At 72.2% G+C, this 57671-nt stretch carries 42 protein-coding genes, 2 tRNA genes and 1 CRISPR repeat array (2 of these 45 running past the window's edge); of the genes, 27 read left to right on the plus strand and 17 right to left on the minus strand.

The features are described from left to right. From ACFZBX_RS01490 to ACFZBX_RS01500, 3 genes are all read right to left on the minus strand, one after another. On the minus strand, nt 1–9488 hold the 5' portion of the coding sequence (locus ACFZBX_RS01490) for an amino acid adenylation domain-containing protein (RefSeq protein WP_391530730.1). Its footprint begins 4 nt before the window's first position; only the first 9488 of its 9492 coding nucleotides appear in the window; its start codon is at nt 9486–9488; the stop codon falls past the left edge of the window. Nucleotides 9489–9717: 229 nt separating this feature from the next. Continuing rightward, nucleotides 9718–10683, minus strand: coding sequence for a sterol desaturase family protein (locus ACFZBX_RS01495; protein ID WP_391530732.1), 966 nt, complete (start codon nt 10681–10683; stop codon nt 9718–9720). A gap of 108 nt (nt 10684–10791) precedes the next feature. Continuing rightward, on the minus strand, nt 10792–11796 hold the full coding sequence (locus ACFZBX_RS01500; protein ID WP_391530733.1) for an Lrp/AsnC family transcriptional regulator: 1005 nt from the start codon (nt 11794–11796) through the stop codon (nt 10792–10794). Nucleotides 11797–11930: 134 nt separating this feature from the next. Here ACFZBX_RS01500 and ACFZBX_RS01505 point away from each other — a divergent pair, with 134 nt between their 5' ends. Both ACFZBX_RS01505 and ACFZBX_RS01510 read left to right on the plus strand, forming a co-directional pair. Next, nucleotides 11931–13433: an MFS transporter gene (locus ACFZBX_RS01505; protein ID WP_391530735.1), complete on the plus strand. Its 1503-nt coding sequence runs from the start codon at nt 11931–11933 to the stop codon at nt 13431–13433. A gap of 46 nt (nt 13434–13479) precedes the next feature. Continuing rightward, the gene (locus tag ACFZBX_RS01510; protein WP_391530736.1) at nt 13480–14721 is read left to right on the plus strand and encodes a hypothetical protein; all 1242 of its coding nucleotides are present in this window, start codon (nt 13480–13482) and stop codon (nt 14719–14721) included. Here ACFZBX_RS01510 and ACFZBX_RS01515 read toward each other — a convergent pair. Both ACFZBX_RS01515 and ACFZBX_RS01520 read right to left on the minus strand, forming a co-directional pair. Continuing rightward, nucleotides 14718–15221: a nuclear transport factor 2 family protein gene (locus ACFZBX_RS01515; RefSeq protein WP_391530738.1), complete on the minus strand. Its 504-nt coding sequence runs from the start codon at nt 15219–15221 to the stop codon at nt 14718–14720. The genes ACFZBX_RS01510 and ACFZBX_RS01515 overlap by 4 nt on opposite strands. Nucleotides 15222–15321: 100 nt before the next feature. Beyond that, nucleotides 15322–15401 (minus strand) — tRNA-Thr (locus tag ACFZBX_RS01520). 316 nt (nt 15402–15717) lie between these two features. Here ACFZBX_RS01520 and ACFZBX_RS01525 point away from each other — a divergent pair. Then, nucleotides 15718–16092: a hypothetical protein gene (locus ACFZBX_RS01525; RefSeq protein WP_391530739.1), complete on the plus strand. Its 375-nt coding sequence runs from the start codon at nt 15718–15720 to the stop codon at nt 16090–16092. Between the two features lie 655 nt (nt 16093–16747). Here ACFZBX_RS01525 and ACFZBX_RS01530 read toward each other — a convergent pair. The 3 genes from ACFZBX_RS01530 to ACFZBX_RS01540 form a co-directional block, all read right to left on the minus strand. Next, the gene (locus ACFZBX_RS01530) at nt 16748–18907 is read right to left on the minus strand and encodes a tetratricopeptide repeat protein (RefSeq protein WP_391530740.1); all 2160 of its coding nucleotides are present in this window, start codon (nt 18905–18907) and stop codon (nt 16748–16750) included. Between the two features lie 579 nt (nt 18908–19486). Next, nucleotides 19487–20728, minus strand: coding sequence for a DUF4238 domain-containing protein (locus tag ACFZBX_RS01535; protein ID WP_391530741.1), 1242 nt, complete (start codon nt 20726–20728; stop codon nt 19487–19489). Nucleotides 20729–21134: 406 nt separating this feature from the next. Further along, nucleotides 21135–23858 (minus strand): DEAD/DEAH box helicase, encoded by a 2724-nt coding sequence (locus tag ACFZBX_RS01540; protein WP_391530743.1) that lies wholly within the window; start codon nt 23856–23858, stop codon nt 21135–21137. Nucleotides 23859–24268: 410 nt separating this feature from the next. On the opposite strand from ACFZBX_RS01540, the gene ACFZBX_RS01545 reads away from it, so the two are divergent. Beyond that, the gene (locus tag ACFZBX_RS01545) at nt 24269–25657 is read left to right on the plus strand and encodes a tyrosine-type recombinase/integrase (protein WP_391530744.1); all 1389 of its coding nucleotides are present in this window, start codon (nt 24269–24271) and stop codon (nt 25655–25657) included. A 73-nt stretch (nt 25658–25730) separates the two neighbouring features. Here ACFZBX_RS01545 and ACFZBX_RS01550 read toward each other — a convergent pair whose 3' ends face one another. Together ACFZBX_RS01550 and ACFZBX_RS01555 are read right to left on the minus strand one after the other, a co-directional pair. Further along, entirely contained in the window at nt 25731–26282 is a 552-nt protein-coding gene (locus ACFZBX_RS01550) for an ImmA/IrrE family metallo-endopeptidase (RefSeq protein WP_391530745.1), read from the minus strand. Then, a complete protein-coding gene (locus ACFZBX_RS01555; RefSeq protein WP_391530747.1) occupies nt 26279–26812 on the minus strand; it encodes a helix-turn-helix domain-containing protein in 534 nt (177 codons plus the stop codon). The genes ACFZBX_RS01550 and ACFZBX_RS01555 overlap by 4 nt, the downstream gene beginning before the upstream one ends. A 149-nt stretch (nt 26813–26961) precedes the next feature. Between ACFZBX_RS01555 and ACFZBX_RS01560 the strand changes: the two genes are divergently transcribed. The 5 genes from ACFZBX_RS01560 (at nt 26962) to ACFZBX_RS01580 (ending at nt 32141) form a co-directional block, all read left to right on the plus strand. Next, a complete protein-coding gene (locus ACFZBX_RS01560; RefSeq protein ID WP_391530748.1) occupies nt 26962–27231 on the plus strand; it encodes a hypothetical protein in 270 nt (89 codons plus the stop codon). 16 nt (nt 27232–27247) lie between these two features. Beyond that, nucleotides 27248–27691: a hypothetical protein gene (locus tag ACFZBX_RS01565; RefSeq protein WP_391530750.1), complete on the plus strand. Its 444-nt coding sequence runs from the start codon at nt 27248–27250 to the stop codon at nt 27689–27691. Continuing rightward, nucleotides 27688–28188, plus strand: coding sequence for a hypothetical protein (locus tag ACFZBX_RS01570; protein WP_391530751.1), 501 nt, complete (start codon nt 27688–27690; stop codon nt 28186–28188). The genes ACFZBX_RS01565 and ACFZBX_RS01570 overlap by 4 nt, the downstream gene beginning before the upstream one ends. Beyond that, nucleotides 28178–29767 (plus strand): hypothetical protein, encoded by a 1590-nt coding sequence (locus ACFZBX_RS01575; RefSeq protein ID WP_391530752.1) that lies wholly within the window; start codon nt 28178–28180, stop codon nt 29765–29767. The genes ACFZBX_RS01570 and ACFZBX_RS01575 overlap by 11 nt, the downstream gene beginning before the upstream one ends. Nucleotides 29768–30216: 449 nt before the next feature. Then, nucleotides 30217–30854: a CRISPR direct-repeat array (repeat unit 28 nt; unit sequence GGACCATCCCCGCGCGTGCGGGGCCGAC). A gap of 483 nt (nt 30855–31337) precedes the next feature. After that, on the plus strand, nt 31338–32141 hold the full coding sequence (locus ACFZBX_RS01580) for a GntR family transcriptional regulator (protein WP_391531038.1): 804 nt from the start codon (nt 31338–31340) through the stop codon (nt 32139–32141). On the opposite strand, the gene ACFZBX_RS01585 is transcribed toward ACFZBX_RS01580, so the two are convergent. Further along, the gene (locus ACFZBX_RS01585; protein ID WP_391531039.1) at nt 32125–33246 is read right to left on the minus strand and encodes a helix-turn-helix transcriptional regulator; all 1122 of its coding nucleotides are present in this window, start codon (nt 33244–33246) and stop codon (nt 32125–32127) included. The genes ACFZBX_RS01580 and ACFZBX_RS01585 overlap by 17 nt on opposite strands. A 340-nt stretch (nt 33247–33586) precedes the next feature. Here ACFZBX_RS01585 and ACFZBX_RS01590 point away from each other — a divergent pair, with 340 nt between their 5' ends. The 18 genes from ACFZBX_RS01590 (at nt 33587) to xerC (ending at nt 49455) form a co-directional block, all read left to right on the plus strand. Further along, nucleotides 33587–34291, plus strand: coding sequence for a hypothetical protein (locus ACFZBX_RS01590; protein WP_391530754.1), 705 nt, complete (start codon nt 33587–33589; stop codon nt 34289–34291). A gap of 113 nt (nt 34292–34404) precedes the next feature. Continuing rightward, on the plus strand, nt 34405–34692 hold the full coding sequence (locus tag ACFZBX_RS01595; RefSeq protein ID WP_391530755.1) for a hypothetical protein: 288 nt from the start codon (nt 34405–34407) through the stop codon (nt 34690–34692). Between the two features lie 91 nt (nt 34693–34783). After that, on the plus strand, nt 34784–35812 hold the full coding sequence (locus tag ACFZBX_RS01600) for a DUF2637 domain-containing protein (RefSeq protein WP_391530757.1): 1029 nt from the start codon (nt 34784–34786) through the stop codon (nt 35810–35812). Further along, nucleotides 35809–36159, plus strand: a complete 351-nt coding sequence (locus tag ACFZBX_RS01605) for a hypothetical protein (RefSeq protein WP_391530758.1) — start codon at nt 35809–35811, stop codon at nt 36157–36159. The genes ACFZBX_RS01600 and ACFZBX_RS01605 overlap by 4 nt, the downstream gene beginning before the upstream one ends. A 4-nt stretch (nt 36160–36163) precedes the next feature. Beyond that, nucleotides 36164–36541 (plus strand): RRQRL motif-containing zinc-binding protein, encoded by a 378-nt coding sequence (locus ACFZBX_RS01610; protein WP_391530760.1) that lies wholly within the window; start codon nt 36164–36166, stop codon nt 36539–36541. 49 nt (nt 36542–36590) lie between these two features. Beyond that, nucleotides 36591–37013, plus strand: coding sequence for an ATPase (locus ACFZBX_RS01615; protein WP_391530761.1), 423 nt, complete (start codon nt 36591–36593; stop codon nt 37011–37013). Nucleotides 37014–37027: 14 nt separating this feature from the next. Then, the gene (locus ACFZBX_RS01620; RefSeq protein WP_391530762.1) at nt 37028–38902 is read left to right on the plus strand and encodes a hypothetical protein; all 1875 of its coding nucleotides are present in this window, start codon (nt 37028–37030) and stop codon (nt 38900–38902) included. 96 nt (nt 38903–38998) lie between these two features. Beyond that, on the plus strand, nt 38999–41263 hold the full coding sequence (locus ACFZBX_RS01625) for a hypothetical protein (RefSeq protein ID WP_391530764.1): 2265 nt from the start codon (nt 38999–39001) through the stop codon (nt 41261–41263). 247 nt (nt 41264–41510) lie between these two features. Further along, nucleotides 41511–41699 carry a hypothetical protein gene (locus tag ACFZBX_RS01630; RefSeq protein WP_391530765.1) on the plus strand — a complete coding sequence of 63 codons (189 nt, stop codon included), beginning with the start codon at nt 41511–41513 and terminating at the stop codon, nt 41697–41699. Nucleotides 41700–41735: 36 nt separating this feature from the next. Beyond that, nucleotides 41736–42182, plus strand: coding sequence for a hypothetical protein (locus ACFZBX_RS01635; RefSeq protein WP_391530767.1), 447 nt, complete (start codon nt 41736–41738; stop codon nt 42180–42182). A 14-nt stretch (nt 42183–42196) separates the two neighbouring features. Next, a complete protein-coding gene (locus ACFZBX_RS01640; protein ID WP_391530769.1) occupies nt 42197–43429 on the plus strand; it encodes a hypothetical protein in 1233 nt (410 codons plus the stop codon). A 47-nt stretch (nt 43430–43476) separates the two neighbouring features. Beyond that, nucleotides 43477–43752: a hypothetical protein gene (locus ACFZBX_RS01645; protein WP_391530770.1), complete on the plus strand. Its 276-nt coding sequence runs from the start codon at nt 43477–43479 to the stop codon at nt 43750–43752. 117 nt (nt 43753–43869) lie between these two features. After that, the gene (locus ACFZBX_RS01650; protein WP_391530772.1) at nt 43870–44295 is read left to right on the plus strand and encodes a hypothetical protein; all 426 of its coding nucleotides are present in this window, start codon (nt 43870–43872) and stop codon (nt 44293–44295) included. Between the two features lie 97 nt (nt 44296–44392). Next, on the plus strand, nt 44393–44983 hold the full coding sequence (locus ACFZBX_RS01655; protein ID WP_391530773.1) for a hypothetical protein: 591 nt from the start codon (nt 44393–44395) through the stop codon (nt 44981–44983). Next, nucleotides 44980–45831 (plus strand): bifunctional DNA primase/polymerase, encoded by an 852-nt coding sequence (locus tag ACFZBX_RS01660; protein WP_391530775.1) that lies wholly within the window; start codon nt 44980–44982, stop codon nt 45829–45831. Before ACFZBX_RS01655 ends, ACFZBX_RS01660 begins: the two co-directional genes overlap by 4 nt. 3 nt (nt 45832–45834) lie before the next feature. Continuing rightward, nucleotides 45835–47316: an ATP-binding protein gene (locus ACFZBX_RS01665; protein ID WP_391530776.1), complete on the plus strand. Its 1482-nt coding sequence runs from the start codon at nt 45835–45837 to the stop codon at nt 47314–47316. A 482-nt stretch (nt 47317–47798) separates the two neighbouring features. Continuing rightward, the gene (locus ACFZBX_RS01670) at nt 47799–47996 is read left to right on the plus strand and encodes a helix-turn-helix domain-containing protein (protein WP_391530778.1); all 198 of its coding nucleotides are present in this window, start codon (nt 47799–47801) and stop codon (nt 47994–47996) included. 100 nt (nt 47997–48096) lie between these two features. Continuing rightward, nucleotides 48097–49455: a tyrosine recombinase XerC gene (gene xerC / locus ACFZBX_RS01675; RefSeq protein WP_391531041.1), complete on the plus strand. Its 1359-nt coding sequence runs from the start codon at nt 48097–48099 to the stop codon at nt 49453–49455. Nucleotides 49456–49501: 46 nt separating this feature from the next. On the opposite strand, the gene ACFZBX_RS01680 is transcribed toward xerC, so the two are convergent. The 6 genes from ACFZBX_RS01680 to tmk form a co-directional block, all read right to left on the minus strand. After that, nucleotides 49502–49575, minus strand: a tRNA-Thr gene (locus ACFZBX_RS01680). 78 nt (nt 49576–49653) lie between these two features. Next, nucleotides 49654–50313, minus strand: coding sequence for a leucine efflux protein LeuE (gene leuE, locus ACFZBX_RS01685; protein WP_391530780.1), 660 nt, complete (start codon nt 50311–50313; stop codon nt 49654–49656). A 63-nt stretch (nt 50314–50376) separates the two neighbouring features. Beyond that, nucleotides 50377–52056, minus strand: a complete 1680-nt coding sequence (locus tag ACFZBX_RS01690; RefSeq protein WP_391530781.1) for an alpha/beta hydrolase — start codon at nt 52054–52056, stop codon at nt 50377–50379. A gap of 58 nt (nt 52057–52114) precedes the next feature. Continuing rightward, nucleotides 52115–53269, minus strand: a complete 1155-nt coding sequence (locus ACFZBX_RS01695) for a hypothetical protein (protein WP_391530783.1) — start codon at nt 53267–53269, stop codon at nt 52115–52117. 244 nt (nt 53270–53513) lie between these two features. Then, a complete protein-coding gene (locus ACFZBX_RS01700; RefSeq protein ID WP_391531043.1) occupies nt 53514–54725 on the minus strand; it encodes a DNA polymerase III subunit delta' in 1212 nt (403 codons plus the stop codon). Nucleotides 54726–54827: 102 nt separating this feature from the next. Continuing rightward, nucleotides 54828–57671: the 3' portion of a dTMP kinase gene (gene tmk, locus ACFZBX_RS01705; protein ID WP_391530785.1), read on the minus strand. It continues 456 nt past the right edge of the window; the window shows 2844 of its 3300 coding nt (coding positions 457–3300); its start codon lies beyond the right edge, outside the window; the stop codon is at nt 54828–54830.

Raw genomic sequence — 57671 nt, forward strand, 5'->3', positions numbered from 1 at the left:
GACGCATGGGGGGCGGCTCCGGTGAGGATCGACCGGGCGAGCCCGGCGTTGTGGGCGATGAACTCGCGGTCGAGCATCTCGGCGTGCGGGCCGAAGCCCCGGAAGACCGCCGTCCGGGTGGCCGAACTGCCGTGCCAGGCGCCGTGCTGCCCGGCCTCGTACAGCGCCACCTTCTCGTCGTCGGAGATCACGCTGAGCGCGGCCGTGACCACCCCGAGGTTGGGCGTGCGGCTGCAGAACCGCAGGTAGTCCCGGGCCTGTTCACGGGTCTCCTGGGCGACCGCGGCCGAGCCGGTGTGCCGCTGGAGGTGCTCGGCCAGTTCCCGTTCGAAGGCCTGGAGGTGCTCGTCGCCGAGGTCGAAGGACTCCGGGATGCGGTGCGAGTCCATGATCACCACATTGGGCACCGCCCGGCCGCGCCGCTCCAGCTCCTTGGCCACCTCGAAGGCGAGGTTGCCGCCGAGCGAGTAGCCGAGCAGGGCGCACGGGCCCTCCGGCTGGAGCGCCTCGACGAGGTCGGCGTACCGGTCGACCTTGTCGTCGCCGCTCACGTAGTTGAAGGCGACCATCCGGTACTCCGGGAGGTGCGCCGCGAACTGCCGGTACACCAGCCCGTGGCCGCCGGCCGGCGGGAAGCAGAACAGCGTCTGCTGCTGCTCCTGGTTGAACCAGAGGTACGGCTGGGCGCCCTCGATCCGGCCGGTGATGATGTGCTCGACGGTCTTCGCCATCCCGTGCAGGGTGGTGACCTTGAAGAGCCGGCTGACCGGGATGCTGATGTTGAACTCGGCCTGCAACCCGTGGATCAGCTCGATCAGCTTGATCGAGGAGCCGCCCGACTCGAAGAAGTCGTGCTGGAGGCCGGGTTCCTCGATGCCGAGCAGCGCGCGCCAGTGCTCGGCCATCCGGACCTCGTAGAGGGTGACCGGCGGCTCGGCGGCCTCCACACCGTCCGTGCGGGGAGCGGGCAGCGCGGCCGTGTCCACCTTGCCGTTGGCGGTGAGCGGCAGCGCGGACAGCTCGACGAAGTGGGTCGGGATCATGAAGGTCGGCAGGTACCCGGCCAGGTGGCGGCGCAGTTCGCGGTGGTCGAAGACCTGCCCGGCGGCCGGCACGCAGTAGGCGCAGAGCACCTGCTCGCCGTCGCGGTCCGGCCAGACGGTGACCACCGCCCGCTCCAGTGCGGGCCAGTCGGCGAGCTGGGTCTCGATCTCGCCCAGCTCGATCCGGTGGCCGCGGACCTTGATCTGCGAGTCGGCCCGGCCGAGCAGGTGTACCCCGCCGTCGGCGTCCCAGCGGGCGAGGTCGCCGGTGCGGTAGAGCCGGACGGGTTGCGTGCCGCCGTCGCCGTCGTCGCCGCCGAGCGGCAGGGTGGCGAACCGGCGGGCGGTCTGCTCCTCGTCGCCGAGGTAGCCGAGCGCGACGCCGGAGCCGCCGATCCACAGCTCACCGGTGACGCCGGGCGGCACGGGGCGGCCCTGGCCGTCGAGCAGGTAGAAGGCGCTGTTGGGGAACGGCCGCCCGATCGGGACCATCCGGCCGGGCTCCAGGCCGTCCGCCGAACCCTCGAAGTACGCGCTGTCGATGGTGGTCTCGGTCAGGCCGTAGGAGTTGACCAGCCGGGTGCGGGGCCCACAGAGGGCGCCCAGCCGCTGGTACTCCTCGACCTTCCAGACGTCCGAGCCGACCACCAGCAGCCGCATGAACGCCAGGTCCCGGCCGGTGCGTTCGCAGTGGTCCAGGACGGTGCGGACCACCGCGGGGACGAACTCGGCGGCGTCCACCCGCTCGGTGCGCATCACCTCGTACAGCCGGGCGGTGTTGAACAGCAGCTCCCGGCCGATCAGCACCAGGGCGCCGCCCGAGCAGAGCGCGCGGACCACGTCACCGGTGAAGACGTCGAAGGACGGACTGGCCATCTGGAGGTGCACCCGGACGTCGGTGTCCAGCCGGTACTCGGCGTGCCAGGCCCGGTACGCCGAGGCGAGGTTGCCGTGGGAGACCCGCACCGCCTTGGGCCGGCCGGTCGAGCCCGAGGTGTAGATGACGTACGCCGGGTCGTCGTGGCCCACCACCGCGTCGGCGTCGGTGAACCCGCCTTCGCGCCGGCCGGGTTCGGCGGGTGCGTCGAGTTCGGCGGTGGTGACCAGCCGGGTGGGCAGCCCGCCGAGGCGCTCGGTGTCGTCGCCGACCAGCAGGGCGGCGCCCGCGTGCCCCACCATGTACGCCAGCCGGTCCACCGGGTGGGCCGGGTCCAGCGGGAGGTAGGCGGCGCCGGTGCGGAGCACCGCGAGCAGGGCCGTGATCAGCTCCGGCGACTTCGGCAGGCAGAGCGCCACCACGGTGCCCGGTCCGGCGCCCAGCGCGCGCAGCCGGGCAGCGGCCCGCCGGGAGCGCTCGGCCAGCTCGCCGTAGCTCAGCCGGGCGGTCGGGCCGGACTCGGCGGGCGCCGCCACCGCGGGTGCCGCCGGGTCGGCCGCCGCCGCGCGCAGCACCAGTTCGTGCACCGGCTCGGGGAAGGGCACCCGGCGATCGGCGCCGCTCCACTGCCGGAGCACCACGGCGCGCTCCTCGCGGCCGAGCAGTTCCAGGCCGGTGGCGGCCCGCTCCGGGGCGGCCGTGGTCAGCGCCTCGACCAGGTTGACGTAGTGGCCGGCCATCCGGGCCATCGTCGCGGGCAGGAAGAGGTCGGTGTTGTACTTGAAGACGCAGTGGAAGCGGTGCTCGGCCTCGTCCTCGTAGGCGGACAGAGTGAGGTCGAACTGGCCTTCCTCCTCGGGGAGTTCGATGTACTCCAGGTGGTAGCCGTACTTCTCGGTGGCCACCTTGTGGTGGAGCAGGATGAACATCGCCTGGAAGACCGCCGAGCGGCTCGGGTCGTGCTGCAGCCCGAGCTTCTCCACCAGCAGCACGAACGGGTACTCCTGGTGGTCGAGCCCGCCGAGCACCGTGGTCCGCACCCGGTCCAGCAGCTCCGCGACGGTCGGCGCGCCGGCCAGCGAGACGTGCAGCGGCAGCGGGTTGACGAAGTAGCCGTAGACGCCGGCGAACTCCTCGTCGGTGCGGCCGGTCACCGGGCTGCCGACGATGATGTCGTCCTGGCCGGCGTAGGCGTGCAGCAGCAGGTAGTAGGCGCTGAGCAGCACCATGAAGACGGTGACGTTGTGCTCGCGGGCCAGCGCGTGCACCCGGGCGCTGAGCTCCTCGTCCAGGACGAAGAACTCGGAGGCGCCGTTGTGGGTCTGCACCGCCGGACGCGGCTTGTCGGTGGGCAGGCTGAGCACCGGCACCTCGGCGGGGAGGTGGGAGCGCCAGTACTCCAGCATCCTCGGCGCCTCGCGGCCGGCCAGGAAGGCGTTCTGCCGGTTGAGGAAGTCCAGGTAGCGGGCGGCCACCGGGGGCAGTTCGGGCGCCCGGCCGCGGCGCAGGCCCTCGTAGACGGCGAGCAGTTCCTCGATGAAGGTGAAGGTGGAGATCGCGTCCGAGATGATGTGGTGGACGGCCTTCATGATCACCCAACGGGCCGGTCCGCGCCGGAACAGCCGGAACCGCACCAGCGGGTCGCGCTCCAGGTCGTACGGCTTGCGGTACTCGCGGACGATCATCGCGTGGATGTCGTCCCAGGCCAGGCCCTCGACGTCGAAGACGCCGAAGTCCGGCTCCACGGCGGTGGAGATCCGCTGCACGGCCCGGCCGCCGTCCAGCACGAAGTTGGCCCGCAGGCTGGGGTGGCGCTCGACCATGGTCCGGAAGGCCAGGGCCATCAGCTCGGGCTCCAGCTCCACCCGGACCTCGACGGCGCCGCCGATGTTGTAGGCGAAGCCGTCCGGGTTGAGCTGCTTGAGGAACCAGAGCGCCTTCTGGTTCTGGGTCAGCGGGTGGGCCGACTCGTCCTCGTAGCGCTCGACCTCGGTCGCGCCGGCGCCGTCCGGGTCCTCGTCCAGCAGCTCGGCCAGCGACTCGTGCAGCCGGGCGGCCAGCTCGGCCACCGGGGTGTTGCCGAGCAGCGCCACCACCGGGAGGGTGACGCCGAGTTCGGCGCTCAGCCGGGCCCGCAGCTCCATCGCGAGCAGCGAGTCCAGGCCGAGGACGCCGAGGCCGGCCGCGGGGTCGATCTGCTCGACCGGCACCCGCAGCACGGTTCCGGCCAGCGCGGTGAACCGCCCGGTGAGCAGCCCCCGCCGCTCCTCCTCGCCGGCCGCCCGCAGCGCGTCCAGCAGGCCGGTCTGCCCGGCGGCCGGAGCGGACTCCCGGGCAGCCACGGCGAGTTCGGTGACCAGCGGCGGCGGCGCCGGGTACCAGGAGAGGAACACCGGCCAGTCGACGACGGTGGCGACCAGCAGTTGGGCGCGGTCCTGGCCGAGCACCCGCTCCAGCACGGCCATCCCGCTCTCCGGGGCGAGCGAGCTCATGCCCCGGCTGTGCCGATAGTGATCGATGAGGCCGAGTTCCTCGATCATGCCGGTGGCCCAGGGCCCCCAGTCGAGGCTGAGCGCGGGCAGGCCGAGGGCGCGGCGGTGGTGGGCCAGGGCGTCCAGGAAGGCGTTGCCGGCGGCGTAGTTGGTCTGTCCGGCGGTGGTCAGCAGCGAGGCGATCGAGGCGAACAGCACGAAGTGGTCGAGCGGTTCGCCGGCCAACTGCCGGTGCAGGGCGAAGGCGCCGAGCACCTTGGGGCCGTGGACGGTCTCGAAGGTCGACCGGTCCAGCTCGCCCACCAGGGTGTCCCTGACCTGTCCGGCGAGGTGGAAGACGCCCCTGATCGGCGGCCGGTCCAGCCGCCGGTACTCGGCCAGCCAGGCGGCCAGCGCGGCCTCGTCGGTGACGTCCAGCGGCGCCGGGACCGGCTCGGCGCCGAGCGCCTCCAGCTCGCGCAGGAACGCCGTCCGCTGCCCGGCCGGGCTCGCCGGGTCGAGGTCGCGCCACTGCTCGCGCGGCGGCAGCGGGCTGCGGCCGACCAGGATCAGCCGGCGCGCCCCGCGCTTCACCAGGGTGCGGCAGAGCAGCCGCCCGAGCGCTCCGAACGCCCCGGTCACCAGGTACGCCGCGTCCGCGCGCAGCCGTGGCGCGAGCGGGCGGCTCAGCCCCTCGGCCGTCCGCAGCCGGCAGGTCAGCCGGCGCCCGGAACGCAGGGCGATCTCGTCCTCGTCCGCGAGCGCGAACTCCCGCAGCAGGGCCTCGGCCTCTGCGGCCGTGGTCGCCGCGGCACTGGTCGCCGCGGCCCCGGTCTCCGCTTCCTCGCCGAGGTCGATCAGCTTGCCCTGGTGGGAGGGGAGTTCCTGGTGGCGCAGCACGCGGGTGATGCCCCAGGCGGGGGCGGCGAGCGGTTCGACGAGCTCACCCGGGGCGGTGGGCTGCGCGGAGCGGGTCACCACGTGCAGCCGGCAGTCGGGGAGTTCGGCGGCCAGCAGGGCGGCCAGCGCGACCAGGCTGTAGGCGCCCGTGTCGGTGTGACCGGCGACTGTGGCGTGGTCGGCCCCGGCCAGCCGGGGCCGGTCGAGGTTCCACAGGTGGACCACGGCGGCCGGGTCGGGGAGGCCCGCGGCCCTGCGGTCGGCGAGCAGCCGGGCGAGGTCGTCCCCCGAGCCGGGGTCGACGGTGGCCGGGCGGTCGCCGTCGGCGGACCGGTAGCCGGGGCCGGGGCGGACCAGCAGGCAGTCACCGCCGCGCTCGGCGATCCGCGCGGCCAGCGCCTCGGCGACGCCGCCCCGGTCGGCCAACAGCAGCCACCGGTCGGGGTGTTCGGCCAGCAGGTCGGGGGTGTCGGCGGCGGCCGGCAGCTCCGTCCAGGCGGGTTCGGCGAGCCAGCCGTCGATGGTGCCGAGGCCGACGGCGGTGGCCGCCTGCTCGACGTCGGCGGCCCGGAAGCCGGTGATCCCGCCGAGCGGCGCACCGTGCTCGTCGTGCACCGCGAGGTCGCCGACGAGTTCGCTGCCGGCGTCCCGGGTGACGGTGGCGTGCACCCAGAGCGGGCGCTCGCCGACCGCCTCCAGCCGGACCTCCGCGATCGCCACCGGCAGCCGGATGCCCGCGACCTCGGGGCGGCCGTCCAGTAGCTGGGGCGTCAGCAGGGTCTGGAAGAAGGCGTCCATCACCACCGGGTGCACCTGGTGGTGCGCGCCCTGCCCGGCGACCGCCGCCGTCGGACGGATCCTGGCCAGCGCCTCGCCGGGCCCGATCCAGACCTCCTCGATGCCCTGGAAGGCGGGGCCGTAGTGGTAGCCCAGCGCGGCGAGTTCGGCGTAGCACTCCGGTCCGGCGAGCCGGCGCCGGGCCCGCCCGCGCACCGCCTCGACGTCCAGTGGCCGGCCGGGCCGGCGGCGCTGGGCGGGGCGGACGGTGCCGACCGTGTGCACGGTGCGCTCGGCGCCCTCGCCGGTGGCCACGGTGAACGAGCCGTGCTCGGCGGCGAGGGTCAGCCGGACGGCGCGGCTCTCCTCGTCCGGCAGGAACAGCGCCTTGCGCAGCTCGATGTCGGCCAGCGCGGCGTCCGTCCCTCCGGTCAGCGCGCGGACCGCCTGGACGGCCATCTCCAGGTAGCCGGCGGCCGGGAACAGCACGTCGCCCTGGATCCGGTGGTCCTCCAGGTAGGGCAGGGCCTCGGCGTCCAGCCGGGCCTCCCAGGCCGGTTCGGCCCCGGGCAGCCGGCGGCCGAGCAGCGGGTGGTCGAGCCGCCCGCGCCGGACCTGCTCCACCGACGGCGGCTCCACCCAGTGCCGGTCGCGCCGGAACGGGTAGCGCGGCAGCGGGACGATCCGCCCGGCGGGCTGGAGCACCGACCAGTCGACCGCGACGCCGAGGTTGTGCAGCGCGGCCAGCGAGGCGGTGAAGACGGCCCGCTCGTCCTCCTCGCGGCGGATCGAGGGCAGGGTCCGTACCTCGGGCCGGTCCGCCGTGCCCGGGTGGGCCTCGACGGTCTCCTGGATCGAGCGGCCGAGCACCGGGTGCGGGCCGATCTCCAGGAACAGCCCGTAGCCGTCGTCGGCCAGCCGCTCCACGGCCTGCCGGAAGCGCACGCTGTCGCGGACGTTCTGCCACCAGTACCCGGCGTCGAGTTCGGTGCCGTGTGCGGTGCCCTCGCGCCCGGTGAGGTAGAGCGGGACCTGCGCCGGGCGGGCCTTGAGGTCGGCCAGCGACTCCAGCAGCTCGTCCTTGATCAGCTCCATCCGGGCGCTGTGGTACGGGACTTCGACGGTCAGCGGCCGGGCGAAGACCTGCTCGGCGGTGAGCGCGGCGGCGAGTTCGGCCAGCGCCACCTCATCCCCCGCGAGGGTGAGCGAGCCCGGGCTGTTGACGGCGGCGACGGAGACGGCGTCCCCGTACGGGCGGAGCCGGCGCAGCGCCTCGGCCTCGGTGAGCGCGACCGCGAGCATGCCGCCGGTACCGGCGAGCCGCTGCTGGAGGCGGCTGCGGTGGACCACCACCTTGACCGCGTCGGCCAGGTCGTAGACGCCGGCCTCGTGGAAGGCGGCCACCTCGCCGGTGGAGTGGCCGACGATCGCGTCCGGCCGTACGCCCCGGCTGCGCCAGAGGGCGGCGAGGCCGATCTGGACGGCGAAGTTGGCGGGCTGGGCGAGCCAGGTCTCAGCCATCCTGGACGCCGCCTCGTCGGCGGCGAGTTCATCGGTCAGCGACCAGCCGGTGAGGTCGGCGAGGTGCTCGGCGCACTGCTCGACGGCCTCCCGGTAGACGGGCTCGGTGGCGAACAGCTGACGGCCCATCGCCCACCACTGCGGGCCCATGCCGGTGAAGACCCAGGCCAGCCGGCGGTGCCGGGCCTCCCGGCGGTGGCCGGTGAGGACCCGGGGGTGCGGCTCGCCGCGCAGATGGGCGGTGAGCGCCTCGTCCAGGGAGGCGCGGGCGGCGTGCTCGCGGGCGTCGTAGACGATCGAGAGCCGGGCGTCGTGGTGCTGGCGGCGGTGCGCCAGGGTGTGGCCGAGATCGGCCGGACGGGCCGGACGGCCGCCGCGGACACCGGCCAGTTCGGCCTGGACGCCGGCGGCCAGTTCGGGCAGTGCGGCGGCCTCCCTGGCGGTGAGCGGCAGCACCGTCCAGGCGGGCAGGTCGGCGGCCGGCTCGGGGTCGTGGCCGGTGTCGAGGGCCCGGTCGGCACCGGGCCCGGGCTCCGGCGCGGCCTCCAGCAGGACGTGCGCGTTGGTGCCGCCGAAGCCGAAGGAGTTGACCCCGGCGCGGGCCGGTCCCTCGTGGGCCGGCCAGGGCGTCGGCTCGGTGGGGATCTCGTACGGCAGGGTGGCCGGGTCGATCGCCGGGTTGAGCGTCTCCAGGTTGATGTGCGGCGGGATGGTCCGGTGCTTGAGGGCGAGCGCGGACTTGATCAGGCCGGCCAGGCCGGAGGCGGACTCGGTGTGCCCGATGTTGGTCTTGACCGAACCGACGTAGCAGGCGTCGCCGGGACGGCGGCCCACCGCGAGCGCCCGGGCCAGCGCGTTCGCCTCGATCGGGTCGCCGACCGGGGTGGAGGTGCCGTGCGCCTCGACGTACTGGAGGCTGCCCGGGGTGGTCCCGGCCTCGGCGCAGACCCGTTCGATCAGCGCGACCTGGGCGTCCGGGTTGGGCACGGTGATGCCGTTGGTGCGGCCGTCCTGGTTGACGCCGCTGCCGATGACGACGGCGTGCACCGGGTCGCCGTCGCGCAGGGCGTCGGAGAGCCGCTTGAGCGCGACCACGGCGACGCCCTCGGCCCGGACGTAGCCGTCGGCGGCGGCGTCGAAGGTGCGCGAGCGGCCCTGCGGGGAGAGGAAGCCGCCCTTGGTCTCGGCGATCGTGTACTGCGGGGCGATGTGCAGCAGGGTGCCGCCGGCCAGTGCCAGATCGGTCTCGCCGCGTTGCAGGCTCTGTGCGGCGAGGTGGACGGCGACCAGGGAGGAGGAGCAGGCGGTGTCGATGGAGACGCTGGGGCCGCGGAAGTCGAAGCAGTGCGAGATGCGGTTCGACACCATCGTCATCATGGTGCCGGTGGCGGTGTGCGCGGCGAGCGTCTCGAAGGACAGGTCGGAGAACTGGACGATCTTGTAGTCCAGGGTGAACGCGCCGACGTAGACCCCGACCTCGCGGCCGGCCAGCTCGGCCGGCTTCTGTCCGCCGTCCTCCAGCGCCTCCCAGGCGACCTCCAGCAGTTTCCGCTGCTGCGGGTCCATGTGATCGGCCTCGCGTCCGCTGATGCCGAAGAACGCCGGGTCGAACTCGTCGAAGCCGTCGATGTAGCCGCCGCGTCCGCCGACCAGCCGACCGGGCTTGGCCTTGTCGCGGCTGCCGAGGGTGGCGACGTCGTAGCGGTTGCGCGGGGTGGGGGTGATGCAGTCCTTGCCGTCGACCAGGTTCTGCCAGAACGACCGGTGGTCGCAGGCCCCGCCAGGCAGGCGGAGGCCGATCCCGATGATCGCGATCTTCTCCCGCCCGGCGGCGGACGGACCGGCCGGTGCGGGGCGTTCGGAGGGTTCCGGGGAGTTGACGAAGCGGGAATCCGTCATGCGAGTCGAGTCCTTGGGTCGCTGCGTTCGCGCGCGCGGGCGGGTTGTCGGGAGCGTCCGCGCGCGCCGGGGACACGGGCCGGGCGCCGGTTCCGGGCAGGCCGGACACCGGGTCGGCCGAAGGGACGAGCCGGTCGGTGGGAGGGGCGGTCAACGGGGTGCGGTCGGCGGGGTGCGGTCGGCGGGACGGTCAACGGGGGTGCGGAGGGGCGAAGGTGAGGTGGGTGCGTCAGGTCGAGCCGGTCGGGGAGCCCTCGGCCCGGGCGGGGCGGCGCCAGGCCTGGACGTGGCTGGCGAGCACCCGGCCGGTGGCGGGGAAGGCCCCCGGATCGGTCAGCCCCACCGCGGCTGGACGGCGCCCCGGCCGCCAGGTGAAGCTGCCGAAGGCGTGGTCCCACACCGAGAGGTCGGAGCCGTAGTGGCCGGCCTCCGCCAGGTCGGTGCTGTGGTGCAGCCGGTGCTGCTCGGGCCCGGCGAGCACATGGTTGAGCGGGCCGAGCCGGACGTCGATGTTGGCGTGCACGAAGTAGCCCTGGGCGACGACGAACAGGCCCACCACGAACACCGCCGGTTCCGAGAATCCGGCGAGCGCCAGGGAGAACTGGACACAGCCCTGGGTGAGCACGACGTCCAGCAGGTGGTTGACCCCGTTGTTGCCAACGTTCACCTTGTCGGGGACGTGGTGCACCCCGTGCAGCCGCCAGAGCCTCGGATTGGTGTGGCACCAGCGGTGGACCAGGTAGTTGGCCAGTGAGCCGAGCAGCAGCGCGGCCGGGATCTCCGCCCAGAGCGGCAGCACCCCGCGGTCCGGCGCCGCCCAGCCGACGAGGGCGGAAACGGGCACCTGGGACAGGGCCCCGCCGATCGTCGTCAGGACGAAATAGATCCCGTACCAGCCCCACTCGCGCACATTCGGCACCCACTCCGGTTCGTACGGAATCAACTGTTCGAGCAGTGCCATGTACCCGATCGTCCCGAGCAGGAAGAGCTGGCTCGCACGGCCGAGGTCCCAGCGCAGACGCAGGGAAGCGGCCGAGATCGCAACCAGGATGACCAGCAGGAACGGGTACGCGGCATGACGCACAGCGGTTCGAGGCCACTCCCCCACGACGACCCCCTTTGCGGTCCACAGTCGAACGATCACCGAAAGTGTTCGTTCAGATACTAAGGCCGCCCGGAACGCCTGGCGAGGCATTTTCGAGGGGAATCATGGAATTCTCGATTTGTCTGATGATCGCCAGGCGGATAATCCGCCAGGAGTCATTGAGTTCCAGCCATCGACGGGTTTTTACAGCTCATTAGATTAATGAATCATCATTCCGGCGCGCTTGACGCTCCGGACCACCGGCGCCGTCTCCAGCGTGCCGACCCCCTCCAGTGCGCCCAGCCGCTCCGTCAGGTAGGTGTAGAACGCCTCGGCGTCCCGGCAGACCAGCCCGGCCACCAGGTTCGTCGGCCCGGTGGTCGCCGCCACGAAGCCCACCTCCGGTTGGTCCGCCATCGCCCGGCCGATCGCGGCCAGCCGCCCCGGAGCCACCGTCAGCCAGCAGAACGCCTCGATCTCGTAGCCGAGCGGCCGGGGGTCCACGTCCACGTCGAAGAAGAGCAGCCCTCCGGCGCCCAGCGCGGCCAGCCGCCGGCGCACCGTCGCCTCCGGGCTCCCGGTCCGGGCCGCCAGCCCGGCCGACGACGTCCGCCCGTCCACCGCGAGCTCCGCCAGCAGCGCCCGGTCCAGCTCGTCCAGGACCACCGGCACCGCCGGAGCCGCAGGCGTCACCGCCGCGCCGCCCGAGGGAGCGGACCCGGCCGCCGCCGCACGGAGCCGCTCCACCTGCCCGGTGCTCAGCGCCGAGGTCCGCCCGCTCCACGCCACCCGCCCGCCGACATAGGTGCGCAGCAGGTAGTGCGCCGCGACCGACAGCACCCGCGGGGTCCGCGGCAGCCTGCCGAGCAGCAGTTCCTCACGCTCTGGCCGGACCTGCGCCCGGGCGTTGCAGACGATCTCGCCGCCGGACAGCAGGCTCACCCAGGAGGTGTCCGGCCGCCGGGCCAGTGCCTCGGCGATCGACGCCGCGGCGTCCGGCACGCACCGGATCCGGGTGAGCCAGTCGACCTGCCCGAGCAGCCGGGCGCTGGTCCGCCCCACCACCCGCACCACCCCGGCGGCGCGCAGCCGCTGGTAGCGGCGGGCCACCGTCTGGTCGGACACCCCGATCACCTCGGCGATCCGCCGGAACGGCGCCCGGCCGTCCACTTGCAGGGCGTGCAGCAGCGCCCGGTCCACCTCGTCCAGCGTCAGGGTTTCCACCACCGGGATGGTAGGGCGTGTCGAGATCCGCCGGAAATACGCGACCGGGCGGCGCGTAGGCCGCCCGAGGCCCGAAGGTGACGGGGCGTCCGCCGCAGCGGCCGACGCGGAGCGAGGGAGCGGGGACGACGGGGATGCGCAAGTGGGGACCGCTGGTCGCGGTGAGCATCGGGGTGTTCATGCTGCTGACCGACGTCAGCATCGTGATCGTGGCGCTGCCGGACATCGGCACCGGGCTGGACATGGGCTTCGACGGCCTGCAGTGGGTGCTGGACGGCTACGCGCTGGCGCTGGCCGCGCTGCTGCTCGGCCTCGGCGCACTGGCCGACCGGGCGGGCCGGCGAAGGGTGTACACGGCGGGCCTGGCCGTGTTCGCGCTCGCCTCGCTCGCCTGCGGGCTCGCCCCGGACGGCGGCACCCTGGTGGCGGCGCGGATCGTCCAGGCAGTGGGCGGCGCGGCCATGTTCGCCACCGCGATGGCACTGCTCAACCTCGCCTACCGGGGCCGCGACCGGGCGGTGGCGTTCGGCGTCTGGGGCGCCGTCAGCGGCGCGGCCGCCGCCGTCGGGCCGGTGGCCGGCGGTCTGCTCACCGAGTTCCTGGGCTGGCGGTCGGTCTTCCTGGTGAACCTCCCGCTGGCGCTGGCCGGCGGTGTCCTGGCCCGCCGCACGCTGACGGAGTCCCGCGACCCGGCCGCCCGCCGGCTCGACCTGCCCGGCGCCGCGTCCTTCACCGTCGCGGCCGGCGCGGCCGTCCTGGCGCTGATCCGCGGCGGGTCGGACGGCTGGACCTCACCCGCCGTGCTCGGCGCGGGCGCGGCCGCCGCCGTCGCGCTCACCGTCTTCCTGCTGGTCGAACGCCGCAGCCCGGAACCGCTGCTGGACCTCGCGCTGTTCCGCCGCCCGGCCTTCACCGGGGTGCTGCTGTGCGGCGCCGTCTACTCCGCGGCCGCGTTCTCCGCGCTGCCCTACACCTCGCTGTGGCTGCAGTCGGTGCTCGGCCTGGGCCCGATGGCCGCCGGGCTCACCCTGCTGCCGATGAGCGCCACCGCGTTCACCGTCTCCGCGCTGGCGGGCCGTCGGCTGGCCGCCCTGCCGATGGCGGTCCCACTGGCCGGCGGCCTGGCCGTGATCGGCCTGGGCTCGCTGCTCCAGGCCGTGCTGGACGGATCGTCCGGCCGGCCCGCGCTGCTGCCCGGCCTCACGCTGACCGGCCTCGGGGTCGGCGCGGTCAGCCCGATCCTGGCCTCCGGCGCGATGGCGGCCGTCCCGCCGGAGCGCGGCGGCATGGCCGGCGGCGCCCTCAACACCTTCCGCCAGCTCGGCCAGGCCTTCGGCATCGCGGTGTTCGGCCTCGTCCTGCACCGCGGACTGCGCGACGCCCTGGCCGGGCACCCGTACGCCGCCGCCGACCCGGACGCCGCCGCCTCCGCCCTGAGCGCCGGACGCCCCCCGGCCGGCCTGCCCGGGGACCTGCTCCGGACGGCCTTCGCCGGTGCCCTGAACCACACCCTGCTGGCCGCCGGCCTCACCGCCCTGGCGGGCGCCGCCCTGGTCGCGGTCCTGCTGCGCCGCCGCCCGGAGAGCGCCCCCGTCCCGGCCCCCGACCGAGGCCGCACCGCCGCCTCCGAGCTCTGATATGACTGGCGGTCCGCAGCCGGCACCAGCGAACGGACCGCTCCCCATGCCCGACGGATACTGGGACCCCCTGCCGACCGCCCGGCACCTGCTCGTCGAGAACCCGCACCTGGACCAGTTCGGCGGTCTCTGGCGGGAGCGCAACTGGCGCAACGTCCCCGGCCCGTTCTACGGCGCCGACACGGACACCATGGAGATGGGCCGGCTCGACGCGCCGTTCCACATCGCGTACGACGACGACGGCCGGGAGTTCGTCTACCGCCAGCCGACCGACCCTGTGCAGACCTTCGACCTCCTGAGCGGCTGCTTCTTCGGCCACGGCGGCTTCGCGATGGACGGTGACGACCACTGGACCGTCCCGGGCGTCCGCGAGTGGTGGCACGGGCGCGGCCGGGTCCGGGAGTGGGCCGTCACGGCCTCCGACCACCTGGCCCGGGCCAGCGGCGAGTACCGGAAGCACTACCAGGACTCCGCCCAGGGTCTGCGCGACTACATCGCCTACCTCGACGGCGGGCTGGAGAAGTACCTGCGCGGCTACCTCTTCTGGCTCGCCGAACGCCGCCCGCCCCGCAGGGGCGAAGCCCGCCCCGAACTGGGACCGCCCCGCCACCGCACTCCCCCAGCGCCCGCCGCTCCCGTCGTCGGCGATCCGCTGCTCGCGGGCTACTTCGTGGCGGTCCCCGAAGCGCTGACCGGCCTCGGCCTCCCGCTGGAACGGCTGACCACGGCCTGCGACTGCCTGATCGACCGGCTCCCCGACGACGGCTGCTGGTTCGACACCCCGCAGGAGGCCCTGGCAGCCTGCGCGACCATCCAAGTGCCCGCCGAGGCCCGGCTGTACGCGCTGCTGATACCCGCCGAGCACGCCGCCGGCTTCGTCGCCGACATCCGCGCCTCCGTGGTGGACGAGCCGGTCCTGCTCGCCCACCTCGACCGCCCGGCCGACGCCGGCCCCGCCCCCGAGCCGGCCGCAGACGGGCACGAGATCGGCTGGGAGGTACTCGGCTACGACGACGGCGCGCTGCACTCCTGGCTCTGCAACGACCTCCACCAGGACGCCGTGCGCGACCTCGGCGTGACCACCGACGACCGCGGCCTCCTCCCCTCCCGCGAGCCCGCCGAACGCCTCGCCGCCTGGGCCAACGCCCGCGACGACACCAAACCGGTCACCTGGTTCCCGGCCACCCTCATCGAGTGGGACACCCCGATCGAGAGCCACTTCGTCCCGATCGTCCCCGAGCCCCCCGTCCCCACCCCCGTCCCCTGGTGGGAACGCCTCTTCCTCTAGGAGCCCCAGGGCCCGGGCTCCCCGACCGGCTCGGCGACGGCCTCCCCGACCCCCTGCCCCCCGATCTTCTCCAGCACCCGCTCCAACAGCTCGGTGTCACAGTAGATGTGCAGCTCTGTGATCCGCCCCCACTTGATCCGCACCACGTGCACCCCCTGGTTCGAGTACCGGTTCCCCTCCCGGTCCGTGAGGTGGTCGACCCACTCCGCGAAGGCCACCGTGTCCCACGGCCACCCCTTCGCCACCACCTTCTTCACCTCGAACCGCAGATCCGGCATGACCTCCGCCAACCGGTCGTACCACCGCTGGATCTGCTCCCCGCTCCGCCGCGCCCCCGACAACGCGTGCCGCCCTGAGAACCAGTGCTCCGCCTCCGGCGCGAACTGCCGCACGATCGCCCCGTAGTTCCCCCGGTTCACCTCACCGAACGACTTCCGCAGATTGCGCCGAACAACAGCGTGATACACGTCCCCACCCCGCCTCCCAGCGCCCCCGTCCACCCGGCTGACGCCCCATCACCACCATAAGCCTCACGCCCCGCCGCCCCTCCCCGAAAACCGAAGGGCCCGGTCAGAGAACTGACCGGGCCCTTCGGGTGCGAGCCGCCTGCGGGATTCGAACCCGCGACCTACGCATTACGAGCACGCTCGGTCACGTGCCCACCAGTCCCAGTAAGCGGCCCCCAATCCCAGTTTTGCCTGGCCAGAGTACCTCTGGGTATGCCAGTGAGTCCCAAGCGGTGCCACTTGTCCCATGGGTACCCGAACGTCCCGGGCACTTTGTGGGCACCCCTGGCCCGATGAGAGTCATCCACTCCAGCTTCGATGAGGCCGGACTACCCTTATCACTCTCAGCGACTATCTCCGGCAACATGCCGACCCCGCTGCCAGGACCGTCCCCCGCGAAAGCCCTACGGACGAACGCGCGCCTCCAGGCCCAGGCCGACTGCCCCGCCGACTGAAGTCGTACCTTCCGTCGGCCGAGGACGAGGGCCTCATGAAGGGCTCAATCTCCCATACCTGCCATTGCCGGAACTCGCGGACCGGCATCCCCTACCCAGCCACCTCGCCATGCCCGAAGCTGCGCAACCCGAAGCACGGCCAGTGGTCGATGCGTCAGGAACTCGCTGCGGACGCCGACGGCAAGCGTCGCCAGTTCCGACACACCGGCTTCACCAACGCGCAAGGCGCCCGGCGGGAGCTGCTTCTCGTCCAGGCACTGCTCGCGTCCGCGGACGAAGGTAACCCGAAGGACCGCCAGCGCATCAGCGACATGATCATGCTCTGTGCCAAGGAGCGATCCGCCCTCCCCGACGTCGAGACCACGTACCGCCTTCTCAAGGCCGGCCACAGCCTGACCACCCGAAAGTGACGGTCAGCGACTGGCTGGACACCTGGCTCAAGGGCAAGAAGGCGCTGCGGGTGACCGGAGTTACACGCTACGAGGTGGACATCCGCTGTCATCTACAGCCACATATCGGCCAGATCCGCCTCGACCGACTGCGCGTGGATCACCTTGATGCGATGTTCGAGGAGATCGCGACAGCCAACGTCGAGATCCTCGAACAGAACTACCAGCGGCGGCAGGCCCTGGAGGATCTTCGATCGATTCGCGGGCGGGCCGCTCGGCGCACCGCACGTGTGACCATCGCCGCGATGCCGCCGTTCCGTCCGTCACCGGCCTGGCCACCCAGCCAGCACCACATAAAGGCCACACTGCGAGCCGCTCTCAACACGGCCATCGCCCGGCAGTTGATCACGTTCAACCCCGCCGCATACGTCGAACTGGAGACCGCTCCGAAACCGACGGCCCTGGTGTGGACCACCGCCCGCATCGCCGAGTGGAAGCGCACCGGAAAGAAGCCCTCGCCAGTCATGGTCTGGACCCCCGCCCAGACCGGCCTCTTCCTTGACCACGTCGCCGAGCACCGGCTCTACGCACTCGCGCCTGTACTGCTTCCGCGGCCCCCGCCGCGGAGAATGCATCGGCGCCCGGTGGATCGACTTCGACTAGGAAAGCGAATCCCTCACCGAACAGACCCAACTCGTCGGGCGCCGGCGAGGTTGTTGCTGGCCGTGATCGTGTCGGGGTGGTCCTCACCCAGCAAACGCGCCCGGCCAGCGAAGGTCTGCTCATACAAGGGGATGGCCCGACGCAGGTCACCTGCCGACTCGTAGGCGATGGCGAGGTTGTTGCGGGAGGCGAGCGTACTGTGATGGTCCTCGCCCAGAACTCGCGCCCGGCCTGCGAGGGTCTCCTGGTGTAGGAGGATCGCCCGGTGCAGGTCACCTGCCGACTGGTAGGCGCTGGCGAGGTTGTTGCGGGAGGCGAGCGTGTCAGGGTGGTCCTCACCCAGCGCTCGCGTCATGTCCTCAAGATTCTGCTCGTACAGAGGGAGCGCCCGGTGCAGGTCACCTGCCGACTGGTAGGCGCTGGCAAGGTTGTTGCGGGAGGCGAGCGTGTCAGGGTCGTCCTCGCCCAGAACCCGTGCCCGGTCTGCGAAGTTCTGCTCGTGCAGGAAAATCGCCCGGCGCAGATCACCTGCCAACTCGTAGGCGGTGGCAAGGTTGTTGCAGGCTGTCAGTGTGTCGGGGTGGTCCAGCCCCAGCGCCCACATCATGTCGGTGAAGTTCTGCTTGTGCAGGGGGATGGCCCGGCTCAGGTCACCCGTCGACTGAAAGACGTTGGCGAGGTCGTTCCGGGTGGTAAGGGTGTCTCGGTGGTTCTCACCCAGCATCCGCACCCGGCAGGCGAGAGCGCGCTCTAGGTGGGCGGTGGCCCGTGGGATCTCACCCTGGAGTCGATGAAAAACTCCGACATGGTGGAAGAGGTCAGCGGTGGTGGGTGTGTCGGTGCCGGACGGTGTGTGCTGGCTGAGGGCGTCGACATGCGGCGTCAAAGTACGCCATTCGGCCCAGGTACGCGGCGTGTACGGGGAAGCGGGGTGGGCACCGAGGAGCAGTGCGGTGGCATGGTGGAGACCAACGGAGATGTCTGCGGCTTGCCGGTGGGGGTCGTCGTTATCTGGAGTGCGGGCTAGAGCCTGGACGAGGCGATGGACGGCGAGGCTGTCAACGTCCATGGTGATCATGTTGTAGGCGGCGAGGCGGCCGATCGCGCGGTGAACCTCGGGAGCCCTGTCGATCGGGTCGAGGAAGCTGCGGGGAATGCCGCTGGGTGCCCACCAGGCGATGACGCGCAGGATGTGGCCGGCGAGGGGGGTGTCGGCAAGCCGGTCGAGGGTGATGCGCCAGACGCGGGCGACCGTACGTTCGCGGTCGCGGCCCTCGGCCGTCTCGCGGTACATATCGGACGGGTGGTCGGCGAGCAGGCGCAGGTAGGCGCCAGGGGTGATGCCGGTCTGTGTGATGTAGGCGCCTGCTTGTTCGATGGCGAGCGGCAGGTGGCCTAGTTCGTGGCAGAGTTCGGCGGCGTCAGCGGTGCGGCGACCGCCGTGGGTGATGATGTGGGTCAGGAGGTCGATGGACTCATTTGGAGCGAGGACATCAAGGGGGATAGGGATGGCGGTGTTGTACCAGCCGGTGGCGCGGCGACTGGTGATCAGGATCCGGCCGGTGGTGGCGCGGGCGATCAGTGGAGCGAGCTGGTCTGGGTTATCGACGTTGTCGAGGATTAGGAGCCAGCCGGTGTGGGTGGCGAGCCATTGCATGGCGCGTTCGGCCAACTGCTCTGCCGGGAGCTGTGCGAGGGCTGGCTGCAGAGCTGCGGCCAGGGCAGCAAGGCCCGCGTCGAGGTTGGCGGGATTGTCGGCGGTGATCCACCAAACGGGGTTGCTGACACCGGCGCGAGTGGCAGCCCAGTGCGCGGCGAGGGCGCTCTTGCCGACGCCGCCGAGTCCGTGCAGAGCCTGCACCACTGCAGTACCAGCGCCGTCGAGTGCGGTGTCCAGCAAGCCGAGTTCTCGCTCGCGACCGACAAACACGACACACCGGCCGGGCAGGTTTATCAGCCCCAGCGGGGCATCGATGTCTGCGGGCGGACGCAGTTCCTCCCGCGGTACGTGAATGATCGTCGTGTGGTCTCCGGTGGTGGCAACGCCGGTGAAGGCCGCCCCCTGGGTGTTGATCGCGATCGAGCGTTCACCAGAGGCAACGGTGGCATCTGCGTCCGGGCCAGCTACGCGCTTCCCTTGAACGGGAGCGGGCTTGTTCCACCGCCACCTCACGGCCTGGGTCCGCCATCCCGGTCCCCGGTGGTGATATCGCCCTCGATGCATCCCCGATGGCGACAGACCGGTCCCCGGAGGCCGTCACCGATCCCGACCCTGCCGCCACTCCAGGACCGATGGGCGGCTGACTGGCCGATGAAGGCGTGATAGGACTGCCCTGGTCACCGGTCGTGATGGTTCCTTTCACCAGTCCCTTAGCCGCGACCGCCCGGGGGCCGGAAGCAACGACCAAGCCCAGTGCTGGCCGGGAAGGAGCTGCGGCGAATCCTTGGCCCCACAGGACGGTAAGAGCAGCCACTGCCGCGCCCAGGGCGGATGCGACTGCCCAGCGCGCGCCCGGATCCCTGATCGTCGAAGGCAGCACCCACATCCCGCACACCATGGTCAGTACCGTGAAGGCTGTCGCCGTTACCACCGCCGCCACCAGCCATCGCCACGAACGCCCCACCTCTGTACTCCCGTTCAGCGTCTCTTCTAAGGCTGACCCACCGTCACCTCGTGGTGGCAAATCTACCCGCCACCCCTACACCAGTTGGTCCGGTGCACGGAAGACGTCCCCGATAACGGCTCCCTGAGTCAGGTCTGCGTTCCGGCAGAAATCCTGGCCTCGACGAGAAGCGGTGCCCGGCTCTGGCTGCTGCCGTGGACGTCGGCAAGGATCCAGAGCGACACCTCGCCGGAGTCAACCGGCGCCACGACCAGGTCGCAGATGCGGTTAGCGGTCAGGCTCAGCAGGAGTTGCGGCTTCTCCGGCGAGCGGAGGTCGTACCGATAGAGCTCACCCTCCAACGACTGCCGGACGCCCGCGACGAGGACGGCGTACTCGTGTTGCGCAAGTCGCGGTATACGGCGAGGAGTTCGCGCAGGCGAAGGGTCAGTGTCACGTCCACCTGGCCATCCTTGCGTCCGTGGCCGCTCGGCGGAAGGGATCTGCCCGCCTGCGGTGGGCCGCCCAGAGCTTTCGCGCAAGGTCTCGGCGGTCACGTACTCCCAGCAGACTTTGCCTCGGCGGGGACCGGGCAGGTCGATTCCTTGCAGAGGGTCGTCATCCGGGTGGTGAAACAGGGCGTCCCTCGCCCATCGGGCCGTCGTTTCGTTGAGCGCGCGGGCCAGGCGGGTGCTGCCGGCCACGCACCGGTCGTCCTGTTCGCTGGTCCCCGGCGGGCCGATGATCAGCGCGGTCCGCCGCGCCAGCGGGATGTACAGTCCGCCCGGTGCCGCCAAGCCTGCCGGTGTCCTGTCAGTGGTGTGCTCGTCGCGCAACGCCATGACCGGAACGTCCGAGGTCGCCAGGGACTTCCGCTGAAAATCGACGATGGTCCACGACCGGTCGCAGAGCTCTGCCGCCCCGCTGGGCAGTGCTGGGCCGAGCATCGACGCCCCGTGCAGGAGGGGAAGGTTCAGGTCGGTGGCCCCCGCTTCGACACCGGCGTTCCGAAGCAGTTCCGGGAGCACCTCGTGGAGTGCCTCCAGGGCGTCCCGGGCGGTCGGCACACGAAGGTGCTGAAAGGCGAGGAAGAAGGCGACGTTCAGCCGGGTGTCCCGGGGCAGCGGCCACTTCCGCTGCTGAGGATCGGCGGTCTCCTTGAGTACCGGAGCCGCACGGCTCTCCAGTGCGGCGGCAGCCGTCTCCATGTGGACGCTCTGCTCCCCGTCCACCTCGACGCGGTAGAAGTGATTCGACGCGGCGACCTTCCTGGTGCTCTCCGTGGTGGACCGCCCGGTCGCCAACCGGACCACCTGCACCTCGCGCCGAGCGTTGCCGAAGAGGGCGAGGTACATCTGGGGCACGAAGTGGTGCCGCTTCGGATCGCTCACAGCGCCATGATGGCCCACCCGGGTACCGGGCTTCCGGCACCACACAGTCGAGTCCGGTTCCGTCGGGCCCTTCGCCTGTTGTAGGAGTTCCACAGGTAAATCCGACGCCGCAATGCCTGCCCCACCGTAAGGGCTGTCTCCAATGGACGAGCGCACACATCCAAGCTCGGGCTGGCTGCTCCGACGGTCGTCAGACTCATTCCCCGCAGGGGCAACCCGCGATACCAACCAGACCGCCCTTGACGGCCTGGCGAAGGACGCGGCTTAGAAGATCGTACAGCTCTTGTCCCGAGCGCACCAGGTTTCGGTCGGTGCTGACGTGGAGACCTCGGCCACCCCGCCAGCGTCCGCGGCTCCCCTCCCCACAGACCTGAACGGGGCTCCGGTGTGCGCCTTGCAAGCGATATCACGATGAGGACGACTTTTTCAGCGGCTGGCGCCGGAGATCGGGGAGCCATTGAGAAGGGAGCGCCTGTTCGGCTCGGAAGATAGCCGCAACGCTGTGGACCGACAGAGTACTCAGGCCCCGCGATCGGATTACCTTCCAAGCTCGGTTCAACCGATCAAAAAGGTCCAACACCTCTGTGGGCCGTACTAGATAAACGTGCGGTTCGGCAACGGCTTGCGCACTCGGATGAACAGCTGGCTTGGCCGTCACCAAAAAACTGACCGAATCGCCGGGAGCGATACCCCCCTGCTCGGCTTCAGTGAAACGGAGGTGCGCACCAGCCTGCCGTACATTGTCCGCACCCACCATACCCGTGGCCTTGGCCTGGCTCTTCGCTTCCCAAGTCAGCCACTGGGCCTCCTTGAAGAGCCACACGGCATCTGGCGCCGCATCAACGGTGCCGTCGTCACCATAGGTCTTCTCGGCGCCGGCAAGCTTGCCCATGAAGACCAGGCCAGCCTCGTAAGCAACGTACTCCGTACCTGCCAGTCCGGCGCGGGCCGTCGCAGTCTCCACGTCGTACACTTCAGGTCGAGCGAGTTCCGTTTGAGCCAGTACCTGGCTCATTGCAGCTGCATCAACGGGGGAAAGGTCAGGATCGGGAGAGACAGCGTGCTGCTCACTTGGCGCGGCAAGGTTCGAGAGCCATGTCGTGCCCTGGCTGAACCGCCTCGCCTCGCTGTAGTACTTCTTCGCCGTTTCTCGGAGACTGATATCTCCGGTCAACTCGGCCTGGCGCTCAGCGATACTGAACGCCAGGTAGCTCCACAAGGCCGCGTATCGCTTCGGGGCGTGCTTGCCAGCCAACTTATCCAAGACTGACCTAATGGCGCCAAGCGCAACGGGCCAGTTTCCCTCCCAGATGGCATTGGTGGCCGCCAACTCATACTGCACGGCGCGCTGGAGATCGACCGCACTTGGCGCCTCCAACCGGGTGAGTTTGTCACGGCTGGAACTGATGTCCTGATCGACAACTGCCCACTCCTCGGCGTGCTCAGAGAACACAGCGAGGTTCTCAAGGATGGCAGTCGAGGAAACCTGGCTTGTGTCCCAGCCGAACTCCAGTTCGGCGTGCACTTCGGGATGCATGTACTTCCACACATCGCGGCGCGAAAGATAGGTGCTCAGGTCGTTGCCGAGGACGAGGACAGTCGTGTAGTCACGGAGGTTGCGGGTCGCACGACCAGCGCCTTGCTGTATGCGTGCGCGGATCCGCTCGTCCAGTACCTCGACCGCCCCCAAAGAACCGTGAAGGAAACGCTCTTGGAGGTCCCCGCGCGCTGGAAGTCCAACAAGCACAACCAGTCGGCAGTCTTCGTCGGGCAGGTCAATACCGTCGTATCGGTTGCTCAAAACCAACGCGGCTGAGGGCTTGGAGGTGAATTCCGACAGGTCATCCTCCACTGCGCCAGCGTCCAGCACGAGAAGGTCGTCAGGCAGCATCTCGCGAAATTTCTGGGCAGTCCGGCGGTCCGGGGTCAGCGCCACAGCTCGGCCAGCATCGCCGACAACCTTGGCAAGGAAGGGAACCATCTGGTCCGGGCTTGCTGCTAGGTCATCAGCGAGGCCGGGGAACACAAAGAGGCGACGCCCCGTACTTTCCCTGTCCCAGCCGGGTGGGATAGGGATGCGCTTGATCTTCCGGCGGCCGAAACTGCGTTCTAGCTCGCCACCCGAGCCTAGCGTCGCACTCATGTAGATCCGCCGCGCTGGGTCGCTAAAGGGTGAGTGCTGGAAAGTGGGAGCGATCAGCGGCCGGATCAGCATTTGCCGGTATGAGACATAGACCATGCAGCGGGCTACGTGACCTTGGATAAGCTGCCAAGGGTATAGGGATTCCCTGCTCACTTTCCGCGCTGAGACCGCGGCAGCAATCACCTCTTCGATTTGAGCAGAATGCGCTGTCACCCCCAGAGGCGAAGCCAAGTAAACCTGGGAGAGGTACTGGCTATCAGGATCCGCCTTCGACAATCGAGCCACAAGGAGCGGGTCGAGCGTCGGAGCTAGGACAGATAGCAGATCAAGGTAGGCGCTCTCGTGGGTGGCCCTGTCGATCTCCAGTTTCCATGGGCCCGCGACGTATCCCTCAGCGGCATGGGCGTCATCAAGCACCAATAGGTTGGCCTGATTGAGAGCCGGATTACTGTTGAACACATGACTGTAGACGCTGACAGCTACAGCGTTACCAGACTCGAAGCTTGCACGATGCGCCTGGTTCCAGGATGCGACTCCATGAACCAGTAGGACGTTGGGAATGCCGTACATGTTCAGCTTGGCGGCTGTCTGCCTGGCCAGCTGCCGAGTCGGGCAAAGGTAGGCGACTCGCGCTTGTTCTTTTCGGCGCACGTACTCAGCGATGAGACCCCCAACCAGGGTCTTGCCCGCCCCGGTTGGCAGCTCGATCGCAACGTCTGGGTCATCGTGGTGGTTTGCGTGCCAGTCCCGCAGAACATCTTGCTGGTGTCCCCACACGGCTGCTGGCCCGCGATTGTGCTGGGCAAGCTGGCGGTACAGCTGCAGAGGATCGTCCGGGATGCTCGGCAGCTGCGACTTCCGTTCGAATGCCATGGCAACCACCCTGGTCCAACTCGCCGCAGCCAGCGGCTTGAGCGTCGCTGACAGGTCACTTCCTGCCAGCAAAGAGCCATCCGGCCCCGGGTCAGTCAGCTTATCGGCTGACACGCCTTATGTGTCCTCCTATCGCGGAGCTTGTAGCCACCGAACACCATGCGGCTGTTTCGTCACCTCGCGGTCGTGCGCTCGCCTCGATGGGGGTCAGTAGCTCCAGCTTCGACCACGCCGGACTACCATCGTTACTCTCAGCAACTCTCTCCGACGTCACCATGCCAACCTGACCGTAAGGACCGTCCTCAGAACGGACGGGCACAGACGTCCAAGCCCAGGCTGGCTGCTTCGTCGGCTGAAGTCGCATCCCCCATTGGCCAAGGATGTGGCCGTCATGAAGGGTTCGATATCCCAGAACTGCCGTTGCAGGAACCCGCGAACCGGTAACCCCTACCAAGCCGACTCGCCATTGCCCGAAGCTGTGCGACCCGAAGCACGGCCAGTGGTCGGTGCGCCAAGAGCTCGCAGTGGACGCTGGCGGCAAGCGCCGCCAGTTCCGGCGCACCGGCTTCGACACTGCCCGAAGCGCCCGGAAGGAGTTGCTCCTTGTCCAGGCACTGCTCGCATCCGCGGACGAGGACGACCCGAAAGACCTCCAGCGCATCAGCGATATGATCATGATCTGCGTCAAGGAACGATCTGCTCTCCCCGACATCGAGTCCACATCCCGCCTCCTCCGGGCTGGCCACAGCCTGACCACACGAACGACGGTCAGCGAGTGGCTGGACACCTGGCTCAAGGGCAAGAAGACACTGCGGGCCGCCGGAGCCGCACGCTACGAGGCAGATATCCGCTGTCATCTCCGTCCACGCATCGGCCAGATTCGCCTCGATCGGCTACGTGTGGATCACCTCGATGCGATGTTCGAGGAAATCGCGGCGACCAACGTCGAGGTCATCGAACAGAACTATCAGCGGCGGCAGGCCCTGGAGGATCTCCAGTCGATTCGCGGGCGGGCAGCTCGGCGCACCGCGCATATGGCAATCACCGCGATGCCGCCCTTCCGTCGCATCACCGGCCTGGCCACCCAGCACCACATCAAGGCCACGCTGCGGGCCGCACTCAACACGGCCATTGCCCGACAGCTGATCACCTTCAACCCCGCCGCACATGTCGAGTTGGAGACTGCGCCGAGGCCGAAGGCTCTGGTGTGGACTGCGGCCCGCGTCGCTGAGTGGAAGCGGACCGGCAAGAAGCCCTCGCCAGTCATGGTCTGGACTCCCGACCAGGCCGGCGCATTCCTCGACTATGTCTCCGATCACCGGCTGTACGCCCTGTGGCACCTGTACTGCTTCCGTGGCCCCCGCCGGGGCGAGGGCTTGGGCGTGCGATGGATGGACTTCGACAGGGACACCCGCGCGCTGGCGGTGGCAACCCAGCTCGTCCAGCTCGGCTGGGACGTCGTCGAAGGGGAGCCGAAAACGGCGAGCGGCATTCGACTGGTCGCGCTCGACCTCGGCACTACCGACGTCCTACTCCGCCACGAGGTGCAGCAGCAAGCGGAGCGCCTGCGCTTCGGCGCCGGCTGGGTCGACACCGGACGGATCTTCGTCGAAGAGGACGGGACCTGGCTGCACCCCGGCAAGGTCAGCGACCTGTTCGCCCGCCTGGTTTACGACGCCGACCTTCCCCCGGTACGACTGCACGACCTGCGCCATCTGGCAGCTACCCTCGCGCTACTCGCCGGCGTGGACGTCCGCGTGGTGTCGGAGATGCTCGGCCACAGCAACACCTCCATCACCCGAGACATCTACCAGACCGTGCTTGATGACCTCGCACGCGAAGCAGCAGAAGCCGTGGTGAGCCTAGTTCCCCGTAGGTCTCCGTCCGCACGACCCACGCCATTGATCACCTAGTCATCCGAACGGCTCGCGCGCCCGCGAGACAGCCCCAGGCGGCTCCGCCGGCCAGAGCCAACCTTCGATGCTGTCAGCGGGCTCGAATCTGCTTGGCCACTCCGGTGGTGTTGTACCGGTACCGGGCCATCTCCTCGGTCACCCCGTAGTGATCGGCGATCTGCGCCGGCCCCCACTGGCGGCGGACCGCGCTGAGCAGCAGCGGTCGGGGCAGCATCAGAGTCCCGCCAAAGGCAGTCGCCTGCTCCTCCTCGTCGGGGCGGCAGGTCCTGAAGGGCATGCCGCTGACTTCGCGGATCTCGGTTAGATCGTGCTTGAGGACGAGGTGGGAGAGCTCGTGGGCCACGTCACTGGCCCTGCGGCCCGGGGTCCGGAGCGGGTTGGTGACGACGATGTTCCTGTCGGCGATCTGGAAGGTCGCGGCGGAGAAGGCATACGCCTGGACGCGTTCGAGGTCTTCGAGGCGGTCGCGGGTGACGAGCTTCTCGGCGCTGACGATCTTCACCTTGAGGTGCTCGGCGAGGCCGTCGACATCAAGGGCGTCGGCGTCGCCGAGGTGAAGTTCGCGGCGCAGCCGGAGGGCCTCTCGTTCGGCGTTGGCCTTGAAGCCTCGGGGCAGGGTCACAGTTCTCCCGCTTCGACGAGTCGTTCGAGTTCGGTGTTCATGTCGGTGAGCAGGTCGGCGAGCCGCTGGGGGACGCCGGGGCGCAGTACCGAGGCGGCGCGGAGGTGGCAGGCGAGAGCGGGGACGGCGGGGACCGCTTCCTTGGCGAGGGCGTCGTAGAGATCTCGCAGGACGGAGCTGATCTTGTTCGCCGCGTCGCCGGTGAGCCGGGGATCGGCATGGAGGTGGGTGATGGCCTGGTCGAGGGGTGAGATCTGGCGGGTGGTGGTTGGGGTGAAGAAGCGGCTCGGGGGGACGCCGAGCCAGGCGCAGAGGCGGGTGAAGGTGGCGAGGTCGGGCTGCGCTCCGGCTTCGACCCGGGTGAGGGTACTGAAGCTGACACCCGCCTCGGCGGCAGCCTGTCGGAGGGACAGGGGACCGCGGCGCTCCTTGAGGAGGCGTCCAAGTTCGGCGATGTCGAACTGTTCGACGGCGTCCGGCCCGCTTGCTTCAAGGTCTGGGAGAGGGAGCTGGCTCCGGTCGGGGCTCATACGGGCAGCGTACCGCGCAGCAGTACGGCATTGAAGCTTGACTGCATCAGCGTGGGGTGCTATCACTGAAATCACTGCTGACCCAGTGCAGCTTTGCTGACTCAGTGAAGTGTTTCTCCAACAACCCTCGAACGTCCAAGGAGATCGGCATGCCCCAGCCCCAGCCCCATGAGATCAAGACCACGGTGACCTCCTCCCTCGCCGGGCACCCGTACCAACACGACTATGCCCCGCAGGCGACCGCCGCAGCCGTGCTGTCCGATGCCATGACCTCCTTCGGCTTCACCAGCGACGGCACCACCCGCTACTACCTGTTCCACAACGGGCACGAGGTCCCGCCCGAGGCGACGGTGGGCGAGCTGGCCGGGCACGCCAAGGCCCTGCACCTGGGCCTACGCACCGAGACCACCAACGGCTGAGACCCGGGAGTCAATCGTGGATCTCGAGAGCCGTCTGCGGCTGGCGGACGACGTCCCGGCGGTCGAGGAGTTCCTCGCCTCGGCCGCCGGCCGCCTCCACCGCCGCGACCAGGACCCCGACGGCCTGTTCTGGGCCGAGGTGCAGCCGCGCAACGGCGAGCGTGCGGCGTTCGTCGCCCGGATCGAGTGGACGGTCTACCCACACCGGCCGCCCTCTCTCGTCTTCGTCGAGTCGGTCGGCGCCTCCACGACCGGGGAGCCCAGTGTCTGGCCGGGAGCGAACGGCTACCGCTGCGGCCCCAACGACGTGTGCAAGCCGTTCACCGCCGAGGGCCAGCAACTCCACCCCGAGTGGGGCACCGGGCCGCACGCCTGGCGCAGCACCGGCAACCCCTTCCTGTACGTGGTGGAGAACTTGCAGGGCGACATCGACCGTGTTGACGGGAGGCGTGCCGGATGAGCGCCGACACGAGGAACCTGGTCCTGCCGGTCGGCGCGGTTGACCCGGTGCTCCGGGAGATCCGGCACCACGGGCTGGCCGACCAGGAGACCGGCGCGCTGCTGCTGACCAGGCCGTCGGAGATGGACGTCCTGGTCGTGGCGGTGGCCGGAACGGCAGGGATCGTGCGGGGCCCGGGGCTGTTCACGGTCAGCGCCGTCGCGTACGACCGGCTGTTCACCTTCGCCGAGGAGCGGTCCTACCGGACACGGGCGATGATCCACTCGCACCCGGAAGAGGCTTTCCTCTCGCGGACCGACCGCCTGTACTCACTGCGCGTACCGGGGTTCGTCAGCGCAGTCGTCCCGACCTATGCGGCGCCGCCCGCCGACCCAGCGTCCTGGGGGTGGTGGCGTTTCGACCAGGACTGGGTGCCCTGCGCTGCTGCGGTCGTCGATGACGCGCTACCCCCGGTGCTGACAGTGCTGTTCGACGAGGAGGGTGTCCGTGCGTACTGACTACAGCCGCAGTGTGCGCCTGGGCGGCTTGGCCGCCGGTGTGGACGAAACCACCCTGCAGGAGCGGATGGAGGGCAGCCCCATCCACTTGACCGCAGACAGGCGCCTGCCTGCGGTCGCCGAGACCCTCGAAGTGCTGGTGGCCGACCTACGCCGGTGGCCGGTCCCACTGAGCCTGGACCCCGGCCGCGGACCGGGGCGGCTCGACGACACCCTCGTCCGCCAACTGGTGGAAACCGCGGCCGGGATCGACACGGACCGGCCGCTTCGCATCGGCGAGGCCCCGCGCGAAGCGCCGCTGCGCCTGCACGTGGGCACCGAGCCGCCGCCGGACGTCACAGTGGCCGGGGCGCCGGACGGGCACGGGGCCCGACTGCGGCACGCCGGACATCTCTTCCCCCGGCTCAACGCGCCCGGCACCGGGCTGGGCGCGGTCCTCACCGCGGCGATGCTGGCTGGCGAGGCGTTCAAGGTCGTCGCCGGGCTGCCGGAGGGGAAGTTCCAGGACACCCCGGTGGTGGACTTCTGCCCTGTCCTGCCCGGCGAGCAGCCCGGGACCGTCGGCGCCCCGCCGCCCTCGCTGGAGGGGATCATGCTGGGCGGTGGCGGCGCGATCGGTACCGGCATCGCCCTGGTCCTGGACCTGCTGCGGGTCTCCGGCAAGCTGACGGTGGTGGACAGGGAGGTCTTCGAGAAGCCGAACGTCACCTCCTACAGCATCGGCACCCTCACCGACGCGGCCGCGCAACTGCCGAAGGTGCAGTTGATCGCCGCACGCCTGCGGCGGATCGAGGTGACCCCGTTCCACGGCACGATCCAGGACGCCATCGAGGCCGTCGATACCGGCAGCCTGCCCTGGCCCCGGACTGTCCTCGGCGGACTGGACAGCGTCGGTACCCGGCACGACCTGCAGCGCCTGCACGCCGACCTCACCCTGGACGGCAGCACTGGCGGCCCGGTCGGCACCACCGTCGCCCTGCACGAGGCACTGCCCACCGGCCCCGGCCTGTGCTGCTACTACAAGGCCGACCACTCCGGGAAGAGCGCGGAACAGCGGCTTAACGAACTGACCGGGCTCCCGCTAGCGCGGATCGCCCGCGGTCAGGAACCCCTGACCGAACAGGACCTGGAAGGGCTGGACGACCAACAGCGGCAGCTCGTACGACAGTTCCTCGGCCGGCCGGTGTGCGGGCTGATCAACTCTGCTGAGCTGGGCGGCGGAGCGGACGACGCTTTCCGGCCCTCGGCCGCGTTCGTGGCCCAGCAGGCCGCCTGCTTGGTCGTCGGCGCCTGGATCGCCCGCAGCACGGGTCTGATCACCGGCCCCATGCGGCGCATCGAGTACGACACCCGCTTCGGCCCCCGGCCCGACCAGATGACCGACCACTGGACCCCCGCCCCCGGATGTACGTGCCAGATGGACACCGCCCTCATCAGCCAAGTCCGGGAAAGCCGACGCACGGCAGCACCCACTGACAGAACAGGGCACAGGAGCACTCCGGAACAGTTACTCACCGCATCCATTGCGGAGACACCATCGAGCGCCGCGGGGCGAGGTGCCGCCCAGCCCGGTTCATGATCGCTGCACAAGCGGGCACCCTTCGGGCACTGCCAAGCCCGGGACAGTGGCAGGACCCAGCACGGCGCTGTCCAGACACGGCGACAAATCGCAGGTCAGCGGCTTTCGCAAAGCCAAGTCGGGAAACTCCGTCGACGTAACGTGACCGCCGATCCACGCAATCGGCATGCGTTGGTTTTGGGGGCAAATCGGGCGCGTTTCCATGATCACAAAAAAGCCCAACTCCCGCTTCAAATGCGGGAGTTGGGCTTTACCTTGAGCCGCCTATGGGATTCGAACCCATGACCTACGCATTACGAGTTTTCCCAATCACTGTCCGCTGTCGTCCGCGCCCGTCCGCGCCGCTGGTCAGCAGACCGCGCGGGACGGCCGCAGACCGCCACGGACGTGGTGGACTGAGACCCAAACTGAGACCGGGCGCCCAGGCGGCTGGCCTCGCCGATGGACTATCCCCATCCCCGCGCGTGCGGGGCCGACTCTGGCGTGGGGCTGGTGCCCGTTACGGCCGGGGGACCATCCCCGCGCGTGCGGGGCCGACGCCGAGGGCCGGCGGTGGTTGGCGATGATCGCGGGACCATCCCCGCGCGTGCGGGGCCGACGGTGCGCCGGCGTCGCCGTCGTCGTCGGGGCAGGGACCATCCCCGCGCGTGCGGGGCCGACGCCATGGCGCAGACCTGGCCCGAGGCCGGCCAGGGACCATCCCCGCGCGTGCGGGGCCGACTCCTCACGCCCGCCGAGCAGCGCCCCACGTACCGGACCATCCCCGCGCGTGCGGGGCCGACACGTCCCCGGCGTGCAGCCGGCGGATGAGGTGGGGACCATCCCCGCGCGTGCGGGGCCGACGTCGGGGTCGGCAGGAGGGCGTCGTCCTCGCTCGGACCATCCCCGCGCGTGCGGGGCCGACGAGGCGTACGCCCGGCTTCAGGAGCGGTACGGGGGACCATCCCCGCGCGTGCGGGGCCGACGCGAGCGGCTACTCGACCAGGCCCCCGCCGGGGGGACCATCCCCGCGCGTGCGGGGCCGACAGGGAATCTGAAGGTCGGAAATGCGGACGCCGAGGACCATCCCCGCGCGTGCGGGGCCGACACTTCTTGACCTGCGGTGTTGTTAGTAAGAAGTCGCTGACACCATCGGTTCGCCGGAGCCTACCGGAGTCGGGCTCGACACCCAATCGGTAGCCGCCGACCTTACGGGCCACCACAGTTTCGAAGTCGTGAGGGGTTGCCCCCAACACGCTTTCCAACTCTGCATGTCAGTATCCGGCGCGGTTCGCTCAAGTTCACGGCGCGGCTCGGCGGGCCAATGGACGGTTCCCTGAACGTCTCCGAACGAGGGCGGATGAGACTGTGGATGAGACTGGGAGCCCGGCCTGCTAGGCGCCGACCGCATCCCGCTCGCCGCTGGTGTGCCGATGTTCGTGGCTGTCCGCTGGTGTTGCCGTCCGGGTTGGCCTACGCCAGCCACAGCGGAGCCACCCGGCCTGACAAGGGAAAGACCACCATGAAGTTTGCACGGATTCACCTAGACTGGCGCGCGCCAGTCGCCGACGGCGGGAGAGTGCGAGAGGGCATGGGCGGGAAGACCGAGCAGATCGAAGAGACCATCCGGGAGTGGATTCGGACCGGCAAGTTCGCCAGTGGCGCCAAGCTGCCGTCCGAGCGGACGTTGGCGGCGGATCTCGGTGTAGGCCGGACGACTGTCCGGCTCGTCCTGTTGAAGCTCGCCGCTGAGGGGCTGGTCGTCGCCCAGCACGGGAGCGGCTACTACGTCAGCACGGCCGAGCACCCTGCCACCGCGACGGTCACCGCGCCTCATGGCCAACTGGAGCCATGGCGGATCCACGGCGAGCGCCTGGTGTACGACAACGAGTGGATCAAGCTCGCCCTTGTCGATGTGGAGCCGCCGGGCGTTGAGCGCTTCGAGCACCACGTCGTCCGGCTTCAGCACGTGGCCATCACGGCCGTTGTGGACGACCAGGACCGCGTACTCATGCTCTGGCGGTACCGGTTCGTCCCGGCCCGGTTCGGGTGGGAGCTTCCCGGCGGGATCGTGGACGCGGGCGAAGATGCCGCTGCGGCGGCGGCCCGTGAAGTCGAGGAGGAGACTGGGTGGCGGCCGGCCACGGTCGAGCACGTGGTTACTTACCAGCCGATGGTGGGCATGGTGGACTCCCCGCACGAAATCTTCGTCGCCCGGGGCGCAACGCTCGTTGGCGAGCCGACGGACGCGGAGGAGGCCGGGCTCATCGAGTGGATTCCGCTGGCCGAAGTCCCGGGCCTCATCGCCCGTGACGAGCTGCTCGGCTCGGGAACGCTCGTCGCCCTGCTCCACCTGCTGGCCAACCGCTCTCAGCGGCCTACAGGCGCCCGGTAAGTCGCTCAATCCGCCTCCTCTGCCGAACCGACCCCGTGCGGTTCGCGAGGAGGCGGGCCTTTTGCAGGTGCTCTCTCGCCTGGCCGAACTCCCCGCGCGCCAAGTGCGCCTGTGCCAGATCGCACCGCAGGCCCGCCGTCGCCCGTGCAAACGCCGGGTCCATCCGTTCAAGGGCCACGTACAGCTCAGCAAGCGCGTCGTCCTCGCCGAGCATGGCGAGGGCGTTCCCGCGCCAGCGGGCCATGTGGCCAGCGTTGAGGAAGATGCTCAGCATGTCGGGGTCGCGTGCTTCGTCATCAGCGGGCAGCGCAGCCGCCGCGCGGTCCAGCGCCTCACGGCAGTCCCGGGCCAGACCGGCCTTCGCGCACAGCTCCGCCTCGGCCGCGAACAGCCACGCGGCAAGCCGCGGGGACACCTTCGTCCCGCCGGTGCGCTGAGCATCGCGCACCAGGTCCACCGCCATCTCAGGGCGGCCCGCGTCGGCGAGGACGTAGGCCTGCTCCGCCATGGCGTGAGCGAGGTACATGGGCTTCTCGGCTTCGGCCGCCGCCCGCTTGCCCAGCTCGTAGTGGCGCCAAGCGCGCTCCACCGCGCCGACGTCCAGGGCTTGCCAGGCCGCAAGCGTGGCCGCGCCCGCCAGCGCTGTGGCCACCGGCCGGCGGGCATCGGGCAGTACGGCGAACGTCAACGCGTCTTCCAGCGCTTCGAGATGGGCGCGCATCTGGTCCACCAGGGCGGCGGCGCCCATCTGCCGATCGAAGCTCCGTAGGAGTTCGGTCTGGTTCAGCAAGGTGTCCACCATGCCCAGGCTCAGGCTTCGGGCTGAGTCGATCCGGCCGATGAGTTCGTCGTAGCCGTCAGCGGCGGCTGGCTCTGGGGCGCCGAACAGCTCGTCGTCGGTCTTCCCGAACAGCGCCCGGAGGATCAGCGCGTACGAGCTGGAGACCGCACGACGCCCGTTCTCCCACTCGGAGATGTACACCTTGAGACTGGCCGGCGAAGCCACATCGGTGAGGTGCTGCTCGGCGTACCGGCTGATCTCCCGAACCAGCCGCTCTTGAGACCAGCCGCGCTGCTTGCGGGCCTCCCTCAGACGCTGTCCCATGTGCCCGCCCTTGCCCTGGTGACGCCGGTTCGTGGTCGGCATGTTCGTACTCAGCATGCCGGACGTAGACCTCCCCCATGGCGGGTTAACAAAACTGGGTTAACCCCTGCTGGCTACCGGGTCGTTGGCGCACGTCGTTCTATGGAGATGCGGCCGGAACTGACGGGCCGACAGGGAAGCGCTTGACACTGGTGCGCACCAGTTGCAAACTACTGGTGCGCACCAGTTTGGAAGCGGTTCGCTCCTTCCGGAGTGTCCGTGCTTATGGGCGCCTGCCCAACCTGCGCGGATCTGGAATTCCCCTCGTGACGCTCCACCTGTCTACTCAGGAGGCTTCGCCATGCTCGCCACGCCCCGCACCGCCGCCACTCCGACCGTGACCGGTCGTTCCTACGCCCGTCGTGTGGCGTCGCTGACCAGCGGTTCCCGTCGGATGTCGGCCGGTGCGTGGGTGGCGGAGGCGCGGGGTGTCGAGCGTCGGCGCCGGGCGGTGGCGTGCCGGATCGGTCGGCTGACCGGGACGCGGGCGCCGCGGTGGGCCGGCGAGCTCGGCGAGCAGGAGTGGCGCACGATCCTCGCGGTCGGTGTGGCGGCTCTGGCCGACAAGGCGGCGTCGCCCCGGATCGCCCCCGAGGAGAAGCGCGCCTGCACCACGTGCGGCACGCGGCTGAACCGGGCGAACGGCGGCACCGTGTGCGGCCCCTGCCTGGCCTCCGCCGCCCCGGAGCCGACGCAGCAGGCCACCGTCGGCGCCCGCCCCGCGCCGGACATGGGCCACCTGGCCGACACGGCGCGGGAGGTCGCCCCGCTCCTCTCCGGTGGTACGAGCGGCGGGGTGGTCGACCGTACCCGCAACGGCCGCGTCGAGGCCCTGGTGGACGAGATGTTGGCCTCCCGCCCGGCGGGTGCGCTCGTCCTGGTCGGCGAGGACGAGCGGCGGGCGGTCGAGACCTGGAGCCCGTTCCGGGGCGGTCCGCGCCACGTCGTGCGGTGCGCCGACGGTTCCCGCCGCTACGGCACCGGCGAACTGGCGCCGGAGCACTAAACCCGCAGTTCAATCCACCTGTCGCCCTGTGCGGTGGACGGCTCCCTAACTCCTTGGCCGGAAGAGGAGCCGTCCCCGCCGGGCCCACCAACCACCTAGGAAGAGGTAGACCCGTGAGGTCGATTGTTGCAGGCCAGACGGCCCTGACGGAGGACGAGTTCGCCGAGCTGGCGCTCGGCGTGGACTCGGACTTCACCCGCCTGTTCACCGGCGTGCCCGGTGAGAGCGAGACGGAGCGCTCCGCCCGGATGGACGCCGCGGCCGACATCGTGGCGGACCTGCGCCGGGAGGACCCGGCGCTGGCCGCCTACGCCGAGCGCCTGCTGAGCACGGCGCCGGTGCCGCTGCGGCGCCCGGCGGTCATCCGCCGCAGCGCGAGCACCGCCCGGGTGGCGGCGTGAACGGCAACGTGCTCACCGCACTCACGGCCGCCGTGAGCGCGCTCACCGGCCACTCACGGCGCCCGGTTCGGGGGCCGCGATGAAGGCGGCGATGAGCCCCGCGCAGATCCGCTCGGCCGAGCGGGCGTTGAGCGTGGGGACGTGGGCGATCACGTTCGGCGCGGTCCTCTACAGCGTGCTCACGGTGACCCCGCTCATGGCCGGCCACAGCCCGAAGGGGTGGGAGTGGACGGCGCCGATCCTGCCGATCGTCGTGGACGCGGCGGTGGTCATCGTCGTGCGGATGGACGCCACGCTCGCCCGTCTGAACGGTGACGGCGGACGCTGGCCGGTGGTCCTGCGGTGGATGACCGGCCTCATGACCGTGCTGCTCAACGTGGGTCTGTCCGCCCTGGACCGGGATCTGGTCGGGGTGGCGGTCCACGCGGTGGCGCCGCTGCTGCTGATCGTCACGGCGGAGACGTCGCTGTCCTACCGGCGTGCGATCGGCGCTGCCCTGGCCGCCCGTGAGCACGCTGAGCGGGCCGAGCGCGAACAGCGCGAACAGCAGGCCGAGGCGCGCCGGCAGGAGGAGCGGGCCGACCGTCTCGCCCGCTTCGAGGCCGCCGAGCGGTCCGACCGTGAGCGCCGTGAGCACGACGCGAGCGAGGCCGACAAGCAGCGTGAGCACGACGCGAACATGGCCCGCGAGGAACGCGAGGAGACCGCCCGCCGGGAGGCCGCCGCGCGCGAGGAAAAGGACCGGCAGGAGGCCGCCGAGCGGTCCGAGCGTGAGCGCCGTGAGCACGAACGGCGTGAGCGTGAGCGCCGTGAGCGCGAGGCGAGCGAGCGTGAGCGCGACGCCCGGGCCGAGGACGTGCGGCGTGAGCTGGAGGCCGCCGACCGGGCCCGTGCCGAGTTGCTGGCCGCCGGCCCGGCCGCCGAGCGCCTGCCGGAGGAGCGGGCCCGGGAGCTGGTCAAGGCCGCCGTCGAGGCCGGGCTGCCGCAGCGTCAGGCGGTGGAGCTGACCGGCTGGTCGGCTGGCTGGATCGCCGCCCGCTACAAGGAACACGCCACCGTCGCCCGGCTCGCCCTGCACGCCGTCCCCACCATGACCACCGATCAGGAGCAGGCATCGTGACCACCAGCACCGACACCACCCTGACCACCCAGATCGACGCGGCCGGCGCCCTGTTGGCAATCCTCAGCACCCACGCCAACCTGCCCACCCCCGACGCGGGCCTGCGCCGGTTCTTCGAGCCCGACACCGACATCCCGTGGGGTGCGTGGGGCGTCACGCTGTCGCTTCACCGCGACCTCGACAAGTTCGAGCAGTGGCGCGAGGCCCTGGACCTGGACCCCTCCACCGTCGACAACGGCGGATGCGACACCACCCACTGGCTGACCGTCCACGGCACCAGCCACGGCGTCCCCATCGAGGTGAACGGCTTCTACTCCCTGCCCGACACCGACGGCACCGGCCGGTAGCGCCATGGGACGCCCCCGGCACTGGGACCCCACCGGCGAGCGCCACGGCGGCACCCCGACCTACCCGTGGCGCATGGCCCCGGACACCCTGCTCACCCGCCGCCAGCTCCGCGCGAAGGGCCTGCGCCCGGGCGGGCAGGAGGTGGCCGCACAGGTCTGCTGGCGCTCGCGCCGCACCAAGGGCCCGCGCGCCGCGTACCTCTACCGGATCGACCGGGCCAAGCCCGTACGGCCGATGACCCCCGCCCGCACCGCCGCCCTGGCCAAGGCCAACGCCGCCCGCCGCACCTGCCCCACCTGCGGGCGCGACGCCGGCTACGTGCTCCCCGCGCACCTGGGCACCTGCCTGCCCTGCGCCGACACCGCCGCCCTCGCGGCCTGAACCCCTCTCTGACCTGCTCCGCTGCCACCAGCAACAGGAGATCACTGTCATGTCCGTGACCACCATCGAGGTCATCAGCTTCGGCTACCTGCACGGCGCCCCGCCCCAGGCCCACCTCACCCTCGACCTGCGCAAGCACTTCCGTGACCCCCACGTCGACCCCGCTCTTCGCCACCTGACCGCGAACGACCTCCCGGTCCGCCGGGCCGTCCTGGGCACCCCGGGCATCCGGGAGGCCATCACCGCCGCCGCGCTGGTGGCCGAGGCCTACGACGCCGGACCGTCCGCCGCGCCGCTGACCATCGCGGTCGGCTGCGCGGGCGGACGGCACCGTGCGGCAACCGTCGCCATGGCCATCGCCCGCCGTGTCGGCAAGACCGGCACTGCCGTCCGCCTCATCCACCGCGACCTGGACAAGCCCGTCGTCGAGCGCACCGCCACCGGGGACGCCGTCGCCCCGGCGGGCGCGTGACCAGGGGAGGCGTCGTGTCCGAGACCCTGGTCCCGGCCGAGGCCGCGCCGGTCACCGGCCTGCCTGCCCCGGCCCGGCCGAGCGCGCCGGCCCGCCCGGTGTCGCCGCCCGCGCCGAGCACGACTGCGCCGCTCCCGGCGGTGGAGCAGGTGCCGACCGCCGCGCTGGCCGTTCGCCGGTCGCCGTCCCGTCCGGGGCACACCCGGGGTGGTCTGCCGGTGGTGCCGTTGGCGGTGGCGGGCGGGAACACCGCCGTCGGGGCGGTGTCGGCCGCCGCGCTGGCGGGCGGGCCGATGATGCTGGCCCTGCTCGCCGGGGGTGCCGCCGCCGCGACCGGTGCCGCCGTCCTGCGCTCCCGTACCCGCAAGCCCCCGACCGGCCCGGACGCCGAGCAGGCGTCGAACCGGCCCAGCGCCGGCCACCAGGCCGGGGCGGGGGGCTTGTTCGGCTCGCCCGGCCCGACTGGTGGCCGGTCGACGCCCGGTCACCCGCACCGCCCCGGCCCCGCCGGGGCAAGCCGGACGGCGGCCCGCAACGGCACCGCGGCCGGATCGAACGCCCCGGTCGGTGCCGGGTCGGCGTCCCGTCGGGCGGCTGGTGCCGCGTCCCACGTCCACCCCGGTGGCGCGCCCGGCCGTCCCGGTCGGGGCGCCGCCGGGACCACCGGCGCGGTCTCCGGGCCGGGAAGCCGCGCCGCCGGCCACCGCCTGCCCGGCGGTGGTGGTGGTTCGGGTCTGAGGGTGCGGGCGGCTCAGGTTCGGGCAGCTCGTGCCGAGCGGGCCGCATCGGCACCGAGCCTGCGCGAGAAGCGGGTGCAGGACACGGCGGCCCGCCGCACGGTCGCCGACGCCCGCCGCGCCGCCAAGACCACCGCGCGGGAGCAGAAGCGGGCAGCGAAGACCGTCGCCCGGGAGCTGTCCCGCAGCGGCCTCACCGCCCCCGGCGCTGCTGCAGCCGGTGTCGGCGGTGCCGGCGGTGTGGGTTCGGTGGCGGGCAGTGCGCGGGAGGTCGCCCGGCAGGCGCGTCGTCAGGCCCGGCAGGACAAGCGCCTGACCCGGCACCAGGACCGCGAGAGCAAGCGCCAGGCCGGGCGGGTGGCGCGGGACGGGCGAGCGGATCAGCGGGTGAGGGAGCGTCGGGTGGCGATGCGCAAAGGCGCCGTCGCGCGGGCGGCCCGTAAGCGGCTGCGGCGCTCGGCCGGCCGGTACTGGGCCCGGTGGGCGCTGGCCGCGCTGCTGGCCGGCGCGGTCGGCCTGATCGGCGCCGTCACCACCCCGCTCGGCCGCCGCCTTGGCGCGCCGTGGCTGATGTACCCGGGACGGCGCCTGTTCGCCCGGATGCTCGGCCGGGCCCGCGACGACCGACAGGTCCGGGACGGCGTGATCGCCGCCGCCCTGGACGCCGACCTCGCCGCCGCCGAAACCCTCGACACCCCCGAGGACGACACCGACGAGGGGGTGGTCGCGGACACGGTGCCGCGCGCGCCCCGGAACCACCACTCGAACGACAGCACCGAGTCCCCGGGAGGGATCGTGTCCACCGCCACCAGCACGTTCAGCTTCGCCCAGGTCGCCGCCGAGATGGAGGCCCTGGCCAACACCTTCGACCCCGACGGGATGATGGAGGTCCTCGCCATGTGCGAGGAGATCCCGGACGCCCTCCAGTCGATCGCCAACGTCTTCAAGATCCTGGCGGAGAAGGCGGACGACGAGTTCCCGCTTGAGGCCCCGATCGCCGAGGCCCTGACCGAGGTCTACTCGCACATCCAGCTCGCCGTTCAGGCCGCCGGTGAGGTCGGCCCGGTCTTCCGCACCCACCACGAGCACGACATCCGCCGCCACGAGGACCCCCGCACCGGCGAGCAGAAGTGGGACACCAACAACAACTAGCCCGCCCACTCTGCCAGTTCACTCATCTCTCCTCCACCCTCCGGGGCGGGCCGCACACCGCGTGCGGCCCGCCCCGGCCCACGTCCGGAGACTCGCATGACCGACCGTCTGAACCTCACCAACCTCCCACCCGACCACACCCCCCAAGCCCAGATGGCGGCCACGGCCGACAAGCCCGTCAAGGCGCCGCGCCCGCGTCCGGTGAAGCGGGGGGTGCCGCTGGACTGGGCCGCCCCGCACGGCCCCGCCACCGGCGCCCTCTCTGCGGCGACCGGCGCCGGAGCCTTGGCGCTGCTCGGCGCTGCGACCGGCATGCCCGAGGCCCTGCCGCTGGCGGTGGGTGCGGCGGGGGCGCTCGGCCACGGGATCGGCTGGAGCGTGCGCCGCCGCCTGACCGCCATGTCCGTGGTGACCCGCTCGGCGTCGTGGCTGCTCGCCGGCGGCTGGACCACCTGGGCGATGCACACCGGCCCCCTGTCCTGGGCCGCCGCCGGGACGCTCGCCGGCCTCGGGGTGGGGATCGGGGCGATGGCCTCGACCGCCGCCGTCCACGAGGAGGCCGCCGAGGAGGAGCGCCTTGCGCTTTCCCCGCAGGCGGCGAAGGCCGCGGATGCCCTTGACCACCGCCGGCGTGAGATCGCCCGGCAGTGGGAGGAGCGCATCCACCGCGTCGCCGGGGTCCAGACCCGGGTGTTCGCCGTGGAGTTCTGGAAGACCGGCGGCGGCTTCTCCCTGGCCGCCGAACTGCCCGGCGGTTCCGCGACGTGGGACCAGATCGCCGGCCGCGCCCGCGCCCTGGCGGGGGACGCGCGGCTGCCGCTCGGCTGCGTCATCGCGGTGGAGGAGGGCGACATCCAGGGCCGGGTGGTCCTGGACATCCCGACCGTCAACGGCATGGCCGACGCGGCGCCCTACCCCGACGACTACAGCCCCCTGTCGGTCCTGACCGGAATCCCCTGGGGCATGCTGCCCAACCTCGACCCCGTGATGGTCTACCTGCGGGAGGCGTGCGCGCTGCTGCTCGGCCCGCCCGGCTCCGGCAAGTCCACCCTGGTCGACGGCGTCCTCACCGGGTTCGCGCGCTGCACCGACGTGCTGACTTTCGTGATCGACCTGAAGGCCGGGGCGGTCGGCATCCCGTGGACGCGCCCGTGGCTGGAGGCCACCGGCCGCAAGGCCCCCAAGGCCGGGACCGCCCCCGCCCCGGCCGGCACCCGGCCCGGGGTGGACTGGATCGCCTCCACCCCCGAGGAGGCCCTGCGCATGATGCGCGCGGCGCTGCGGATCAACGCCGCCCGCCAGCAGCACTACCAGGACCTGCTCGATGAGATGGACACCACGCTGCTGCCCGTCTCTCCCGCGCTGCCGCAGATCATGGTGGTCGTCGACGAGGGCGCCGAGCTGCTGTCCGTCCCGCCTACCGCCCCCCAGGTGCTGAAGGAACTGCGGGAGGCGGTCCGCAAGGCCATGCGCACCACCCGCGCCATGGGCGTCCGCTTCGTGCTCACCGCCGTCGACGGCAACGTGAGCGCGCTCGGCGACACCGAGATCCGCAAGTTCTCCCCGGTCGGCGTCGCGCTCACCAGCGGGGAGAGCGCCGGGAACAACCTCGCCAAGATGTTCCCGCGCGCCCGGGTCGACACCCGCCAGCTCAACGCCAAGGGATCCGGCGTCATCGGCGCCGCCGGCGCCGACGGCTTCGCCCCCACCCCCTTCAAGACCTGGAAGACCAGCCCCTCCCAGGTCCGCGCCGCCATCCTCGCCACCAACCACCTGCGGCCCGCCCTCGACCGCGTCTCCACCCAGGCCGCCGGCGAGGACTACACCCGCCGCTGGGACGACGACCGCGCCGGATGGCTCTGGAACGCCATCGCCACCGCCACCGACAAGCCGGAGCCGACCGGCAGCGGCACCGGGGTCGGAGCCACGGGCGGCACGGGGGCGGGAGGACTGAACCTGTCGGCCCTCGCCCCCGGCGGGCGGACCGCCGCCGGCGACCGGCTCGTGAAGCAGCCCCGGCCCGGCGGCCTCAACCTCTCCGCCCACCGCAACCCGGCGCCCGCCCCGGCGGATGCGGAGGACGGCGGGAGCGTCTACGAGCCGGTGACCGACCCCGCACCGGGCCTGCTCGTGCGCGCCCACGCCGCCGTCGTCGCCGCCGGCGGACGGATGTACGCCTCCACGCTGGCCGACGCGCTTGGCGTCGACCCGCAGGCCCTCGGCATCGACCTGAACGAACTCCTGCGCGCCGTCGGCGTCGAGCGACCCGGCCAGGGAACCCTGCGCGTCGACGGCGGCCCCGCCCGCTCCGGCTTCTACGCCACCACCCTCGCCGACGCCCTCAACAGGTACAGGCAGTAACCAAAACAGGCCCATACAGCCCCATGCAGCGAGCCCCATACAAGCCCCATACAGGCTGTATGGCCCATACAGCCTGTATGGGGCCCCTGACCTGCATGTGTGGGCGTATGGGCCATACAGCGAGCCCCATACAGCCCCCGCCGCACACCCCCGGAACCGGGCCCAGGGCCATACACCGGACCGGCTGTATGCCCCATACAAGCCCATGACGCACCGTCACCGAAACCGTAACGGGAGGACCGCCGCCATGGCCGTCACCATCAGCGTCACCGTCCTGCTCGCCCTCGTCGCCGCGCTCCTCCTCAAGGGGCGCCGGGTCGGCCTCGGCACCGCCGCCGTCCTGTGGCTGTCCGGCTTCACCACCGCTTCCACCGGCCTCGCCGACCCGGTCAACACCTTCCTGGCCGCCCTCGCCCACATCGCCACCAACCACTGACCCCACCGCGCACCGACCCGCCGACGGGAGACCCCGATGGACCTCACCACCCCGCAGCAGCCGTTCGCCGCCCCGGTGCTCCACGGCCCGGACGGCACCCCCTACTACCTCACCCCCACGCCGAACCTCACGGCCCCGCCCGCCCTCTACCACCCCGCCACCCCGGCCTCGGTGGTCCACGGCCCGGCTCTCGCGCCGACCACCGTCTACCTGCCTGCCCCGCCCCCGGCCACCAACCCGGCCCCGGCGCGGGACCCGTGGCCCGCACGCCTGCTCGCCGGCGGCGTCGCCCTCGGCGCCGGCGGCCTCGGCATCGGCTACGCCGTCCAGGCCGTCGCCGCGGCGGCCGGGAGCGTTGGCGGACTCGCCGCGCTCGGCGTTGGCGCCTATGCCCTCGCCAAGACCACCGGCGGTGGTGGCGGACGAGGTAGCGGGCAGGGCGCCGTGAACGTGCACGTGAACGTGTCCAACCGCAACCGGTAAACCGGCGTGCTGCCGTGGACTTCTTCCTTGGCACCCATGCCCCTGGATGGCTGACGGGCACCCGGGCCTGGCTGTTCGTCTCGGATCGTCGACTGCGCCGCCGGCGGCAGCTGCCGCGCGCGCTCGGATCCTGGTCCCTCGACTCCGGGGGCTTCACCGAACTCCAGCAATACGGATCCTGGGACCACGGCCCGACACCGCGCGAGTACGCGGAGCGGGTGCGCCGCTACCGGGACGAGATCGGCGGGCTGCTGTGGGCGTCCCCGCAGGACTGGATGTGCGAGCCGATCGTCATTCACGGCGGCACTGGCGGCGGGGTCATGTTCGCCGGCACCGGCCTGAGCGTGGCCGAGCACCAACGCCGAACCGTCGCCAACTACCTCCTCCTACGCCGCATCGCCGAGGACCTGCCGTTCATCCCGGTACTCCAGGGCTACCGGCTGGAGGAGTACCTGACCTGCATCGACCGCTATGAGGACGCGGGCGTGGACCTCGCCGCTGAGCCGATCGTGGGCATCGGATCGGTGTGTCGGCGCCAGGCCACCACCGAGGCCGCCGAGATCATCGCCGCAGTCCGCGACCGCGCCCCCGGAATCCGCCTCCACGGGTTCGGCATCAAGACCAGCGGCCTGGCCTCCTACGGCAGCATGCTCGCCTCCGCCGACTCCATGGCCTGGTCCTACGCCGCCCGCTACCGCCCGCCGCTGCCAGGCCACACCCACATCACCTGTGCCAACTGCCGGGTGTGGGCGTTCCAGTGGCGCGAGCAGGTGTTGGCCTCCCTCGCCCGGCACGCGACCCGCACCCCACCCGCCGATCACCGGAAGGGGGGTTCCGTGTCCAGAAAACTGGACACCCCACCCACCCCCGCTCCTGTCCCGGCACCCGCCCGGAGCGGGGCCCGGGTGTCCAGAAAACTGGACACTCAGCCCGCCGCCGAGGCGCCGCTGCGGCTGGCGCTGGCCGCGTTCCGGGACGACGCCGCCCGGCTGGAGCGCGACGCCACCATCCGATGGGCCCACCACACCGCCGGCCTGTCCATCCGCGCCATAGCCACCCGCACAGGCCTCAGCCCCACCCGCGTCGGCCAGATCACCGCTCAACCCGACCAGCCGTTGCTGGAGACCCTGCGGGCCCTGCGCACCCACTGGGGCGTCGACGCGGACCCCGCCACCGCGGCAGCTGCCGACCACATCATCGCCACCCTCGTCGCCACCACACCCGGCACGGACGCTGAAGCGGCATGACCGCCCGCCCCCATGCGATCACCCACCCCTGACCAAAGGAATGTGTCATGGCCCGTCTGCGACTGCGCTTCAACCCCTGGCCCGACCCCGTGATGGAGCTGACCGACACGCCCCACCCGAAGTGCCGCACCTGCAAGGGCGAGGGCGGGTGGGACTACGACTACGGCCACCCCGAGACCGGCGAGTACGACGGCACCGACACCGAGTACTGCGCCTGCTGGGACCCGGACCACGTCCGCCGACTGCTGCCCGTCCCCCGCCTGCTCGCCCGCCTGCTCTTCGGCTGGACCCCGCCCGTCTACAGCGAGGAACCGCCGTTCTAGCCCGGCCTGCCCGACCGGCCGTGCCGCCCGAACCCCGCCGCAGCCAGCGGCCCGGGGCGCGGGCGGTGCGGGGGACCGGACAGACCCGCTCCCACACCACCCCTGGAAGGACAGCACGTGGCCGACCCGCACGCCCCCTACTTCAGCGACATCCTGACGGCGCTCGGCGACAACGCCGACCCCGCTGATTCGTGGCACGAGTACTGCAACGACAACGGCGAGGTCACGCTCGCCGAGATCTACATCCAGCTTGACCCCGACCGGGCCGACACCGCCGGCTACCCGGACGGCCTGAGCCTGATCTGGAACCAGGTCACCGGCTGGATGTGGGCGTGGGGCACCCCCGACGGCCGCCTCTCCGATCCGGACCCGCTGGTCCTGGCTCTGATCGCCACCCCCGCCACCATCGCCACCGCCGCGCAGGCCCTCCTGTCCGGGGAGAACGAGCTTCCCCTGACGGGCGAGGAGGCCCCGCCGTCCGCCTACCCCGCCCTGGACGAACTGCCCCGCGGGACCGCCGACGACGAGTACAGCGACATCTGACCTTCGCCCACAGCACGAAACCCCACACCAGCCGCCTTTTCTTGGCAGAGCGACGGTTGGTGCGGGGCCGTGCATCCCAACAGAGATGGGACCTAGCATGCCCGACTTCGACCGCTTCACGCTGGCGATCGTGGATGACATCCGCGACCGTGAGCAGGCCTCCGACGGCCGCTCCCGCTTCGGCGCCTACATCGCCCAGCACGCCGACGACTTCCACGACAACGGCGAGCCGCTGCGTCCGGTGGAGTTCGCCGCCGTCGCGTGGTCGGTGGCTACCTTCCCGGTGATGTCTCCGGGCTACGTGAACGTGCGCCCCGACGTCCAGCCGCTCACCGTCCACCGCGACTACGACGGCCGGGCGGTGCTCGGCGCGAAGGTCGGCCTGCGACACCACGGCCTCGCCCACCGCCCCACCGGCCGCCCCCTCGATTGGGAGCGTGACCCGTGGGGCCGCCACGACGACCCGTGGCCCGTGCTGGTCGGCCCGGAGCTCACCGACCGGCCGGCCGTCCTGGTCGCCGCCACCGTCCTGGTCCCCATCCCCGACGGCATCCTGCTCCAGCCCACCGCCGCCCGGCCCGGCCGCACCCTCACCCGCGAGGCCAAGACCGTCGTCGCCGCCCTCACCGCCCACGCCAACACCCACCTGGCCCCACTGGTCAACGACCTGCTCGGCGGTGGCCGGTGAGCGCCCAGATCTTGCGGGGAGAGCACCTGACCATCGCCCTCGCCCTGGCCGTCTCCGGCGTGCCCGTGTTGCCGTTGCGGGCCGGGAAGGTGCCGTTCGGCAACTGCCGGCGCTGCACCGGCAACGCGTGCGGCGGCCGGCCGAACATGAAGACCCCCGGCCCCTGCACCTGCTCGCTGCCGTGCCACGGCTGGGCCGCCGCCACCACCAACCCCGACGTCCTGACCAGCGCGGCGCGGGCGCGGGCGTGGCGGGAGTCGGCGGCCGTCGGCTACCACCCCGGCGGCGCGGGCGTGACCGTCGTGGACCTCGACAACGCCGAGGCCATCGCGTGGGCGCGCGCGACCCTGCCGGCCACCCGGACCGTGCCCACGACCCGGGGCGAGCACTGGCTCTACCGGGGCGCCATGTCCTCCGCCAACGCGGTGCGGCCGGGCGTGGACATCAAGTCGACCATGGCCTACGCCCGATGGCTGGGCCCCGGCACCGGAACCATGACCGCCCTGCCGAACGTGGTGCGCGACCTGCTGGTGAAGGAGCCCGCCCCGGCCCGGCCGGTGACCGTCGCGGTGTCCGTGCCGACCGGGGGTGGCAGGTGCCCGCACCGCAGCCCGGTGTACCTGGCGCGTGGCATCGCCATGGCCGAGCAGCGCATCACCGAGGCCGCCGCCGCCGTGCACGCCACCGTCTACCAGACGTTCCTCGCGGTGCTGTCGACGCACGGGCGGTGCGGGTGCCTGACCGGGGCCCACACGGAGCGGCTGTTCGCCGCCGCGCAGGCCAAGGGAGAGACTGCCCGGCACTGCGCCGACGCGTGGGCCAACGCCCTGACCACGCTGGGGCTGTAGCCCGTGGCCGAGGACGAGAAGAACCCCGCCCGCGCGGTCATCACCGACTACGCCCAAGCGCACTTCCGGTACTTCCGCACCGCCGACGGCACCGTGTACGCGCACCGGACCGGCCACCCGGTGGCCCGGCCGATCCGCTCCCAGGGAACGACCGGCAGCCACCGCCAGGAACTCATGGTCGGCCTGTTCAAGGACGGGCACGGCGTCTTCAACGGAACCGCCCTCAAGGAGGCGTTGGACTTGATCGAAGCACTGGCCATGGCCGAGGACGTGCGGCCCGTCCACATCCGCGTCGCCCCCGGCTTCGACGGGGCGACGTGGCTCGACCTCGGGCGGGCCGACGGCCTGTCCGTGCGCATCCACCCCACCGGCTGGGACACCGCCGTCCCCGACCCGCGTGAGGTCTGCTGGCGCCGTACCCAGCTCACCGGGGAGCTGCCCGTCCCGGTCAAGGACACCGACGGCAAGGGCATCGACCTGCTGCTGAGGCTGACGAACTTCGCCGACGCCAAGACCGAGTGCCTGGCCATCGCCTGGCTGATCGGCTGCCTGGGGCCGTCCGTGCCGGTGCCGGCGCCGTTCCTCACCGGCCCGCAGGGCGCCGGCAAGTCGACCGGCGGGCGGATGCTCGTGCGGCTGATCGAGGGCATGAGCGGTGACCTGCGCCGGGCCCCGAAGAGCGAGGAGGACCTGATCTCGGCGGTCGCCGCCGGATGGGTCACCGCCCTGGACAACCTCTCCCACATGACCCCGGACCTCTCCGACGCCATGTGCTGCATCGTCACCGGCGCCGAGTCGGTCAAGCGGGCGCTGTTCACCGACGGCGACGTTCACCGCTCCGCCTACCGCCGGCCCCTGCTCCTGACCGGCATCGACGTCGGCGTCATCCGCCCCGACCTCGCCGAACGCCTCCTGCCGCTCCACCTGGAGCGGCCCCGCGTCCGGCGCACCGAGGCGGAACTGTGGGCCGAGTACGCCCAGGTGCTGCCCGTCGTCCTCGGGTCGCTGCTCGACCTCGCGGTGCAGGTCCGCGCGGCCGAAGCCGAGACCCCGACCGACCTGCGGATGGCGGACTTCGCGCACCTGTGCGCGCAGCTCGACGCCGCGACCGGCCTCGGAGCGCTGCCCGCCTACCGGGCCAGCCTCGACGACCTGAACGACGACGTGATCGAGGGCGACCTGCTCGCACAGACCGTCCTCAAGCACGCCGAGACCATCGAGCCCGGCACCGCGCAGCGCATGACGTCCACGGAGTGGCTGCACCACCTCGGGCGCCTCTACAGCGGCGACGACCTGCGGGCCCTGCCCAAGGGCTGGCCGACCACCGGCAAGGTCCTCTCCGACCGACTCAAGCGCCTTCAGCCCACCCTCGCCGCCCGGGGCGTCCTCATCGACACCGGACGCACGAAGGAAGGCCGCTACCTCGAAATGGCCCGCCCCGCCCCCACCGCCGCCGTCGCCCACGAACAGCTCCGCGTGACCTGACCACCCCGACAAGCAAGAGGAGCACCCGGGCGGGGCGGGCGGGTGCTCCTCTTGCAGTTCGGCGAAGCCGCCCAAGGAACGCGCCGCGAAGCGGCTCCCAACTTCGCCCTTTCGGCGGCGCCAACTACCCCAGACACCCCCGCTTTTTTCCTAAGTAGGAAGACGCTGCGTCACCTGCGTCACCCGGCCCGAAAAACGGCCCCTGACCTGCGCGGGAACGGGTGACGCAGACGACGGACGCTGCGTCACCCCTGCGTCACCCGCGTCACCCAATGACACAGCCGATGACGCACAGGTGACGCAGACCCCAATCGCTGCGTCACCCAAAACCCCAGGTCAGATACCCCGGATGACGCTGATGACGCGGTGACGCAGAAATCCGCACCTAGGACACACACGCACCGCAAGAAGCACGCCCCTGCCCCGACGGCGACGGGGACCACCTGCCAACCAGGGAGATCAAGCCCCAGGGAGGAACCACCGTGACTGTGCCCACCACCACGCTCCACCCCGTTCTCCTGAAGCCTGAGGAGGCGGCGAAGATGCTTCGGATCGGACGATCGAAGCTCTACGAGCTGCTCGCAGCGCGCGAATTGACCTCGATCAAGATCGGCCGTTCCCGCCGGGTCCGACTGGCCGACGTCGCGGCCTACATCGAGCGGCGGGCCGCCGCCGACTGACCACCCCGACCACCCTTCGAGGGCATCCGGCAGCGCGCCGGATGCCCTCGCCCCTTTTCAGGAGCACCACTTGAGTGATCGCAAGACCCGCCTGCCCAACATGGAGTCGACCGTCTACCAGGGCGCGGACGGTCGTTGGCACGGCCGCGTGACCATGGGCGTGAAGGCGGACGGCAGCCCCGACCGGCGTCACCGCAGCGCCAAGACCGAGCCCGAAGTGCGGCGTAAGGTCAAGAAATTGGAAGCCGATCGCGACGCCGGGCAGGTCGCGGCGGCTGGTCGGGCGCCGACGGTGGAGCAGTGGATGACCACCTACCTGACCACCATTGCGAACCAGAGGCTGAAGCCGCGCAGTCTGGACGACTACTGGTCCAAGACCCGGAACCACATCATCCCCGGCATCGGCAGGCACCGGCTGGACCGGCTGCTGCCGGAGCACCTGGACGAACTGTACGGACAGCTCCGCACCGAGGGCCGCGCCGGATCGCACATCCTCAAGGTGCACCGGATCATCTCCCGCGCGCTGAAGGTCGCCCACCGCCGGGGGAAGGTGGCCCGCAACGTCGCCGCCCTGGTGGACTCCCCCACCGTGGAGGAGACGGACGCGAACCCGTTTACCCAGGAGGAGGCCCGACGGTTCCTGGTCGCGGCCATGAAGCGCCCGACCCGTGTCCGGTGGCTGATCGGCGTTGGCCAGGGCCACCGCCAGGGTGAGGCGCTGGGCCTGCGATGGAAGTACGTGGACGAGGACGCCGGCCAGATGGACATCTCCTGGCAGCTCCAGCGGCTGAAGTGGCGGCACGGGTGCGACGACCCGCACGCGTGCGGCGAGAGGCTGCACCGGGACGCGTGCGAGACCGGATGCACCCGGCACCGCGCTTACAAACGCGGGTGCCCGAAGCCCTGCCCGCCGAAGTGCGACCGACACGCGAGCACCTGCCCAAAGCGGCACGGCGGCGGCCTGGCTTTTACCCGCCCGAAGACCAAGGGCAGCCGTCGCACGAGCCCTCTACTACCTCCGCTGATTCCGCTCCTCCGCGAGCAGCGCCAACTGCAGGAGAAGTGGAAGGCGGCTGTCGGCGACGCGTGGCAGGACTACGACCTCGTGACCTGCCGACCCGACGGCCAGCCGATCGACCCCCACGCCGACTGGGAGGAGTTCAAGGAATTGCTGGCCGAGGCCGGAATCGAGGACCGGCGCCAGCACGACGGCAGTCGGCACTCCGCCGGGACGATCCTCAACGAGTTGGGGGTGGACCCGTTCACCATCATGGAGATCCTCGGCCACTCGCAGATCAGCATGACCCGCCGCTACGTCAAGACGACCACCCCGACGACCCGCGAGGCGGCCCGGCGGATGGGCAACGCGCTCTGGCCCCAACCGGCCGAAAGTGAGACCACAACTGAGACCACGAACACGCGAGCGGCCCGCGCTCGGCGTCGCCGCCGCATGATGTAGACATCAAGAGGCCCGGTCAGAGAACTGACCGGGCCTCTTGGGTGCGAGCCGCCTGCGGGATTCGAACCCGCGACCTACGCATTACGAGTGCGTTGCTCTGGCCAACTGAGCTAAGGCGGCGCCGTTGCCGGAAGTGGTGGCAACGCGGGCCAGTCTACACAGGTTCGCGGGTGATCCGTAACGCGATAGGGGGTGGGGTCAGGTGGAGGAGACGGCGAGCTTGGCGGCGAAGCCGGCGAAGAGGGCGGCGACGCCGCCGGTGAGGCCGGCGGAGAGGCGCTTGCGGCGGCGGAAGGCGGAGGCGAGGGAGGTGCCCGCGAAGATCAGGAGGGAGAGGTAGAGGAGGCTGAAGGTCTGCAGGACGCCGCCGAGGAGGGTGAAGGAGAGCACCGGGCGGCCGTAGGAGGGATCGACGAACTGGGTGAAGAAGGAGAGCAGGAAGAGGATGGCCTTGGGGTTCAGCAGGCTGATCACCAGGGCGCGGCGGAACGGGCGCTCGGTGGACTCGGCGGGGACGGCGTCCGCTGCGGCGGCGGTCCCGGAGTCGGCGCGGTGTTCGCGCCAGAGCTGGCGGGCGGCGCGCAGCATGCCGATGCCTATCCAGAGCAGGTAGGCGGCGCCGCCGAACTTGACCACGGCGAAGACGGCCGGGTTGGCCTCCAGGAGGGAGGCGGCGCCGAGCGCGGTCAGGCTGATGAGCGTGAAGTCTCCGACGAAGACGCCGGCGGCGGCGCGGTAGCCGGTGCGGACGCCCTTGCGGGCGGCGACGGACAGCACGTAGAGGGAGTTGGGGCCGGGGAGGAGGACGATGACGAGGGCGCCGAGGACGTACGTCGCCAGGTCGTTGACTCCGAGCACGGTGGGCTCCGGTGGGGAGAGCGGTGAGGGGGCGCTCATCCTAACGTCGCACCGGTCGCTTCCTCAGGATCCGCACCGCTTCCCGTTCTCCGGGGCCTCGCCGGCCAGCAGGTAGTGGTTGACCGCACCGTCGAGGCAGGCGTCGTGGCGGCCGTACGCGGTGTGGCCGTCCCCGTCGTACGTCAGCAGCCGCCCGGACTCCAGCTGGCCGGCCAGCGACTGCGCCCAGGAGTACGGGGTGGCCGGGTCCCGGGTGGTGCCGACGACCACGATCGGCGCGGCGCCGGCGGCCCGGACGGTGTGCGGCACGCCGGTGGCCCGGACCGGCCAGTAGGTGCAGGTCAGGGCCATCCAGGCCATGTCCCGGCCGAACCGCGGCGAGGTCCGCTCGAACTCCGGCACCGCCCGTGCGGCGTCCTCCGGGCCGGTGAACGGCGCGGGCAGGTCGAGGCAGTTCACCGCCATGTTGGCGAACATCAGGTTGGGGTAGGAGCCGTCCTCCTCCCGCCCGTAGTAGGTGTCGGAGAGCCTGAGCAGGCCGGTGCCGTCGCCGGCCCGGGCGTCGGCGAGCGCGGTGCGCAGCCGGGGCCAGAGGAAGTCCGCGTACATGGCCTGGATGACGCCGGTGGTCGCCTGCGCCTCGCTGAGCCGGCGGGCGCCGTCGCCGGTCGGCAGCGGGCGGGCGTCGATCGCCGCGAACAGTTCGGTGAGCTGCTCGCCGGCCTGCTGCTCGGTGCGGCCGAGCGGGCAGTCGGCGTGGGTGGCGCAGTCCCGGGCGAAGGCGGTCCAGGCGGTCTCGAAGCCGCCCGCCTGGGTGCGGTTGCCGGCCAGCGAGTCGAGCGAGGGGTCCATCGCGCCGTCGAGCACCATCCGGCCGGTGCGGCCGGGGAACAGGCCCGCGTAGGTCGCGCCGAGGAAGGTGCCGTAGGACTTGCCGACGTAGTTGAGCCGCTCGTCGCCGAGCAGGGCGCGCAGCACGTCGAGGTCGCGCGCCGCCTCCACGGTGCTCAGGTGGCCGAGCCGGTCGCCGGTCCGCCGACGGCAGCCCTCGGCGAACTCCTTGGCGGCGGCCACCAGGGCGTCGACCTCGGCGGGGTCGTCGGGGCTGATGTCGACGGCGGTGTACGCGTCCATCCGCTCGCCGCTCAGGCAGCTGACCGGGGAGCTGCGGCCGACCCCGCGCGGGTCCAGGCCGACCAGGTCGTAGCGGGCGCGGACGGCGGCGTCGTAGGTGCGGGCCGCGCCCTCGACGTACTCGACGGCCGAGCCGCCGGGGCCGCCGGGGTTGAGCAACAGCGAGCCGAGGCGGTCGGCGGAACCGGACGACCCGGTGGGGACCGACGGGGCGCGGACGGCGGCCAGGGTGAGGTCGCCGTCGGCCGGGTGCTCGTAGTCCAGCGGCACCCGGAAGGTGGTGCACTCGTAGCCGTCGTCGCAGGGCTGCCAGGCGAGCGCCTGGCCGTAGTAGGGGGCGAGCGCGGACGGCACGGTGGCCGGCAGCGCCTCCAACGGGGTGGCGGCTGGCGGGGCGGAGGCGGGCCCGGACGGCGTGGTGGGGCTCGGTGGCCCGCCACCGGACGCGGCGGTGTCCGTACCCGCCCCGCCGGGCGAGCAGCCGCCCGCCAGCAGCGCGACGGCGAGCACGGCCGCCACCGTCGTCCCTCCTCGGAGCCCGAGCCCGAGCCCGCGCCCGCGCCCCGCACGCGTCCGCGCCGGGGCGTCCTGCCGCCTGTCGGCCCGCATCTGGGATCCCCTCAGCCGTTCCGGTACCGGACGAGCGTAGTGCCGCGCACCGGCGGGCTCAGGACGCCTTGCCGAGCGCCTCGGCGAGGTACTGCGCCGCCTGCCGGACCAGCCGCAGCCGGACCCGGTCCGCCGAGTAGTCGGTCGCGTTGTCGGAGATCCGCACCTCCGCCCGGGCCGCGGCGCCGGTCCCGGCGCGCAGCGCCGACTGGAGCTTGCGGGCGGCGTCCAGCCCGGCGGTGTCGGCCTTCCCGGCGGCGAGCAGCAGCCTCGGGGTGCCGGTGACGGGCGCCTCGGCGCCGGTGCGGGCGAGCGCGGCCGCGTCGTACCGGCCGGAGACGGCGGCCGCCGCGCCGTACAGGTCGGGGCGGGAGAGGCCGGCGGCCGCGGCGCACGGCGCGCCGTCCTCGACCCCGAGCGTGCCCCAGGCCGCCGGGCCGGGCGGCAGGGTGCGGAAGGTGGCCGCGATGGTGGTGCGCAGCGCGGCGTCGTCGGCGACGGCCATCGGGGCGGCGGCGACCAGTTCGCAGGGGTGCGCGGTGCCGTTCGGCGCCTCGGGGGCGACCAGGATGAACGGCTTGGCCTTGGTGTTCTGCACGGCGGAGGCCAGGCCGTCGAAGACGTCCGGGACCTCGGCGTCGGCGGTCTTCCGGGGGGTGGCGGCGTGCATCACGACGACCGGGAAGCGGGTGTTCGGGTCCTTGGCGTACTGGGCGGGCAGCCAGACCCGGACGTTGCGCGGGTGGCCGTCCGGGCCGGGGACGGCGGACTGCAGCAGCTCGCCGCCGCCGGGGTGGCCGACGCTGTCGAACCGGCTGACGACCGGCGCCGGGGACGGCGGCACGGCCGCGGCGGCGTCCGCGGCCTCGGCCGGCGGGGCCGCCTGCCACCCTCCGCCCGCCCGGCCGACCCCGCCCTCCACGCCGTCGAACCGCCCGGCGACCGACCCGGCCGGGCCTGCCGGACCGCCCGCCCCGCCGCGACCGCTCAGCGCGCCGAAGGTGCCGAGCGCCGTCAGCAGCGTCAGCACGGTGACGCAGACCCCGCAGACCATCGCCCCGGCCGCCCGCAGCAGCATCGGCCGGTGCTCCCCGGCCAGCTCGTACGTCTCCGCCGCCCTGAGGTCGCGCCAGCGCAGCAGCGCGCCGCGCGCCAACCAGACCCCGCCCCCGGCGGCGGCCAGCAGGGGAACGACCAGAAGCGAACGGACCATGGGACGCACCACCTCGGAGGAGGGCCGGCCGGCCGGTCGGGCCCGGCACCGTACGGGACGCGACGGCCCCGGCGGCCGGGGCGCAGTCGGCCCCCAGCGTGCAAGACGACCCCGGGCTCGCACGCGCGTGTGCCCGGCGCGTAACGCACATTCACTCGAAGGTGGGATGCCGCGCCGGGGCCGGGAAGCTCAGCCCCGGTGGGAGGCTCAGCCCCGGTAGGCGGCTCAGTCCCGACGGGAAGGCTCAGCCCGCGCGCAGCGCCACCGTCATCGCCTCGACGGCGAGCAGCGGGTCGACGTTGCGGTCCAGCGCCCGCCGACAGGCGAGCACCGCCTCGATCCGGCGCAGCGTGGACTCCGGCGGACCGGCCTGGGCGACCCGGTCCAGCGCCTGCCGCTGGTCCTCGTTGGCCAGCACGCCGGTCGAGCCGAGCTGGAGCGCGAGGACGTCCCGGTAGAAGCCGAGCAGGTCCAGCAGGGCGACCCCGAGGGTCTCGCGGCGGGTCCGGGTGGCCCGGCTCTTCTGCCGCTTCTCCAGTTCCTTGACCGCTCCGGCCATGCCGCGCGGTGCCTTGCCGCCCTCGGCCGCGCCGTACGCGGCCTTGAGGTCGTCGGTCTCCTTGGCGTCCTGGGTCTCGGCGAGCGCCTCGGCGTCGGCCTTGGCGGTGTCGACCAGGCGCTGGGCGGCGGCCAGGCAGCCGCCGATGTCGCCCACCTCCAGCGGGATCCGCAGCACGTCGGTGCGCCGGGTCCTGGCCTGGTCGTCGACGGCCAGCCGGCGCGCGCGCTCGACGTCGCCCTGGCCGGCCAGCGCGGCCAGCCGGGCGGTGTGCGGCTCGACGCCGTCGCGCCGCACCAGCATGTCGGCGACCGCGTCGGCGGCCGGGGTGCGCAGCACCAGCAGGCGGCAGCGGGAGCGGATGGTCGGCAGCACGTCCTGCACGGAGGGGGCGCAGAGCAGCCAGACGGTGCGCGGGGACGGTTCCTCCACGCCCTTGAGCAGCGCGTTGGCGGCGGCCTCGGTGAGCCGGTGGGCGGCGTCGACCAGGATCACCGACCAGCGGCCGCCGGTCGGGTAACTGGAGGCGCGCAGCACGAGGTCGCGCATGTCGCCGACGCCGATGGAGAGGCCGTCGGTGCGGACGTACTTCACGTCGGCGTGGCTGCCCGCGAGGACGGTGTGGCAGCCGTCGCAGAAGCCGCAGCCTGGCGTGCCGCCGAGCGCGAGGTCGGGGCTGGTGCACTGGAGCGCGGCGGCGAAGGCCCGCGCCGCGGTGGTCTGGCCGGCACCGGGCGGCCCGGTGAACAGCCAGGCGTGCGTCATCAGCGAGGCGTTGCCGCCCCCCTCCGGCTCGGCGCCGCGCCCGGCGCCGACGATCGCCCCGGCCGCCCGGGCGGCGGCGGTCAGCTGCTCGACCACCCGGTCCTGGCCCACCAGGTCGTCCCAGACGGCCACTGCTGCTCCCAAGCTCGCTACGGACTACCGCTCCAGCAGTCGAGCATACGTGGCGGCTACGACGGGCCCGGGCCCTACGGGCGGCCGGCCGGCCGGGGCCGGTCAGCCCCGGCGGCCCCAGCGCCGGCCCTTGCCCTTGCCCTCGCCCTGACCGCCCTGGTCACCCTGACCGCCTTCACCGCCGCCGTCGCCCCGGCCGCCGGTGCCACCGGGACCCGGACGGTCGGTCCGGTCCCAGTGGGCCCACTCCTCGCGCGAGCCGAGCAGGGTGTCCGTCAGGCTCGGCAGGTCGTCCATCGGGGTCTCCTCCGCCCAGTCCGGGCGGGGCCGCTGGTCGGCGGCGGGCCGGTCCTGCTCAGGGTCGATCACCGGGAGCTCGCGGGTGCGCTCGGCCGGGCGGTCCTCGGCGCCGACCCGGGGCAGCACCGCCGTGCGGTCGGCGTCCTCCGCCGGGATCCGCGGCAGCACGGCCGTCTCGTCGGCCGCCGGCCCGTCCTCCGGCACCACCGGCAGCTTCGCCGTCGCCGTGAGATCCGCCGCGCCGGCGCCCCGGCCCCGCAGCGAGAGCTCCTGGGTCACGTCGCCGCCGTGCCCGGTCCGCGGATCCGCCGGCCCGTCGCCCCGCACGGCCCGCAGCTCGGTGGTCGCCGCCTCCCCGGCAGCGCCCGCACCGCCCGCACCCGCCGAGCCCGCGCGCTCCGCCGCCTCGGCGGCCGCGGCGGCGGCAGCGGCCAGCGCGGCGGCCTGCGCCAGCCGTGCCTCCTCGGCCCGTTGCAGCGCCTCCTCCGCCCGGCGCCGCTGCTCCTCGCGCGCCAGGTCGCGCTGCCGCTGGAGCTCCGCCCGGGCGGCCGCCTCCTCGGCGAGTCGCTTGCGCTCGGCCTCCTCGGCGGCCCGGCGCGCCTCTTCCTCCGCGCGCCGCTTCGCCTCCTCCTCGGCCTGCCGGCGGGCCTCCTCCTCGGCCTTCTTCCGGGCCTCCTCGGCAGCCTTGCGCGCGGCCTCGGCGGCGGCCCGCTCGGCCTCCTCCTTGGCCAGCCGCTCCTTCTCCGCCTGCTCGGCCCGCAGCTGCGCCAGCACCTCCTGGCGCTTGCGCTCGGCGGCCTCCTCCTCGGCGCGCTTGCGGGCCTCCTCCTCGGCCCGGCGGCGGGCCTCCTCGGCCGCCTTCCGCTCCTGCTCGGCCCGGGCGGCCTTCTCCTGCTCGGAGAGCGGCAGCTCGCGGTCGAGCCGGTGGCGGATCGAGGTGGTGACGACGCCGGGGGCCTGGCTGCCGTCGACGACGAGGTAGCGCGCCGGGTCGGCGGCGGCCAGCGACAGGAAGCCGGAGCGGACCCGCTGGTGGAACTCGGTCGGCTCGGACTCCAGCCGGTCCAGCGCCTCGGTGAACCGCTCCCTGGCCCGGGTCGGGTCGACGTCCAGGACGACGGTCAGGTCGGGCAGCAGCCCGCCGGTCGCCCAGCGCGAGATCCGGGCCACCTCGGTGGCGGCCAGGTCGCGGCCGGCGCCCTGGTAGGAGATGGAGGAGTCCATGTACCGGTCGGTGATGACCACCGCGCCGCGGGCCAGCGCCGGACGGATCACGTTCTCGACGTGCTCGGCCCGGTCGGCCGCGTAGATGAGGGCCTCGGCGCGGTGCGACAGGCCGGTGTTGCCGACGTCCAGGACGAGGCTGCGCAGCCGCTGGCCGACCGGGCTGCCGCCGGGCTCGCGGGTCAGCACGACCTCGTGGCCCTTGCCGCGGATCCACTCGGCGAGCGCCTGGGCCTGGGTGGACTTGCCGGCGCCGTCGCCGCCCTCCAGGGCGATGAAGAAGCCGGTGCCCGCGCGGTGCGGGGCCGGGCCGGTGGCGCCGCGCAGCGCGTCGGCCAGGTCCCTGCCGAACGGCACGGTGCCGCGCCGGTCATCGGTGCGCAGCAGCACGACGGCGGCCAGCACCAGGGTGAGCAGTCCGGCGGTGGCGACCGCAAGGGCCGCGCCGCCGTGGATGAAGGTGAACGAGCCGGGCTCGACCGTGCCGTACTCGACGTCCCCGTAGGCGGCGGCGATCAGCGGGACGCCGACCAGCGCGGCGCCGACCACGGCCCGCAGCACCGCGTACAGGTGCTCGGTGACCTGCGGCAGCCGGACCTCCTCGACCTCCTGGGAGAGCAGGGTGCGGCCGGTGGAGACCACCACTCCGGCGGCCAGCGCGGCCAGCACGGTGAGCAGCAGGACGAGCACGAAGTCCAGCACCAGGCCGGCCAGGATCAGCGCGACGCCCTCGGTGAGCAGGGCGAGCGCGAGCAGCCGGCGGCGGGAGAGCGAGGGCAGCACGGCCCGGGTGAGCCGGACGCCGAGCGCGGGGACGCCGGTGGCGGCCAGTACCAGCAGGCCGTAGCCGATCGGCCCGGCGCGGTGCTCGGCGGCGGTCAGCAGGGCCAGCGCGGCGACGCCGGCCATCGTGGCGTACCCGGCGCAGACCGCGAAGGTGAAGTAGGGGGCGGAGCCGGTGCGGCCCTTGGCCAGGGCCGGGCCGGGGGTCGCGTCGGTCGGGGCCCGCAGGCCGCGCAGCGGCGAGACCGGCGGCACCCGGACGGGACCGCCGGGCAGCTCCTGGAGGTGCACCCGCGCGGCCGAGACGGCGAACAGCGCGGCCGCGCCGAGGGCGGCGAAGGTGGTCTGGTGGGCGCGCAGCCAGTCCGAGCCGAGCGCCGCGCAGACGTTGTTGAGCAGCGTGAGCGCGATCAGGGCGGTGGCGGCGAGCGGCACGGTGGCCCAGCCGGTGCGGTGGTCCAGGGTGCGGACGGTGGCCAGGTTGGCGGCGGACGGGCGCCGCTCGGCCACCGGGGCGTACACGTCGGCGGGCGGCAGCAGCGCGGGGACGGCGGCGGCCTTGGCGATCGCCCAGACCCGTTCGGCGGCGCCGGTCAGGAAGACGGTGGCGAGCAGGACCCAGGTCGCGGCGCCGGAGGG

The sequence above is a fragment of the Kitasatospora sp. NPDC008115 genome (assembly GCF_042957205.1).
Taxonomy (GTDB): Bacteria; Actinomycetota; Actinomycetes; order Streptomycetales; family Streptomycetaceae; genus Kitasatospora.

What these genes read in the sequence shown, in the direction of transcription:
- ACFZBX_RS01495 (WP_391530732.1), bottom strand. Translation starts at nt 10,683, where the DNA reads ATGCCTCGCCAGGCGTTCCGGGCGGCCTTAGTATCTGAACGAACACTT.
- ACFZBX_RS01505 (WP_391530735.1), top strand. Translation starts at nt 11,931, where the DNA reads ATGCGCAAGTGGGGACCGCTGGTCGCGGTGAGCATCGGGGTGTTCATG.
- ACFZBX_RS01510 (WP_391530736.1), top strand. Translation starts at nt 13,480, where the DNA reads ATGCCCGACGGATACTGGGACCCCCTGCCGACCGCCCGGCACCTGCTC.
- ACFZBX_RS01525 (WP_391530739.1), top strand. Translation starts at nt 15,718, where the DNA reads ATGAAGGGCTCAATCTCCCATACCTGCCATTGCCGGAACTCGCGGACC.
- ACFZBX_RS01555 (WP_391530747.1), bottom strand. Translation starts at nt 26,812, where the DNA reads ATGAGCCCCGACCGGAGCCAGCTCCCTCTCCCAGACCTTGAAGCAAGC.
- ACFZBX_RS01560 (WP_391530748.1), top strand. Translation starts at nt 26,962, where the DNA reads ATGCCCCAGCCCCAGCCCCATGAGATCAAGACCACGGTGACCTCCTCC.
- ACFZBX_RS01570 (WP_391530751.1), top strand. Translation starts at nt 27,688, where the DNA reads ATGAGCGCCGACACGAGGAACCTGGTCCTGCCGGTCGGCGCGGTTGAC.
- ACFZBX_RS01580 (WP_391531038.1), top strand. Translation starts at nt 31,338, where the DNA reads ATGGGCGGGAAGACCGAGCAGATCGAAGAGACCATCCGGGAGTGGATT.
- ACFZBX_RS01585 (WP_391531039.1), bottom strand. Translation starts at nt 33,246, where the DNA reads ATGGGACAGCGTCTGAGGGAGGCCCGCAAGCAGCGCGGCTGGTCTCAA.
- ACFZBX_RS01590 (WP_391530754.1), top strand. Translation starts at nt 33,587, where the DNA reads ATGCTCGCCACGCCCCGCACCGCCGCCACTCCGACCGTGACCGGTCGT.
- ACFZBX_RS01600 (WP_391530757.1), top strand. Translation starts at nt 34,784, where the DNA reads ATGAGCCCCGCGCAGATCCGCTCGGCCGAGCGGGCGTTGAGCGTGGGG.
- ACFZBX_RS01610 (WP_391530760.1), top strand. Translation starts at nt 36,164, where the DNA reads ATGGGACGCCCCCGGCACTGGGACCCCACCGGCGAGCGCCACGGCGGC.
- ACFZBX_RS01615 (WP_391530761.1), top strand. Translation starts at nt 36,591, where the DNA reads ATGTCCGTGACCACCATCGAGGTCATCAGCTTCGGCTACCTGCACGGC.
- ACFZBX_RS01625 (WP_391530764.1), top strand. Translation starts at nt 38,999, where the DNA reads ATGACCGACCGTCTGAACCTCACCAACCTCCCACCCGACCACACCCCC.
- ACFZBX_RS01630 (WP_391530765.1), top strand. Translation starts at nt 41,511, where the DNA reads ATGGCCGTCACCATCAGCGTCACCGTCCTGCTCGCCCTCGTCGCCGCG.
- ACFZBX_RS01635 (WP_391530767.1), top strand. Translation starts at nt 41,736, where the DNA reads ATGGACCTCACCACCCCGCAGCAGCCGTTCGCCGCCCCGGTGCTCCAC.
- ACFZBX_RS01645 (WP_391530770.1), top strand. Translation starts at nt 43,477, where the DNA reads ATGGCCCGTCTGCGACTGCGCTTCAACCCCTGGCCCGACCCCGTGATG.
- ACFZBX_RS01655 (WP_391530773.1), top strand. Translation starts at nt 44,393, where the DNA reads ATGCCCGACTTCGACCGCTTCACGCTGGCGATCGTGGATGACATCCGC.
- xerC (WP_391531041.1), top strand. Translation starts at nt 48,097, where the DNA reads ATGGAGTCGACCGTCTACCAGGGCGCGGACGGTCGTTGGCACGGCCGC.
- ACFZBX_RS01690 (WP_391530781.1), bottom strand. Translation starts at nt 52,056, where the DNA reads ATGCGGGCCGACAGGCGGCAGGACGCCCCGGCGCGGACGCGTGCGGGG.
- ACFZBX_RS01695 (WP_391530783.1), bottom strand. Translation starts at nt 53,269, where the DNA reads ATGGTCCGTTCGCTTCTGGTCGTTCCCCTGCTGGCCGCCGCCGGGGGC.